This is a genomic window from Brevibacillus sp. HD3.3A (assembly GCF_013284375.2).
Lineage (GTDB): Bacteria > Bacillota > Bacilli > Brevibacillales > Brevibacillaceae > Brevibacillus > Brevibacillus parabrevis.
Genome location: NZ_CP085874.1, coordinates 4297672 through 4354484, shown reverse-complemented (window position 1 = coordinate 4354484; position 56813 = coordinate 4297672). Strand labels below are relative to the sequence as shown.

Below are 56813 nucleotides of genomic sequence, written 5' to 3'. Positions count from 1 at the left end.
AGCAGAAGACGAGGGAATGAGCCATTTTTACTATTTGCGAAAGGAGGAATGGAGAGGCCGATATGAAAAAGATGCTTTCAAGGCTGTTGTCCATGTTGTTGGTTTTTTCGCTGGTGCAGCCGATGGTGTTGCCTGAGCGTGTTGCCGTAGCCAAGGTAGAAGATCCGTTTCAAATCGTTGTCGATGAAGATTTTTTTGTAGATCCTATGGGTGCGTATCCGTACGGGGAAGCAGATGGCCTAGGAGGAAACAATCGTGTATTTGTCGGGTATGACGCTGCTTTTGGACCTGCGAATGCTGCAATGAAGTTTCATTTGGGGCCAGACAAGGTGGACTTTGGCCGAAAGATCGAATCTGCCCAATTGAAGCTTTACCTGACCAAAGTGGACAGGACAGGGGGCGAGCCTTTTCTCGACCTGTATGGAGTGGACAATGACTCCTGGTCGCAGTTGGACATGACCTTGCCTGCTACCGGCACTGCCCTTGGAAAAGCTCCCGCGTCCGGCTCGAGTTTGCAAAAGGACAGCTGGGTGTCTTTTGATGTGACTGATTACATCAAGCTCCAATCGAACGACAAAGTGGCGAGCTTTGTGCTAAAGGGTGCTCAAACCGCTCCGCCTATCCCAAATGCGCAAGTACAAGTCCTTTTTTACGACAAAGCTTCCAACAACTCACCTTTGCTTCCCAGACTCGAAATCAAGTATGTCGATAACTCCCCACCGACAGACATTTCACTCAGCAAACAATCCGTAAAAGAAAATCTGCCACCGAACACGCTGGTCGGAACATTGAGCGCGACAGACCCTGACAGCGAAGACCAAGGGAATTTGACCTTCGAGCTCGCAGGGGGCGATCAAAGCGCCTTCAAGCTGGTTGACAACAATTTGTACACAACGCAATCGTTTGACTACGAAGCGAAAAGCAGCTATTCCGTCTCGATCAAGGTAAGCGATCCGTCGGGAGGCTCATTCACCAAAGCTTTTACCATTCAAATCGAGGATGTGCAGGAGCCGCCTACCTCTGCCGAGCTGAAAATCAATGGCGGAATGCTGGCCACCGGTTCCAGTCAGGTTAATCTGCAGGCAACCGTTGTCGACCCCGATACGGGCAAGCCGTTAGAGGTGCGTTTTTCCAATGCGTCCGATCAGTGGACGGAGGACTGGAAGCCTTACAGTGCGGCTACCTCCTATAACTGGGCGCTGACTGCGGGCGACGGAGCGAAGACCGTCTATATGCAGGCGCGCGACGAGGCTCACAACCAAATTTCCGCGAGCGCCAATATCACGCTGGATACGACACCTCCTGTGGTATCTGGAGTGAGCAATAACGGCTCCTACTCGCAAGCAGTGACAATCACATTCAACGAAGGAACAGCGACATTGGACGGCGCTGTATTTGTCGGCGGCGGAACGGTAACGGCAGATGGCGACCATACATTGGTCGTGACAGATATGGCCGGCAATACGACGACCATTCGCTTTTTTCTGGACACAACTCCTCCGACCGGAACGCTTGTGATCGAAAACGGCAAGACGTTCACGACGACACGGGACGTTGCACTGACGATCACGGGTACAGACGGCGCGGGAAGTGGACAAATCCAGATGAGCTTTTCCAATGACGGAACGACTTGGTCTACTTGGGAGCAGCTTGCCGCCACCAAAGCTTGGCAACTGGCTGCTGGAGACGGAAACAAGACCGTGTACATGAAGCTCAAGGATGGCGAAGGGCATGAGCAGCAATATTCTGACAGCATCATGCTGGATACGGTTCCTCCGGTAGCCACCATGTCCATTAAAGGCACGAATGCGGGCAATACGGCGACTTCCACGGCAGCAGTGAAGCTGTTGTTCGAAGCGACAGACGCTAACGGGCCGGTAGAAGTGAGCCTGTCCAACACTGACGGCGTGTTCGCGGACGGCTGGCAGCCGGTGCAACCGGAAATGTCCTGGACGCTCACGAATGGCGACGGCACCAAAACCGTCTACGCCAAATTCCGCGATCAGGCCGGGCATGAAACGAGCAAATCAGCGAGCATTTTGCTGGACACGGTTCCGCCAGTCGTGACAGGAGTTGCGGCGAACCAGATTTCCAAGCAGGCTGTTACGGTTCAGTTTTCGGAAGGAACAGCTTTGCTGAACGGCCAGCCTTTCAGCGGCGGGGATACGATCTCCCAAGACGGGGCTTACACGCTTGTAGTCACAGACGAGGCGGGCAATGTCACAACGCTGTCTTTTACCGTGGATCAGACGAAGCCGCAAGGAACGATGACGATCGGCAATGGCGACACTCACACGAATCAATCGCAAGTCAGCTTGCAGTTGAACGTGACGGATTTGACTTCCATGACCACTGTCTATTCCAATGACGGGGCCAACTGGAGTTTGCCAGAGCCGTACGCAAGCACGAAGACATGGACGCTTGCTCCCGGAGACGGAGAGAAGCGAGTCACGGCAAACATAACAGATGCAGCAGGGAATACCGCAACATTGGAAGCGACCGTCATCGTCGACCAGACGGCTCCGACCGGAAGCTTCACGATCAATGACGGCGCGAGTGCGACAAACGCGAAGCAGGTGGCACTGAAGCTGCAATACGCCGATGCCGACGATCAGTTGCAAATGCGCTTTTCTCCGACAGGCAGCGGCGATTGGTCTGGATGGGAAGCGGTACAGGAGACAAAATCGTGGACTTTGTCAGACGGGGATGGCGCGAAGACGGTATTTTTGCAAATACGCGATCGTGCTGGCAACGTGCTTGACCTGCAAAAGTCAATTACTCTCGATGCGACTGCTCCTGTCGTAACAGGCGTTGACGATGAGGGCGTGTACAACTCAGACAGGCTGATTACTTTCTCGGAAGGAACAGCTACGCTGAACGGCGCGCCATTCGCGAGCGGCACGACTGTCACGGAGCAAGGAAACTACACGCTTGTCGTGACAGACGAAGCCGGAAACAAGACGACCGTCGTCTTCTCCATCGACAAGACGCCGCTGTTTGGCGCCTTCTCGATCAATGAAGATGCGCCGTTCACCACCTCGCGAGACGTGACCTTGCACGTGACAACAAGCAAAAGTGCAGCTGACACAAGCATGTCTTTCTCGATGGACGGTACTACCTGGAGCGTGCCAGAACCTTTTGCACTAACAAAAGCGTGGCAATTGCCAGTCGGTGACGGTGTCAAAACCGTCTATGTGAAATTGCTGCACAAATCGGGTTACATCGCGAACATGCAAGATGAAATTACGTTGGACACAACCTTGCCGTCAGGGTCGCTCAGCATTAATGGAGGGGCCAGCGTGACGCAGGATCAAACGGTCAATCTGACTGTCACCGCTACTGATGCCAATGGACCTGTCCAGGTTCGCTTCGCCAACGAAAGTAATGCATGGAGCGCTTGGAACGATGCGGTTCCGACACAGACGTGGATGCTTTCAGCTAACGACGGGCAAAAAACCGTCCACATGCAGATTCGTGACAAGGCGGGCAATGTAGCCGACGTCTCCGCCAACATCGAGCTTGATATGGAAGCGCCTGTCGTTTCGGGCGTGGAGAACGGCAAAAGCTACAAAGACGATGTGCAGATTACGTTCAACGAAGGGACGGCAACCCTCGACGGTCAGCCGTTTACCAGCGGAACGACCGTAAGCAGTGAAGGAGAGCATGAGCTTGTCGTCACGGATGCCGCGAGCCATGTCACACGCATTGCCTTTACGATTGACAAGACTGCTCCGCAAGGCACGTTTGCCATCAACAGCGGCGCGCAAACATCCAGCTCCGTCTACGTGACGCTAAATGTAACCGCCACGGACTCGCTAGGGACGGTAGAAATGCGTTTTGCCAATGAAAACGAGGGCTGGAGCGATTGGCAACAGGTCGCTGCAAGCACGTCTTGGCGGCTCGCGTATGGCAATGGCATGAAAAAGGTGCTGCTGCAACTGCGCGACGAAGCGCATAACACGACCGAGCTGGAAGCGCAGATCAGACTGTCTGTCTATCAGCCGCCAAGCGCGGTCAAGGTAACGGGTGTGGAGCTGGACGTTCGCCAGTTGGTGCTAAAAGCTGGCGAGACGCACGAACTGAAGGCCGTGATTCAGCCGGAAAATGCGACTGACAAGCGGGTCAAGTGGGAGAGCAGCGATCGTACCGTAGCGGAAGTGAATGAGCAAGGCAAGATCGTGGCCGTAGCACCTGGTACCGCGCGCATCACCGTCACAACGGCAGACGGCGGCTATACCGCAACGGCGGACGTAACCGTCAAGGCAACTGTTTCTGACGTTTTGCAGGCATCACAAAAAGCATTTCGCCTGAAGCCCAAAGAGCGGCAAAGCTTCCAAATCTTCAAAGTGGATGGCGCTAAAAAGGTCGACATCACCACGGATGAAGCGGTAGAGTATTCCACCGAAAACGATCTTGTCACGGTGACAGCGGGCGAGATTCAGGCAGGCAGCAAAACGGGCAAAGACATAATCACGGTTTCGTATGAAGGGCAAGAGCTGCACATCCCCGTTACGATTGCAAGCGGTACAGACGCCAGAATCAAGCTGCTGACTCGCAGCGAAGGCGTGCTGGAAGTAGACGAGGAGCGGCAGCTGGAGCTTGTCATGCTGGACGGTGACGAGACCGAAGATATTACCGAGCAGGCAAACTGGATATCCTCCGATCCTGAAGTCGTGGAGGTAACAGAAGAAGGCAAGCTGATCGCCAAAGCGACTGGTACCGCGGTAATTTCCGGAAAAGTGGACAAGAGCAAATTCCGGGTTCGCCTCATGGTTGTAGACGAGAAAATCCCGGTTCGCTTGGAGGCTGCTCCTTCGTATGTGCGTCTGAAAGAAGGTCAGGAAAAGCCGATTACCTTGATCGGAACATACAGCAAAAGCTATACAGATCTCATTGCAGAAGAAGTGGAATGGGCGGTCGAGGACCCCGAGATTGCGGAAGTAGTCGACGGAAATGTGGTCGCCAAACAAGCCGGAAGAACTGCGATTACGGTCACCTACAAAGGCAAGACAGCCAAAATCACAGTAGAGGTCAGGCAGTAGCAAGCAACAGGAGAGAGGTGCCAGCTGGATGATTTAGCTGGCCCTTTCGCAATAGGATGTGCGCTTTTTCTGATCCGCCACAAGCAATCAAGGAGGCAGCGACAAAGATGGAATCAATTTTGGGAGAAATCAGAATGTTTGCCGGAGAATTTGCGCCAGTAGGCTGGGCCTTTTGCAACGGTCAATTGCTCAGCATCGCGGAAAATGATGCATTGTTCAACCTGATTGGGACGACCTATGGCGGCGATGGCATGACTACGTTTGGCCTTCCTGATTTGCGTGGGCGGGTTCCCGTCCATCAGGGAAAAAATCCGCGTACGCAAACAACCTTTTCTATCGGGGCAAAAGGGGGAACAGAGACGGTACACCTGCAGACAAACCAATTGCCGATCCACACCCACACGGTCAACGTGTCGTCAGCAGAAGGCACAGAAATCGAGCCGGGCCAGCACGTATGGGCAAAACGAATCGTGCAATTCTCGCAAAATCCCGCCGCAATCCAGATGAGCCCAGGCTCTGTAACATTTGAGGGCGGAAACCAGCCGCATTCCAACATGATGCCGTTTACCGTAATCAGCTTCATTATTGCCACGCAAGGCTATTATCCACCGCAATCATAAGGAAACTATTAACCACTGGAGGTTGACGATCATGTCAGAACCGTATGTCGGCGAAATTCGCGCCTTTGCTTTTCCTTTTCCGATGAGAGGATGGGCGCTGTGCGATGGGCAGATTTTGCCGATCAACCAAAATCAGGCGCTGTACTCCATTATCGGAACAACCTACGGAGGGGACGGAAAAACGACGTTTGCCTTGCCGGATTTGCGGGGCAGAGTGCCTGTGCATGTCGGAAATGGTGTGGGGTATGGACAAGCTGGCGGTGAGGAGGTCCATGCTCTGACGGTTCGCGAAATGCCGCAGCATCAGCACGTGGCCAAGCCTCTTGTCACAACGGGCGTAACGGAAAAAGCAGTTGCGAACGTATGGGCCAAGACGGATTATCAGGCATTTGCTGCCCAGCCTAATGCGACGATGCGCCAGGATGCTCTGCTCACAACGGGCGGGGGCCAGCCGCACTATAACATGCAGCCGTATCAGGTGTTCAATTACTGCATTGCCACCCAAGGAGTATATCCGAGCCGCGATTGATAGAGGAGGAAAACGAATGGAAGCCTATTACGGGGAAATTCGCATTTTTACAGGAAAGTTCGCTCCAAGAGGCTGGGCTTTTTGCGATGGAGCCTTAATGCAAATTCGGCAGAATACCGCTCTGTACGCCATCCTGGGCACGAGATTTGGCGGAGATGGCATAAACACCTTTGCTCTGCCCAATTTGCAAGGGGCGGCACCTATGCACCATGGAGCAGCGCCGGATTTGACGCCGCGCACGATTGGCGAGCAGGGCGGGAGCAGCGAGGTCGGACTGACGATTCAGGAGATGCCTGCGCATACGCACATTCCCAATGCAGCGGAAAAGCCGACGACGAACAATCCGGACGGGATGATCTGGGCGAACACGGAAGGCAGAGGACGTGTCTTTGCCTATGGAGCGCCGAACGCTTCGGAGCAGACTCCTTTCAGCCAAGCCGCGATTTCAGTTGCGGGTGAAGGAATGCCGCACAACAATCGACAGCCGTTTTTGGGTGTTCACTATATCATTTGTCTGGAAGGCGAATTTCCACAAAAGCCGTAACAAAAGCCTGATCTCAAAAAGAAGTGCCAGATGCGAAGCTGCCCTGCATCTGGCACTTGCTTTGTCCGATTGACCTATTGTAAGATGACAGAATATTACTGCGATACCGTTTCCTTGGGGTGATTTGATGCAGATGCCTGTCCATGATTCATCCTCGATCTCTGTCTCTGTTCAATTGAAAGAGCAACTAAAAAGTTTGATGGAACAACGAATTTATCAGCCACGTGAAACATTGCCAACAGTCCGTGCGCTATCCGGCTTTTTGCGGCTGAATCAGGATACCGTGCAAAAGGCGTACGAGGCGCTGAAAGCAGAGGGCTACGTCACGATTGGAAACGATGGCGAAGCAGTGGTTGCGGACCCGCTCCCGAGAAAAAGCGGAATGCCCGCTGCGAGTGGCATTTCTTCGCGAGAGCAGCAGAAGGATGCCGCTGTTTCACCGCCCGTTTCAGGAAAGCCGGGACATCCGGCCAGCTTCAAGCGGGAGGAAAGGACGAAGCCAGCGATCCTGTTTGCCGAGTGCAATGTCGTGCAAGTGCAGGAGTACGCAGTCGAGCTGGAAAAAGCGACAGGCTACACGGTGAAGCCATGCCTGATCAAAGACTTGGACCAGTTTGCCACAAGCATCGTGAACGGCTACTACGATCTCGTCGTCACGACGTTTTTGCATATAGAAGAAGTGCAAAAATGGCTGGATCGTCTGGAAGGAGACAACGTGCCGATCGTCATCGGCTGCCTCCTGGATTCCAATCTCCAGTCGATCCGCGAGCTTCAGCAATTGCCGCCCGGAAGCCTGGTCGGAATCGGAGGCACGACCTGGGAGGGGGCGCACAATTTCCGCCAGTCGATTATGAATGCCGGGATGACTCATCTGGAGCTTTTGGTCGGCACGATGGAGTACCCCTCATCCCTGGATGAAGTGCTGGCGGCCAAGCCCGAGCTGATTGTCTGCACGAGTATCGTCGGTGCCTATTTGAAAAGGCAGGCGCGTTTTTTGCCGCTGCTGATTGAAGATCGCTTCTTGAATGTCCAGTCGGTGCAGTACATTCAGCAATTCGTCGAAGGCTTCCGGCAGTGAGCAAAGCAAATCCCCGGACTTGTCCGTCGATCGTTATGGTATGATGAAGGGGAGAGCTTTTCCACAAAAGGAAAAAGAGGTGCTATCATGTCAGGATTCGGAATATTTCGTGAAGTAATCACATCGGAAACCCAATTGCGGGAAATTTTCGGAGAGCCGAGCCGTCTGGTGCAAAACAAGGTGATTACCCAACTGGACGACCATTGCCGCAATTATATAGCCCAGTCGCCTTTTTTGATTATCTCGACTGCCGACGAAAAAGGAAACTGTGACGCATCCCCGCGCGGCGATGCTCCAGGCTTCGTGCACATCGTCGACGACCACCATCTGGTTATCCCGGAGCGCCCGGGCAACAAGCGGATGGATTCGATCACCAACATCCTCGTGAATCCGCACATCGGCCTGATTTTTTTGATTCCGACCTTGGAAGAAACGCTGCGGATCAACGGTCGGGCGTGCATCATCCAGGATCAGGATATTTTGGAGAAAATGGCGGTCAAAGGCAAGGTGCCGACGCATGGAATCGGCGTGCAAGTGGAAGAATGTTACGCCCATTGCGCCAAGGCGTTCATGCGCTCCGGGCTGTGGAAGCCGGACACGTGGCCTGAGGCTGGAACGACCCCGGATATCGCCAAAATGATCGCGGATCATGTGAAGCTGCCCGGTTTAGGGGCGAAAGAAGTGGCTGAGGGATTGCAGGATAGCTATAAAAATCGGTTGTACTAAAAGGTGGGCTTTTTGCCAGCTTGTATGAGACAAGTTTTCCGATCGACCAACCTGTGATATACTTTCTTAATGTAAGTACATAAACAGCGTTAGTCGGGAGGAGATCGGATGGCAACAAAAATCACGGATCGTTCCGTTTTGAACAACGGAGTGGAAATGCCTTGGTTGGGCCTGGGTGTCTGGAAAGCAAAGGAAGGCAACGAAACAGTGGCAGTCCGCTCGGCTATTGAGGCGGGTTACCGCAGTGTGGACACGGCAGCTGTCTACGGCAACGAAGAAGGCGTAGCAGAAGGTATCCGTCAGGCGGGAATCGATCGCGATCAGCTGTTCATCACGACAAAGGTTTGGAATGCGGATCAAGGCTATGAGTCGACGCTCAAAGCTTTTGACGTGAGCATGAAAAAGCTGAAGCTCGACACGCTTGATTTGTACCTGGTCCACTGGCCGGTAAAAGACAAGTTCGTGGACACGTGGAAAGCCTTGGAAAAGCTGTATCGGGACGGCTACGTGCGCGCAATCGGCGTGAGCAATTTCCACATTCACCATCTGGAGGAGCTGCGCAAGCACAGCGAAATTACGCCAGTTGTCAACCAGGTCGAATACCATCCGCTGCTCACGCAAAAGGAGCTGCATGCGTACTGCAAGGATTGCGCTATCCAGCTGGAGGCGTGGAGTCCGCTGATGCAAGGAAACCTCGATCATCCGCTGCTGGTGGAACTGGGACAAAAATACGGCAAATCGCCTGCGCAAATCGTCATTCGTTGGGATTTGCAAAACGGGGTCGTCACAATCCCGAAATCGATCACGCCTGCTCGGATTGAGCAAAATGCCGACGTCTTTGATTTTGCGTTGAGCGCGGAAGACGTGGACAAAATCAGTGCGTTGAACGAGAACAAGCGCTTTGGGCCAGACCCGGACAACTTCGATTTCTAAAATCACGGTGATAATAGCAGGGGGCTGTCCCGAACGTCTCGCGCAGACGAAGGGGATGTGCCCCTTTTCTTTTGCCTTTTCCTGGTCGAACAAGATCAAGGCAAGGCGTGCTCAAAAAAGGCAAAGCCCCCGCCGGACGATTTCGTCCCGATCAGGAGCTTATGCCCGGTTTATCTGCGCCTGCGATAGGCAACGATCGTTCTGTACATGCTTTTGTCCGCGAGCTTCAAAAATAGAGAGATGTCAGGACGCAAGTTTGCTTCAATGATCCACACCCGTCCTTTTGCATCGACGCCCATGTCCAGGCCGAAAACGCGCTGACTTGTATAGTAGCGGGACAGACGCTGGGCAGCGAGCAGAGCAACCTGCCGCATGCGGGCGATGACGGCAGCGGGAGAAGCGCCGCGAATGTTCGAGCGGTGGAGGGCTGTGGAGAGCGGGAGCACTTTGCCGCCGCTGCGCTTGATGTTGGTAATGATATAGCCGCGTCCGGCCACTTTGGCAAGCATTCCGGTCACGACCCACGGCTGACCGCTTTTTCGCTGCACCATGACTCTGACGTCAAACAAAGATCCGCTGACGCGAGCCAAAGAGATGCCTCGCTGCACGAGATAGCGGCTGTTAATTTTTTTGCGCAAATACTTGTAGGTCGATTTTTTGCTGTGCTTGGTCTTGCGTTTGGCACCGCGCTGGATGCGGTATTTGCTGCGGCCCAGTCCGGTTACGAGAATGACTCCGGCTCCGCCGCTGCCTGCGGCTGGCTTGGCGATCACTTTGCTGTAGCGATCGAGGAAATCGTACAAGGCGCGTTTGGAAAAGGGACGCGTGCGCGGCAATGCGCCGGACAGGGTGGAGCTTGCGCGCAAGACGTAGTATTTGGTAAGCTTGGACTCGCTTTTTTTGCCCAAAGAGGTCATTCCCCCAATCGAAATATGAAACGTCTTTTGCTTCTTCATAATGTATGTGCAGCTTGTTTCAGCGCTTGTGGGAATGTCCTTGCTGTCAAAAAATAGGTAGGATATGGCGGGGAGGGCGAAGATTCGCTCTTTACTATGCCTTTAATTTTTGTATACTGAAAAGTAGCATATTTGTTTCATCAGATGAAACGAACGGAACCAAGTAGGAAGAAGGGGTAAGAAACAATGGATGAACAAAAAGCAAACGTTCGCTCTGTCGAACGTGCTTTGGATATCCTGCTCTGTTTTACGGACGCCACAGACCTTGGGCTTAGTGAGATATCGAGTCGCCTTTCCTTGCATAAAAGCACCGTGCATCGTCTGCTGGCGACGCTGGAGAACAAGGGCTTTCTCATCCGTGATGTTCAGACGGAGAAATACCGGCTGGGCTTTCGAATCTGGGAGCTTTCGGCCAATTTGACGCATAACGATGATCCGGCTACGCTTCTCTTGCCTGAGATGGAGAGATTGCGGGATTTGGTCGAAGAAACAATCAGCCTGTATGTGCGGGATGGAAACGAGCGGATACGTATTCAGGCTGTGCAGAGCAGACAACCGATTCGCCGGGTCGCTCCGATCGGGGCGCGCATGCCACTGGCTGTGGGAGCGTCCAGCAAGGTGTTGGTGGCTTATGCCGATCCGTATGTGCTGGAGCAAGTCTTGAACGATCCGAACTGGCCCGACTTCGTGAATCAGGAAGCGTACATCGAGCAGCTCGACCAGATCAGAAGACAAGGATTTGCCACCAGTGTGGAGGAACGGGAGCTTGGGACAGCGGCGGTCGCGGTTCCGATCTTCAACCGCAACGGGCAGCTTGTCGCATCGATTGCGGCTTCTGGCCCGTCCAATCGTCTGACACCGGAAAAAATGAGCCAGTACGCGCCGTACATTATGGAAGCAGCCTATCGCATGGGAAAAATGATGAAATAACGCCAAAAGCCAACACAGCTTCTGCTCAAGGAGCGTGTTGGCTTTTGGCTATTTGCGGTAGCTAAATTCCGTTTGCAGGACGCGCCAGAAAGACTGGACGGCGTTGTCGGCGAGAAAGCGCTCCCCGCGCGACCGCACGTACGCGCTCATGTCCGCGTAATAGGCCGGGTTGCGCAGCTTTTCGTAATGAAAAGCGATGTCGTGGGCATCTTGCACGAAAAGGGGATACGCTTCTCCGAGCAGAGCGAGATTGCCGATCGTCCGGGTCGTCAGCACGGGTACGCCGAGCGCCATGCATTCGATGATCCGCGACAAGTAGGAGTGGGACGGGTTTTGGTCCGGAGTGTTGTCGTAGAGCAGCGCAATGCCGATCCCGCTCTGGACGATCATTTTTTTCGTCGCCCACATCGATTTTTGCCCGTGGTCGGCTACTCCGGGCGTGCGCAGCAGAAGCCGCGCTTTCTTTTGATAGCTCCCGACGATGGACGGGTAAAGGACGCGCAGCTTCGCCTGCGGAACCGATTTGCGGATCAGGCGGATCGCTTTGGTGGCTACAGCAAGTCCATAGCGTGGTCGGATGACGCCTGCCCAGATCAGGTGCAGCGGATCTCCCGGCTGACGGATGAGCGCCCCGTCTTCCTGATGCTCGACAAACTGGGGCAGCACCTGGATTTTGCGGTTCAGTTCCTTTTCCGCGTATTTGGCTTTGCTTAACTGGTAGCGGCGATAGCGCTCGGCATTCGGCTCGGTCTGGAAAAAAACGACGCGGGAATGCTGAAAGATGTGATCCAGCCTGCCCATGATGTACGGATCGCGCAAGTTGTACTGGACGGCCAAATACAGCAGCTTTTTGCCGAGGGACGGCTTTTTTTCCACCAGATGAAACGCTTCGTTGCGGCCGCGGATAAACAAAAAGTCGTAGTTGTGCTTTTGGTCGCGGGCAATGAGGTCGTCGACGAGCTGGTCGGATTTGTAAAAGCGGACGTGTTCAAACGTAAAGCCGCCCATCCCGTTGCGAAACTGAAAAGGGAGGACGCAGTCGAGCACGTACCGCTTGCGTTCGTTTGCCCCAAGCTTCGCCACTTTGCGGTCGAGGGAGCGCAGCAAAATAAAAAATTGCAGGACGTTCCCCTTTGGCTTGAACTCGATGAGATTGCAGGAAAAACAAATTCTCACGGGGGATTCTCTCCTTCAACAAGGCTCTTTCCCTATCGTATGGGTTTTTGGGCCATTGGCTACTGGGGGAGGAGAAATCAGCAAGCGATTTTGAGTTTTGTTTACTCGAATAAAAAACTTTACTAAAGTTAACTTAAGTGCTATCCTAGTCTTGGGTGTAACTGGAAGGGAAGGAAACAATGGCTGAAACGATTTCGTTGCGTGAGAAAAAGAAAGCGAAGACGAAGCTCGCCTTGCTGGAGGCAGCGCTTGCGCTGATCAACGAAGGCACATTCCGCAGCGTGCTTGTGGATGACATATGCGCGCAGGCAGAAGTCTCCAAGGTGACCTTTTTCAAATTTTTCCCGCAAAAAGAAGAGCTGCTGATTTATTTTATGAGCATTTGGCAGGTGCGGTGTTACAAAGAGCTGGCAGACAACGGGAAGCGCGGCTTTGCCGCCGTGCGCCACGCTTTTTCCATGGTAGCGGAATATGCGGAAAAGCAGCCTGGAATCATGCTCAGCCTGATCAGTTTTCTCGCCGAGCAAAAGATGCATCCGTGCGTTCCGGCACTGTCGGAGGCGGAACTGTCCTTGCTGTTCCCCGATGTCGAAGCGGCGCAGCGAGCAGAAATCGGCGGCAAGAACATGCACCAGATTTTTGAGCAGTGTGTGCAGGAAGCGCGCGAAGACGGACAGTTGGTTGCTCATGTCAGCAACGAAGAGGCAGTCGTTTTGTTATTCTCGATGTTTTACGGAGCGTATTTGTCGGCGCATTTGTTTCATTCTGATGATTTCATGGCTTACTATGAGCTTCATCTCAAAACGTTGACAAGGTAGGGGATTGCAGATGGCAAACGTAATGCCAGGGCGGTATACGGCAAAAGTGGATGGGTCTTACGTGGTGTTCATTATCGGTATGCGAATCAACCAGCTGCTGGCAGTGCACAAATGGGTTCCGGTGGCGAAGGCAATGGGCGGGATGATGCAGGAGCTGTATCAAAATCCCGAACTCGGGTTTTTGGGCAGCCGCTCCAGCGTCAACATGCGGACGATTACGCAGATTCAATATTGGCGGTCGTTTGAGCATTTGGAAAAGTATGCGCGGCATGCGCCCCTTCACCTGACAGCGTGGCGAAAATTCAATCAGGCGGTAGGGACGGATGGCTCGGTAGGGATTTATCACGAGACGTATCTGGTGGAAGCAGGGAACTACGAGTGCGTGTACGTCAATATGCCTGCTTTTGGCCTGGGAGAAGTGGGAGAGCTGGTTCCCGCCACAGGCAAGCGGGAATCAGCCCGACAGCGAATCAACAAAGAATAAGCGCGTCGGCAAGCCTATTCGTTTACGAGGCGAAGCAGCCATTCTTTGAGATCGACGATGCGGTTCGTTTTCGGTCGGCTGTCCGTCCCGGTGACCAAGAGCGGGACGAGTGAATCGACTTCATGCAGCGAGCCGTGTGCAGCACCTCCCAGATGGGCAGGAGAGCTTTCTGTCACCAGCTCGTAGCCAGGCTGGGCGGTGACAACCACGTAGCGCCCAGGATGGGAGTTCAAGGCACCGTTCAGCCTGGCAAGCACATCGGGGTATTTTCCGTACGTGATGCGCTTTTTTGCCCGCTTGATATCGAGCACGCTCGCGTCACCCTGCAAGCTCCACGACTGCCCGTACTCATCTTGAAAAGGCCCGCCTGGCTTGTACGCCACCCGGCGTTTGCCATCGCTTCCGCCAGCGGAGACGACGGTGGACGATCCTTCTTTGCGCGCGATGATATCGAGCCTCGGCTCGCGCTGAAGCTGAGTGACGAGCGCAGAGAGGGAGAGCTTTGGATCAAGGGCGTACACATACGCCATCCGTTCATTGGCGGCGATGACGACCTGGTCATTCGCTTGCGGAGGACGGCTGATCGGGGGGATGAGAAAAGGCGCGAGCAAGCTGCGCAGGTCGATAATAGCGGCTTGCCGATCCGCTTTTACCGCGCTTTGTGCGCTGTCTCCCATGACGATCCAACGCACTTCCTCGACCGCCTGGTCCCACGATCCAAAAGTATCAAGCAGACTTTGCAGCGCCTTGTCCGCATTTTCAATCCCGTCTATCGTCGCTGGCCCCTTTTTGTGGACCTCTGCGTCATTTTCCGGCAAGTAGGCAATGGTCAGCGGAGGCAGTCGGCTATGATCGATCAAAAAGGCGGTTTCCTGCGCAGAGAACTCATCGTTCATGCCGTATTTGCGCCAGATTCGCGTGTGCCGCTTTTGATTCGGATCGAGTTGGGCAAAGGCGGCGTAGGACATGAATGTCGGTCCCGTAACCGAAAGCTCGCCGGGAAGTTGAGCGGCCACCTCGATCAGATGGGGGATTTTCAAGGTATGGGCTGTTTTTCCGCGCCAGACAATCGCATTGATGGAAGCAGAGTCTTTGCCCAGGTCCGCGAGTTCTTCGTGGATCGTTTTTGTGTCTTTGCTCAACTGGGTTTGGTTCAATTGCTGAATGGCATCGAGCAGCACTTGCGGCTGGTCGATTTTCAGCGCTTCTTTCGGGCCGTATCCGTAGTAAATCATCCGGTTTTCCGCTTCGCTGTACCAGGAAAGTCCGGGGATGTGGTGGCGATCGGCGTAGCTTCCTGTGAGCAGCGTGCTGTCGATGGTGACAGACATCGTGGGAAAAGAACTGACGATGCGCGGGAAATAGTGTCCTTTTGCCTGCAAAAAAGCCAGGGCAGGAGCGCGGCCTTGGCGGATGGCTTCTTGCAGGGGCTTGTCCATTAACGAATCGATCAGGATGACCACGACTGGCTTATGCGCCTGAACCGAGCCGTCGTCAGAAAGCGGGGCTGGCCCCTTTTTCTCCTGGAGCTGAAATGGTTCACCAGCCTTGCAGCCGAAAAGGGGCAGGCTGAGCAGCAAAAAGGCAAGAATGGCGCAGGTCCATCGTGACTTCATGGGTTCAATCCAATCCTTTCCATGGCAAGATTCTCTTATGTTTTGTTGCTGGCGGCTAATCTATGCGAAAAAACTCCCCTGCTGACAGCGGGTGCTGTTCGTACAGGGGAGTGGGCAAGCGGTTATCCTTTTGGCAGCAAATGCGTGATTTCCACGACTTCTCCTTTGACCAAAAACAAGCGCGGGATGCGGTTGCTTAAAGTAGCCACGACTTCGTAGTTGATCGTTCCGAGCATTTCCGCGATTTCATCCACGGTAATTTCTCCGCCTTCTTGCTTGCCGTACAGGACGATTTCCTCGCCTTGCTTCGCTTTTCGCTCGCCGAGACTGACCATCAGCTGATCCATCGTCACGCGCCCGGCAATGGGCATGCGCTTGCCTTTGTACAACACAAACCCGCGGTTCGACAAAGCGCGCGAGTAGCCGTCGGCATAACCGATGGGAATCGTTCCGATGACTTCGCCTTTTTTCGCTATGTACGTCGCTCCATAGCTGATCGTGTACGGTTCCGACAGCATCGTTTTCACATACGAAAAACGCGACTTCAAACTGAGCGCGGGCACGAGCCTGATGCGATTCAGGCTGCGAATGTAAGCGGACGGATACAGTCCGTACATGCCGATGCCGAGGCGAATCATATCTGCGCTGTAATCCGGATAGGCGATGGCGGCGGCTGTATTGCACATGTGTACGGTCGGGAGCTTGAACCCGTGTTGCTCCAAATAGCGCAGGCCATTGACGAAAAGCTCGTGCTGTAGCTTGGTCAAGGTGTGGTCGGCTTCATCGGCGGTGGAAAAATGGGTGAAAATGCCATTCCAGTGCAAGTCCGGGCTGGCCTCCAATGCTTTTACGACGGAGAGCAGATTTTTCTTTGTCCGTACGCCAAGACGTCCCATCCCTGTGTCCATATTGACGTGAATGTTCAGGCGGCCGCTGAAATCGGATGCGCGGACGATTTTTTGCGCTTCTTTGATCCAGTCTACCTGGAAGGCGGATAGCTCGATATTCCAGGCGAGTGCTTCCTTGACGCGGGAGAGCGGGGTGAATCCAAGCACAAGGATCGGGGCGGTGATTCCCGCCTGGCGCAGGACAATGCCTTCCTCGATGATCGCGACAGCAAGAGAGGTTGCTCCGTACTGCAGAGCGTGGCGGGCAACGCCTACCGAACCATGTCCGTAAGCGTTCGCCTTGACCACCGCCATGATTTTCGTCTGCTTGGGAATATAGCGACGGAACGCCCGAATATTTTTCTTGATCGCATCGAGATTGACTTCGATCCACGTTTCTCGAAACAACTGTTTCACAGTATGTTCCTCCCCATTTGGTGAAATGAGAAATCCTGCTTTTTCCATAAATATTCGCTGCCCCTGCTGCTTAGGCGTGGCCTGCTTTTCGCGAAGCAAATAAAAGCAGGCCATCGGATCAATGGCCTGTACAGGGTGTGGCGACTTAAAAAGCAGGGAGGTTGTCCAGGTTGTTTTCCTTGATGCCGTCAGGCTCGCTGCGCAAAATATCCCGTCCGTACTTGTGAAACACGTCCACATGCGCCAGGTTCCCCGCCTTGGCCTCCTGCAAAGCGGTGAGGTAATCCAGCTCCCTTCCCGAGTTTGTTTTGAAGGCGATCAAATCGCCATCGTCATTTTTGCGCACGGCAACAATCTGCTCTTTGCCCGCAGCAGACGGGAGGTAGCCCTGGTCGCTTTCGCGCAAAGCCTGTTGCTCGCCTGCCGCTTTGTATTCCGCATAAATTTGTTCAAAGTTTTGCTCGCTCATGATCGTATCTCTCCTTCCCTATAAGGGTGGCTCAAGCGGGAAGAGAACATGCATTCGTTTTACAGCGACGATTTTCACCTATTGACAGTCGCTGCTAACAGGATTATATTTTGACTGACACGAAAGTCAATGAAAAAAGGGGGGAGCAGCTCGTGCCTCGCTCAAAGGAGCAGAACGAAGAAATTCGCGCCCAGCGAAAGGAAGCGATCATGCAGGGCGCTCTTGCTGTTTATGTGGAAAAGGGCTACGCAGCCGCAGATATCAAGGATGTGGCTGAGCATGCCGGAGTAGCCAGAGGACTGGTGTATTACTACTACAAAGACAAGCGTTCTTTGTTTCGCGATTTGTTTGCGCATATGTTTCAGCTCTCCAACAAGCATACCCGCTATCATTTTTCGCAGGAAGGGACAGCGGTAGAACTGTGCAAACAGTTTGCCCTCGTCATGTTCCACAATTTGTTTGAACGCTCTTTGCATGTCATGTTCTTTTTTCGCATGCGCCATGATTTGCGTGAGCTGTTTACGGGGGAAGAACTGCGTGGGCTGATGTGGCGCGACAACAATTTGCAAGTCATGGTAGATGCGCTTCGCCAAGGGATGGAGGCAGGCGATGTGCGTCAAATGTCGCCGGAGCTGCTCGCGGAGCAGTTTTGGGGAGCGATGATGCACGCGATGGGTTATTTGCACCGGAAAAAGAAGAACTTGCGCGCGGACGGACATGATATGGAACAAATCAAGGCGTTGCTCACGGATGAGATTGAAGCGGCAACTGAATCGTGCGTCTCCATGCTCCGGCCTTAACCGCGCATGTAGCTGAAGGACAAAAGGAGGATTTTTTTGCTGAAATTATTGCGTTATTTACGGCCATACCGTCAGATGGTCTTTCTGACGATGTTGTTTATGCTGCTTCAGTCGATTGCGAACTTGTATCTCCCGACGTTGATGTCACATATCGTCAACGAAGGGATCGTGAAGGAAAATACGGCTTATATATGGACAACGGGCGGCTTCATGCTGCTTGTCTCGGCAGGCGCTGCAGTTTTGTCTGTCGCGGCCAGCTACATGGCATCCCGTTCTGCTTCCGGTTTCGGGATGCGGATACGCAGCAGCGTGTTCAGTCATATTGAACGGTTCTCGCTGGAGGAGTTCGACAAGCACGGGACCGCTTCGCTGATCACGAGAACGACCAATGACATTGCCCAAGTCCAGCAGGTGCTGAACATGATGTTGCGGATGATGGTCATGGCTCCGATGATGTGCATCGGCGGGATCATCATGGCTTTGTCCAAAGACGCGGAGCTGTCCATCGTCATCATCGTGGCGATTCCGATTTTGGTCCTGGCGATTTTCGGGATCGGCTCGAAAGGGATTCCGTATTTCCAAGCCATGCAAGGCAAAATCGACAAGCTCAATCTCGTGCTGCGCGAGTCGTTGACAGGCATCCGCGTCGTGCGGGCTTTCAATCGGATTGAGCACGAGCGGGGACGCTTCAATCGCGCGAACGAAGATTTGACTGCGACAGCGATCAAAGCCAACCAGATCATGGCTGGGATGATGCCTGTCATGATGCTGATGATGAATGCCACTTCGATTGCGATCATCTGGTTTGGCGGATTGCGGATTAGCACGGGCCATATGCAAGTAGGCGATTTGATGGCCTTTTTGCAGTATGCGATGCAAATTTTGTTTTCCTTGATGATGGCGTCGATGATGTTCAGCATGGTGCCGAGAGCTTCCGCTTCAGCGGCGCGGATTCACGACGTGCTCTCGACTGAGCCGGTCATCGTCGACCGCGAGCAGGCAAGTGTAGGGAAAGCAAGCGCAGGGGGAGACGTCGTTTTTGACCAAGTGACGTTCCGCTATCCAGGCGCAGAAAAGCCCGCCCTCTCCGACATTTCTTTCGTGGCCCGGCGTGGACAGGTGACGGCCGTGATCGGAGGAACCGGCTCGGGGAAAAGCACGCTCGCCAGCCTGATCCCGCGCTTTTACGATGTCGAGAGCGGGTATGTTCAAGTAGGCGGCACGGATGTGCGCGACTGGCCGCAAAGCGAGCTGCGGACAAACATTGGCTTCGTGCCGCAAAAGGCTCTGCTGTTCACCGGGACGATTGCGGACAATATTCGTTACGGAAAAGAAGAGGCGACAACAGAGGAAATCCGGCACGCACTGGACATTGCCCAAGCCACAGACTTTATCGAGAACATGCCGGACGGATTGGATACGGTGCTCTCGCAGGGCGGAGCCAATTTGTCCGGCGGGCAAAAGCAGCGGCTTTCGATTGCCCGGGCGCTCGTTCGCCAGCCGGGCGTCTACATTTTTGACGACAGCTTTTCGGCGCTTGATTTCAAAACAGATGCCAAGCTGAGAGCTGCCTTGAAAAGCGAAACGCAGGAGGCGACGGTCATCATCGTGGCACAGCGGGTCAACACGGTGATGGACGCTGACCAGATCATCGTGCTGGAGGAAGGCAGAGTGGCGGGGATCGGCACACACCGCGAGCTGCTTGCCACCTGTAGCATCTACCAGGAGATTGTCACATCCCAACTGACAGAGGAGGAACTCGCATGAAGGAAAATCAACAACGACCTCCCCAAGGGCCAGGCGGGCAAAGGCCGATGGGCTTCGGCGGGCCTGGAATGCTGACAATGCCTGGTCAGAAGGCAAAAGATTTCAAAGGGACGCTGCGCCGCTTGCTCGGCTATTTGAAGCCGTATCGCTTCCAGCTGTTCATCGTCTTTTTGACCGCTGCACTCAGTACGATTTTCGGTATTCTCAGTCCGAAGCTGCTGGGGAATGCAACGACTACGATTTTCGAAGGGTTCATGGGCAAGGTGAAGGGAGTACCTGGGGCGACGTTCGATTTTTCTGCGATCTGGCAAATTATCGTGACGCTGATCGGGCTGTATTTGTTTTCGTCTCTGTTTGCCTATATTCAGCAATACGTGATGGCTTCTGTCGCGCAAAAGACCGTGTATGCTTTGCGCAAAGAAGTAAATGAAAAGCTGGCGCGGCTGCCGCTGAAATACTTTGACGAGCGCACGTATGGCGAGATCATGAGCCGGGTCGTCAACGATGTGGATACGATCAGCGGGACGTTGCAGCAAAGCTTGACGCAGACGATCACGTCGATCATCACGCTGGTGGGGGTAGTCGTCATGATGCTGACGATCAGTCCGCTGATGACGGTGATTTTGATGCTGACCTTGCCGCTTAGCGTCGTTGTGATCAAACTGGTGGCTTCCCGCTCGATGCCGCATTTCAAAGGACAGCAGCAAGCGCTCGGCGAACTGAACGGTCACGTGGAAGAAATGTACACGGGGCATAAAATCGTCAAAGCGTTTGGCCGGGAAAAAAGCGTGATCGAGAAGTTCGATGCGATTAACGAAAAGCTGTATCAATCAGGCTGGAAGGCGCAGTTTCTTGCCGGGATCATGATGCCTTTGATGATGTTTGTCGGCAATATCGGATTTGTGCTTGTCTGTGTAGTCGGAGGCGTGCTCGTGACTCGCGGCAGTATTACGATCGGGGATGTGCAGGCGTTCATCCAGTACGCCCAGCAGTTTTCCCAGCCGATTACCCAAACGGCCAACATTGCGAACATCATCCAGTCAACGCTTGTCGCTGCCGAGCGTGTTTTTGAAGTGCTGGACGCAGAAGAGGAGTCGGCAGATGAGCGCTCGGAAGCTGTCGCTGTCCGTTCGCAGGGGCATGTGCAGTTCGAACACGTGTCGTTTGGCTACAAGGAAGCGGAACCGCTGATTACGGATATGAACATCGATGTACAGCCAGGCATGACGGTGGCGATCGTCGGACCGACCGGGGCTGGCAAGACTACTTTGGTCAATTTGCTCATGCGCTTCTACGAGCTTGATGGCGGACGCATTACGATTGACGGACACGACATCCGCGATTTGCCGCGGGGCGAGCTGCGGAGCCAGTTTGGCATGGTGCTGCAGGACACGTGGCTGTTTAACGGAACGATCAAGGAAAATATCGCCTACGGACGGGCGGGGGCAAGCGACGCCGAGATCATCGAGGCGGCGAAAGCAGCACATGCCGACCATTTTGTGCGGACACTGCCGGAAGGATACGAGACGATGCTGAATGAGGAAGCATCGAATATCTCGCAAGGACAGAAGCAGCTTCTGACGATTGCCAGGGCGTTCCTCGCCGATCCGGCGATTTTGATTCTCGATGAGGCGACGAGCAGCGTCGATACCCGGACAGAGCTGTTGATTCAAAAAGCGATGGCTGGTCTGATGGAAGGACGAACGAGCTTTGTGATCGCCCATCGCCTGTCGACGATCCGCGATGCCGATATGATTCTCGTCATGAACAAGGGCACGGTGATCGAGCAGGGGAATCACGCAGAACTGCTGGCGCAGGGCGGTTTCTACGCCGATTTGTACAACAGCCAGTTTTCGCAAGACAGCGAGACGCAAGTAAGCTAATAAAAGTGCGGGATTCCCAGCCTCCGCTGGCAAAGCTCCGTGACACTTGAACTGCTTTCTTTCCAAACCAAACGCCAGTAGAGTAGTAAATCAGTAACCACCACAGACTTTTTGTGGTGGTTTTTGTACGTGCTCCAGAACACGAAAAAGCAGGCCGCCGAAAACTCCGGGGCCTGCTTTTTTGGGTGGGTGCTGTTACGAACTTATTTGTGTCGCGAAAACTTACGCGTTTACTGGTTTGCCTTCGTCCAGCAGCTGGCGAAGAACAGTTTGCAGAATACCACCGTTGCGGTAGTAGTCTACGTCTACCATGGAGTCGAGACGAACGATTACTTCGAACTCGAACTTGCTGCCGTCTTGTTTGGTTGCTTCTACTTTTACGCGTTGGCCTGGCTGAACTTCGTCGGAGAGACCCAGGATGCTGAAGGACTCAGTACCGTCGATGCCCAGGGACTTCCAGCTTTGGCCGTCAGCGAATTGCAGAGGCAGAACGCCCATACCTACGAGGTTCGCACGGTGGATACGCTCGAAGCTCTCAGCGATAACCGCTTTGATGCCCAAGAGGAAAGTACCTTTTGCTGCCCAGTCACGGGAAGAACCAGTACCGTACTCTTTACCAGCCAGTACAACGAGTGGAGTGCCGTCTGCTTGATACTTCATGGAAGCATCGTAGATGGACATAACTTCGCCGGATGGCAAGTATTTCGTTACGCCGCCCTCAGTGCCAGGAGCCACTTGGTTGCGGATACGGATGTTGGCAAACGTACCGCGCATCATGACATCGTGGCTACCACGACGAGCGCCGTAGGAGTTGAAGTCTTTGCGCTCTACGCCATTTGCTTGCAGATAAATACCTGCAGGGCTGGTTGGCGAGATGTTACCAGCTGGGGAGATGTGGTCAGTTGTCACAGAGTCACCGAACAGAGCGATGGTGTTCGCTGCTTTGATGTCTGCGATCGCTGCGATTTCGCCAGCAAGGTCTTTGAAGAATGGCGGTTCTTGGATGTAGGTGGATTTTTCGTCCCACTCGTACAGATCGCCAGTTGGAACGTCGATTTTGTTCCAAGCTTCGTTTTGTGTGAACACTTGGCCGTACTCGGCACGGAACAGGTCTGGGTTCATTGCTTTGCCCATTGCTTCCGAGATTTCTTGTGGAGTTGGCCAGATGTCTTTCAGGTAAACAGGCTCTCCGTCTTTGCCAGTACCGATTGGTTCTGTAGTCAGGTCGATGTCTACAGTACCAGCCAGTGCGTAGGCGATAACCAATGGAGGAGAAGCGAGGTAGTTCGCTTTTACCTGTGCATGGATACGTCCTTCGAAGTTACGGTTACCGGACAGAACAGCTGCTACTGTCAGGTCTTCGTCAGCGATTGCTTTGCTGGTTTCTTCCGGCAATGGACCGGAGTTACCGATGCAAGTGGTGCAACCGTAGCCGACTACGTTGAATCCGATCGCATCCAAAGAATCAATCAGACCAGCGTCAGTCAGGTATTGCGTTACGACGCGGGAACCTGGAGCCAGGGAGCTTTTCACGAAAGGAGGCTTTTTCAAACCTTTTTCCACTGCTTTTTTCGCCAGGATACCTGCACCCAGCATTACGCTAGGATTTGATGTATTGGTACAGGAAGTAATCGCTGCGATCACGACAGCACCTGTTTTCAGCGTAGCGGTTTCACCGTTTGGATAAGCAACTGGTGCGCTTGCTGCGATTTTCTCTTCGGAAAGACCAAATCCGCCTTTGTCGATTGGCGTACGGAGGCTGTTGTTGAAGGATTCCTTCATAGCAGTCAGCTCTACGCGGTCTTGCGGGCGTTTTGGACCAGCCAAGCTTGGTACGACAGTGGACAAATCCAGTTCCAATGTTTCGGAGAAGACTGGGTCTGGAGTGTCGTCGGTACGGAACAGACCTTGTGCTTTGGTGTAAGTTTCTACCAGAGAGATCAGGTCTTCTTCACGACCAGTTTGACGCATGTAGTTGAGTGTCTCCGCATCTACAGGGAAGAAGCCCATTGTAGCGCCGTACTCAGGAGCCATGTTTGCTACGGTAGCGCGGTCAGCCAGCGAGATGTTGGACAGGCCAGGGCCGTAGAACTCCACGAATTTACCTACCACACCTTTTTTACGCAGCATTTGCGTAACAGTCAGGGCGAGGTCAGTTGCCGTTGCACCAGCATTCAGGGTGCCAGTCAGTTTGAAGCCGACAACTTCTGGTGTTACGAAGTACAGAGGTTGACCGAGCATTCCTGCTTCTGCCTCGATACCACCGACACCCCAGCCAAGAACACCAAGACCGTTGATCATGGTGGTGTGGGAGTCAGTACCTACCAGAGAGTCAGGGAAAGCAACGAGTTCGCCATCTACTTCGCGAGTAGCGATAACAGTTGCCAAGTACTCCAGGTTTACTTGGTGAACGATACCAGTAGCTGGAGGAACAGCACGGAAGTTGTCAAACGCTGTTTGCGCCCAACGCAGGAAACGGTAGCGCTCTTGGTTGCGTTCAAATTCGAGCTTCATGTTGTTGTCCAGAGCTGCTGCATTACCGAAATCGTCAACCATTACGGAGTGGTCGATTACGAGATCAACAGGCACGAGCGGGTTGATTCGTTTTGGATCTCCACCAGCGCGCTTCATCGCGATACGCATCGCTGCCAAGTCAACGACAGCAGGTACGCCTGTGAAGTCTTGCAGGACGATACGAGCTGGCATGAGTGGTACTTCTTGGTTTTCGTCGCGGCCTTTTGTCCAGGTCGCCAGTTGTTGTACGTGTTCTTTGGTGATCGCACGGCCATCGAACTGACGTACAGCAGCCTCAAGCAAAACTTTAATGGAGAACGGCAGTTTGGAAACATCGCCGAGTCCTTGTTCTTCCAATCCTTGCAGGCGATAGTACGCGAAAGACTTGTCGCCTACTTGCAGGGAAGATTTCACTTTGTAAGCATCTTGTTTAGCCAATGTATACAACCTCCCTATTGTAACTTGGGGTTTCATCTGGTGAAACGCAGTTTCGTTTCCTTATTACGAACTTATTATACTCGATTTGTTTCCCGGCTTCTACCCCAAATTCATCATTTATATACAAAAATGATGGGAGAAAAAACAAACCGGTATGTTTCCCGTTGTATTTAATGAAGGAAAAATATCCAGACTTCATGTATTATCCCGTTTATATTTCGTTTACATTCATCCGTTATCGTATCACTTGTCACGAAAAACAAGCAGAGGAGTCAGCTATATGAAAGAACAAACGACCAACCAACGACCCGGATTGGGAAATTGGCGACCTTTTTATCAACTCATCAAGGCAACGAAGCCGTCCAAAATGAAGCTCGGCATCGCCTTGTTTATGAGCATCGCGACGACTGTGGTCAGTCTGGTCATTCCGATGTTTACGAAAGACCTCGTCGACAGCTTCACCCTTTCGACGATCAGCCAGGGGCAAATTGCGCTGTTGATGATTGCTTTCGTCGCGCAAGCCATTGCCAGCGGCTTGTCCATCTACTTGTTGAATCACGTCGGCCAGAGCATTGTGGCTGCGCTGCGTGAGCGCTTGTGGAAAAAGCTGCTCGTCCTGCCCGTCGCTTATTATGACAACCATCGCACGGGAGAAACGATCAGCCGGATGACGAACGACACCGGGGTTGTCAAAGGGCTGATCAGCGAGCACCTCGCCAACTTTTATACCGGAATTATCGCCATCATCGGATCGGTGGCAACGCTGTTGTACCTCGATTGGCAAATGACGCTGACGATGCTGATCGCCGTCCCGCTGTCCATCGCGATTCTCGTCCCGTTAGGCCGGCAAATGTACAAAATCTCCAAAGGGCTGCAAGATGAGACAGCGAGCTTTACTACAGTTATGAATCAAGTCTTGTCCGAGGTGCGGCTGGTCAAGGCGCAAAACGCCGAGCCGCATGAGTACGCAGCCGGAAGCCGGGGGATTGGCAACCTGTTCCGTTACGGGCTGAAAGAAGGCCGCGTGCAGGCGATGATCGGGCCGTTGATCTCGTTTGTTTTGATGGTGTTGCTCGTCGTGATCATGGGCTACGGCGGGATGCGCGTTGCGACTGGCGCTCTGAGCGCTGGCGAACTTGTCGCGTTTATTTTGTACCTCGTTCAGATCATCATGCCGCTGGGGCAGTTTACCCAATTTTTTACCCAACTGCAAAAGGCAATGGGCGCAACAGAGCGAATCATAGCTACATTGGAGGAACCGGAGGAAGATCACGAGACAGGTCGCACACTGGAAAATGCAGCGCTGCCGATCCAGCTGGACAAAGTGGGCTTTGCTTACGAAAACGGGGAGCGCATTCTCGATCAGGTCAGCTTCACGATTCCGGCGGGAAAAGTGACGGCGATTGTCGGGCCGAGCGGAAGCGGCAAAACGACGCTGTTCGCCTTGCTGGAACGGTTTTATCAGCCAGCAGAAGGCGAAATTCGCTTGGGACATGATCCGATCGATACGTTTTCGCTGGCATCATGGCGCAGCAAGATCGGCTACGTCTCCCAGGAAAGCCCTTTGATTGCAGGCACGATCCGGGAAAATATTTGCTACGGCATTTCCCGCCCGATTAGCGAAGCAGAACTGAAACAAGCGGCGGCGATGGCGTACGCGGACCAGTTTATTGACGAATTGCCTGATGGGTACGACACTCAAGTAGGAGAGCGAGGCGTCAAGCTGTCGGGAGGACAGCGCCAACGCATCGGGATTGCCCGCGCCCTGCTGCGCGATCCGCAAATTTTGATGCTGGATGAAGCGACCTCAAGCCTCGACAGCAAGTCGGAAATCATCGTTCAGCAAGCGTTGCAAAACTTGATGAAGGGGCGCACGACTCTCGTGATTGCCCACCGACTGTCTACCGTGGTGGACGCGGATCAGATCATCTTCCTGGAAAAAGGCAAAATAACCGGAATGGGAACGCACGAACAACTGTTTGAATCGCACGACATGTACAAGGAGCTGGCTAGCCAGCAATTGCTGATGAAGGAGAAGGTGCAGGCGACATGACGAAAATTATGGTAGTGGACGACGATCCGCACATTCGTGAGCTTGTCCGCGTCTTTTTGCGCAACGAGGGCTTCGAGGTCGTGGAAGCGGAAAATGGCGTCGAGGCGCTGAAAAAAATGGAATCGCCCGGTGCCGATCTGGTCATCCTCGATATTATGATGCCGCAGATGGACGGCTGGGAGCTGTGCCGACAATTGCGTGAGCATTACGATACCCCGCTGCTCATGCTGACGGCCAAAGGAGAGACGGCACAAAAAGTCAAAGGCTTCGAACTCGGAACGGACGATTATCTCGTCAAGCCGTTTGAGCCGGCAGAACTGGCTGTGCGGGTAAAAGCGCTGCTCAAGCGCTACAAAATCGCCGCCTCCCACAAAGTACAGGCAGGGCTTTTGCAGTTGGATCGCAAGACGTTCGAGATTGCGTGTCAGGACAAGGCGTGGACGATTCCGTTGAAAGAGTTTGAACTGTTGTTCAAGCTGGCGAGCTATCCGGGGCAGACGATTCCGCGCGAGCAGTTGATCGAGCAAATCTGGGGCTACGATTTTGAAGGCAACGAACGCACCGTCGACGTGCACATCAATCGGCTGCGCGAGCGTTTTCCGGAAGGGGAGTACGGCTTTCGCATCCGCACCGTCCGCGGCCTCGGTTATCGACTGGAGCTGGACAAATGAAACAGCCAAAACAAATGCCGAACCATTTGTCCCATTCCAGTCGCAAGTTTATCGTTCTGAAACTGCTGTTTCTGGTCGGGCTGGTGGCTTTGCTCATCGTCTGCGGGGCTGGGGCGTATTGGGCGACTGGTTTCGTCGGACTTACGCAGAGCGAATTTATTCGAGCAGTAGTCAGCTCTTTCCTCAGCTTCGTTTTGTTTATTCTCATAGCGTCTGTGATTTCTCGCTTTGTCCGTCCGCGACATCTGGAGCTGTTTCAATTGCTGATCGATGCGTTAAGACGGATTGCCAAAGGAGATTTCAACGTGAATCTGGATTTCAAAGTGGAGCGGGAGTGGGGGCAGCTCGTGGCGGGCATCAATCACATGGCGGAGCAATTGCAGGAAATGGAGAACATGCGCCAAGAGTTCATTTCCAATGTCTCGCATGAAATCCAGTCGCCGCTGACTTCGATTCGCGGCTTCGCCCGCGCCCTGCAAAACGACAGCCTGAGCGCCGAAGATCGTCAACATTATTTGGAGATCATCGAAACGGAAAGCAACCGCTTGTCCAAAATCAGTGACAACTTGTTGAAGCTGACCTCGCTGGAGGGCAAGCATCACCCGTTTGAACGCAAGCGCTATCGTCTCGATCAGCAGTTGCAACAAATCATTTTGGCTTGCGAGCCGCAATGGCTGGACAAAGAGATTGAAATGGAGCTTGATCTGGAAAAGGTGCACATCGTGGCTGACGAGGACATGATGAGCCAGGTGTGGAACAATCTGCTTGCCAACAGCATCAAGTTCACCGAGCCGGGCGGACAGATTCGCGTCGCACTGCACGAGCAGCAGGGCGCTGTACAGGTGCGCATTTCCGATACGGGGATCGGCATCGCCAAAGAAAATCTCGAACGCATTTTTGAGCGGTTTTTTAAGGAAGACAAGTCGCGCAATCGCACAACAGGCGGAAGCGGTCTTGGACTGTCCATCGTCAAAAAAATTGTGGAGATGCACGAGGCGACCATTTCCGTGAAGAGCGAGCCGGGAAAAGGAACGACTTTTACAGTAGCATGGCCGAGCGAGCAGGCGGACGCTCAACCAGATGGGCAGCCTGGCGCCGAGGAACAGCATCGAAAAAGAAAAAGACCTTGAGAGCCATACATTCTCAAGGTCTTTTTGTCGTGGCATTACGCCCCGATGTATTTGGCGTGCAGCGATCTTGCTACGCTGACCTCATCCGTTCCTTGCACGAGTACGCGCCCGTCCGGGAAGGCGACGAGGGTGTATGCATCGACGTGGAAGCGGAGCAGGAATTTGTTTTGCTCAATTCGGCCCAGTGGAGCGAGCCGTGCTGCGAGAGCGTCCAAATCGAGCGAGACAGCAGCGCCCGGCGAGATTTGCACCGTGTCTCGGCCACAGAGAGAGACTGCCTGTCCGTCTTGGGATTCGGGCTGCAAAAAGGTGTATTCGTGCTTGCCGCAGGTTGGGCAATCGCTGCGGCGGGCATTCGCCACTTTGATTTGCTGGTGGCGGTTTTGCCAGATTTCAAAATGCTCCAGATTCAAGTTGAGGTCGTCTGTTGCGCCGACCAACAGCTTGAACGCTTCGGTAGCTTGATACGAAGCTACGATATGAATGATCGGGCCGATGACGCCCGCTGTATCGCAAGTGGGCATTTCGCCCGGGTTGGGAGCTTCCGGGAACAAACAGCGCAAACATGGCGTGATGCCGGGACGGATCGTGGTAAACGTGCCCGTCGCACTGACAGCACCGCCGTACACCCACGGAATGCCGTGCTTGACGCAGACGTCGTTGACCAGATAGCGAACCTGGAAGTTGTCTGTCGCATCCAGCACCAGATCGACGTCAGAAAGCAATTCCTCGGCGTTATAGGCGGACAGATCGGCGACAATCGGTTCGATGACGACGGATGAATTGATGTTCGACAGCTTGGCGTGGGCTGCAATCGCTTTTGGCAAATGCTCGGCGGCATCCGTCTCGTCGTAGAGCATCTGCCGCTGCAAGTTGCTCGGCTCCACGAAGTCGCGGTCGATCAGGCGGACAAAGCCTACTCCGGCGCGAACCAGATGATTCGACAGCACGGTGCCAAGCGCCCCCATGCCGACGATCGCCACACGGCTTTGTCCGAGCTTCTCCTGCCCGCTGCGTCCGATCGGATGAAACAGGATTTGACGGGAATAGCGTGTATCCAAAGCGACTACTCCTCCTTTCCGTACTCGGAGGCAAGCGGATTCCACGGGCCTTGCTGGTGGCCTTTCCATTCGCTGCCGTCTTCCCACATTTCTTTTTTCCAGATCGGAACGATTTGCTTCAGTCGTTCGATGGCGTAGCGCCCTGCTTCAAAAGACTCGTTGCGGTGCGCAGTAGCGACGGCGACGACGACTGCGATTTCCTCTACAGCCAAGTCTCCGATGCGATGATGCATGGCGACGGTCGCGCCAGGCCAGCGTTCCTTGATCTCGTCCGCGACCTGCTTCATTTTTTCCACTGCCATCGGCTCGTACGCTTCATAGGACAGGTAGACCGTGCGCTGTCCGTGCGTAAATTCGCGCACCGTCCCGACAAAGGTGAGAATCGCGCCTGCGTGCGGGTTGCTCACGAGGCTGACCAGCTTGTCCGCCGAGAGCTTTTCCCGGGTAACGGCAAAAAAGGGCACTTCTTCACCGCCGCTGACTGGAGGCAAAAGAGCGATCTCATCCTGAGCGGAAATGACGCGATCAGGCTGGGCGTATTCGTGATTAATGGAAACAAAACTGCTGCCGAGCAGCGGGGCGAGGACAGGGTACTCTTCCCGGATTGCTTGCAGCAGATCGTGTACAGTAGCGTTTTCTGGCAAAGTCAGTTGGATGTCACGGGCATTGGCGCGTTCGGCCAGTCCGGCAAACAACAATACGGTAATCGTCAAGGCAATTCCTCACTTCCGCTTGTAAATGACAGTTCTCTATGGCTTGACGATATCACAATCGGAGAGAGATGCCAATGAGCGAAGGGCTGCAAGGTGCACGCTAAAAGGGCTAGGGGGCGAATCCCTCCTGGCTGATTTTGACTTCGTCAGGGGCGAAGACGCGCAACAGCCGCTCGTAGACGATCCGATACGCGGAAGGTCCCGCCCATTCCTCTAGTCCCGCTTCGCTGAACAGGGCGGGGATGCCGTTTTTGCTCGTCCGTTTGCCGCCGCTGCCGTCTCCCATATAAAAGTCGTCCAAACAGACGCGCGTGACCAGCGGCCGCAGCAAGTCGGGAAACGCTTCCGTGCTCGGCAAGGCCGGAGCGATCGTCGCCTGGGTCGGGACGCCAGCGGCAGCCAGTCGCTCCAACGCTTTCAGCCGAGCCGCAATCGGCGGGGCCTGCGGCGAAAACAGCTTGCGCATATCCTCCCGGTCGGTTTCCACCGTCATGCTGACCCGTACACGCTCTCCGAGTTGAACGAGCAAATCGATATCGCGCGTGACCAGCGGGCTGCGCGTCTGAACGAGCAAAAAGTCGGGTGGATTGTCCGCCATGACTTCCAACAGCGAGCGCGTCACTTTTTCCTGGTACTCCGCAGGCTGATAAGGGTCTGTGCTCGACGACATGAAAATCGTGACCTTGCCTTTTGCCTTTGCTTTGCTCAGCTCTTTGACAAGCAGCGTGGCTGCTTCGGTTTTGACGTCGACCCACGTGCCCCAGTCCAAACCGCGAAACAGCGAGACAGGCATTTGCCGCACGTAACAGTAAGAACAGGCGAACGAACAGCCTGTATACGGGTTGAGCGAATGCGTGTAATCCGCGAGAAAGCCGCTGCCTTTATTCAGGAGCGACTTCGGTTGTTTGTAAAAGAGCGTGCTTTTCAAGCTAATCCCTTCTTTTACGTAGCGTCGTGGAAAATGATGCCCAGGCTGTACCGCGTGCCTGTCGTGATCGTGCTGACTCCGTGACGCATCGTCGTTTTGTAGTAGCCGCGTGTCCCGGCTACAGGGCGGTAGGAGGTGGGGAAAATCAATCCCGCCCCTTGTTCCAAGGTTATCACATGACCTCTGCTTTGCGCGCGTGGCCGTTGCTCTGTCAGGAGAAATTCCCCGCCGGAAAAGTCTTTTTCCTGCTGATTTAAGACAAACACAACCTGAAACGGAAAAAACAGCTCTCCGTACATATCCTGATGCAGACAATTGTAGCCGCCTGCTTCGTATTTTAAAATCAGCGGCGTCGGCCTGGTCTGTCCGTGCTGGTGACAATGATCGAGAAAATCAGTCAGAGCCGCAGGGAAAGCAGCCGTATGTCCGAGCAGTTGCCCCCAATGATTGGCTACTGGAGCCAGCCGGGGATACAAGCTTGCCCTGAGCTGTTGGACGAGCGGCGGCAGCGGAGCCTGATAGTAGCGATATTCGCCGCTGCCAAAGCGGTAGCGCTCCATCTGGATTGTTTTGCGAAAAAGCGAGTCAGCGGAGTAGCCCGCGATCAACTCCTGACATTCTTCTTCCTTTAATAGGCGCGGGAGAGTGGCGTAGCCTTGTGCATCCAACTCATGAACGATCTGCTCCCAGCTTTGCGCGTCGATTCGATTCGCCAACGTGTCAGACATGGACAGCGCTCCGTTTCACGCTCGTTTTCTCCAGCTTGAGCAGCTCTGTTTTCATGGGGAGGCCGCCGCGATAGCCTGTAAGCTTCCCGTCTTTTCCGACCACCCGATGGCACGGAATCGTCAACAACAACGGATTGGCGCCAATCGCTGCGCCCACTGCCCGGACAGCCGCGCTGTTGTTGATGTGGGCAGCAACGTCGGAGTAAGAGGCCGTCTGTCCGTACGGAATTTGCTGCAACGCCTGCCAAACCGCTTGTTGAAAAGGAGTGCCCGACAGATCGTGGGCGACTGAAAACTGCTGGCGTTCTCCCTGCAAATACTCGATGATCTCTTTGGCGTACGGAGCCAGCCGAGCCGCATCCTGGACGAGAGCGTATCTGGGTTTGCGCCGCGCTGCCCATTGTGCCAATTCGTCAATCGGGTGGTGATTGGAGCCGACGAAAGCAAGTCCCTTCTCTGTTGCTGCGATGTACAGACTCCACTCGCCATGCTCTACTTTTGCCCAGTATATGTGCTGATTTTTGTTCATTTTGTTTGCGCCTCCTTAACAGTTGCCAATGTACGCACAGTATACCTTTGTTTTCGCGATTCCGTACGTTTTCGGCAATAAATCAGCAAGATAGTGAAAGCGATGCGACATGATTTGCCAAAGACAAATCTCGCGGTGTTCCCATTGATTTTCGCAAGCGGCGGGAGTAAGGTAGAAGAAGCAAAGTTGCAAGCGGGTTACGGGATCGTACAAATGGAGGACGAACAGGAACATGAGTGATCAACTGACGCATTTTAATGAACAAAACCGTGCGCGCATGGTGGATGTTTCGGAAAAAGACATCACCAAGCGGGAGGCCGTAGCGGAAAGCAAAATCGTCATGAAGCCCGAGACGCTTCAGCGTATTCGCGAAGGGCGGGTAGAGAAGGGGGATGTGCTGGCAGTCGCGCAAGTAGCGGGAGTCATGGCTGCGAAAAAGACGTGGGACATCATTCCGATGTGCCATCCGCTTTCCTTGACCGGGATTGATATTCGCTTCACGTTTGAAAACGAGACGACGCTGGGCCTGGAAGCAAGCGTGCGGACGACCGGAAAAACAGGCGTCGAGATGGAAGCTTTGACAGCGGTAAGCGTTGCTGCTCTTACGGTGTACGACATGTGCAAGGCGATGGACAAAGGCATGGTCATCGGGCCGACCTGTCTGTTGAGCAAATCAGGCGGAAAGAACGGCGATTTTCGTCGGGGAGAGAACTAGATTATGAGACAGAAATGGGAATCCTATCCGAGCAGCATTCGTCTTCTGGCGGTTGCTGCCATCATTTTTTCTACGGGTATGGCATGTATATGGCCGCTCGTCACGATTTACATTCACGATTACTTGGGGAAGCCGCTGCCTGTAGCGGGTTTTTTGCTGTTATTGAACCAGGGCGCGTTTTTGATCGGAAGCATCACGGGTGGCATGCTGTTTGACCGCTGGGGAAGAATGCGGACGATCATAATCGGCTCTGTCGGCATTATTTTGATTACAATCGGTCTTGGACTTACGCACGATTTTACCGTGTATACGATCCTGCTGCTGTTAAACGGGCTGTTCTACGGAACGCTGTCTCCTGTCATGAACGCGCTGGCGGTCGTTTTGTGGCCGGAAGGCGGGCGCAAAGGAATCAACATGATTTACGTCGCGTTGAATGCGGGAGTGGCGGCAGGCTCGGCGCTGGGCGGACTTTTGGCGAGCGTATCGTTTTCCTGGACCTTTTTCGGGAACGCACTCACGCAAATGATCGTTCTCGCCATCTTCGTGATCTTTTTGCCGCGCCATCTGAAAGCGGCGGAGAATCGGCCACTGCCTGCTTCGCCAGCGGGCGAGTCGGACACGAGCAAGACCGATGCTGACGGACAGCTTGGCGCACATGGCGCAGGAGAGCTTCAGCCAACGCGAAAAGTGGTTTGGGGAGCCTTGCTGTTTTTGTGCAGCGGCTTGCTGATCAGCTGGATTGTGTACGTGCAATGGACGACGGTGTTGTCGACTTACATGCAATCTTTGGGCATCTCCTTGCGCCAGTACAGCTTGCTGTGGACGCTGAATGGCGGCTTGATCCTGTTTGGTCAACCGCTGATCGCCTGGGTCATTCGCCGCTTTGCTCGCACGCTGAAAGCGCAAATGCTGCTCGGCTCCTACGTCTTTGCCTTGTCGATGCTGATTTTGTCGCAGTCGACCTCCTATGCGGGCTTCGTCGCCGCGATGTTTATCATGACGTTGGGCGAAATGCTCGTCTGGCCAGCCGTTCCTGCCGTAGCCGCACAAATTACGCCAGCAGGACGGGAAGGCTTTATTCAAGGGCTGATCGCGGGAACAGGCTCGGCAGGGCGGATGCTCGGACCGTTGCTCGGCGCGATCATTTTCCAGCACTTTCAGGCGCAAGGGCTTTTGTACATCATGGCAGGGCTTGCGCTCTTGTCCGTGGCGTTTTTCGCCTTCCACACAACGTTTTTGAATCGCCGTCAAAAGGTGGCTGTGCCAACCGCAGAAAAGATGTAGCGAAAAAAGGCGAGCGCCTGCGGGGAAGCATCTTGACACGCCGAGAGCAGGCAATGTAGTATGAAGAAGATTAAAAACAGTATATTCCGTGTGATTTACTTATGAAGAGAGGCGGAGGGACTGGCCCTATGAAGCCCGGCAGCGGATCTGCGCGTGTAGCGATGCAGATGCTGTGCCAATTCCAGCAGGAGTATTCCTGACAGATAAGGACGTGACCAAGCTGATCTCCCCCTTTTTCTGTACGGAAAAAGGGGGTTTTTGCTGTATGGGCGAAAAGAAAGGAACTGAAGAGAAATGCGTATCCAACCTTCCGACATGATTGACCGGCTGCCAACCCAATTTTTCGCGACGCTGGTAGCGAAAGTAAATAAAGTCATCGCCAACGGGCACGATGTGATCAACCTGGGGCAGGGAAACCCGGACTTGCCGACTCCTCCCCACATCGTAGAAGCGCTGCAAGCACATACAGCCAACCCGCTTCACCACAAGTACCCGCCTTTTTCCGGCCGACTGGAACTGAAGCAGGCTGTTGCGCACTGGTACAAACAACAATTTGACGTAGACCTTGATCCGGAAGAAGAAGTAGCGGTTTTGTTCGGCAGCAAAACAGGACTGGTGGAAATTTGCCAGGTGCTGATGAACGCAGGCGACGTCGCGCTCGTACCGGACCCGGGCTATCCGGATTACTGGTCGGGTGTGGCGGTCGTCAATGGTCGGATGTCGATGATGCCGCTGACAGCAGAAAATCAGTTTTTGCCGGACTACAGCAAAATTCCGCAAGCCGATTTGGATCGGGCCAAGCTGATGTTTTTGAACTATCCGAATAACCCGACAGCGGTGAACGCGCCGTTTGAATTTTACGAGGAAACGATTCAATTTGCCCGCAAGCATGAGATCGTCGTCTGCCACGACTTTGCCTACGGCGCGATCAGCTACGACGGCAAAAAGCCGGTCAGCTTCATGCAGGTGCCAGGGGCAAAAGAGGTCGGTGTCGAGTTTTACACTTTGTCCAAAACGTACAACATGGCTGGCTGGCGCGTAGGGGCGATGGTCGGCAACCGCGAGCTGGTGAGACTGATCAATTTGATTCAGGATCATTATTTCGTCAGCCTGTTCGGTGCTGTGCAAATGGCCGCGGTAACCGCGATGACCGAATCGCAGCAATGCGTTCGGGATTTGGTGGCTGTTTACGAAAGCAGACGAAACGCCTTGTTCTCCAATCTGCACCGCATCGGCTGGCAAGCGCCGCCGTCCCAAGGCTCGTTTTTTGCCTGGCTCCCGGTTCCAGCCGGATTCACTTCCATCGAGTTTTCCGATTTGCTCTTGGAAAAAGCGCATGTCGTCGTTGCTCCCGGTGACGGCTTCGGCCCTACCGGGGAAGGATACGTTCGCGCCGCGCTGTTGTCGAGTGAAGAACGTCTGGCCGAAGCGGTACAGCGCATTGAGAAATTAGGACTGTTTGCCAATACCAAATAGGATGAGAACGGACCGCACTTTCCTGCATGAGAAAGTGCGGTTTTTGTTTGGAAATCAGGGGATAGCAGGAGATTTTCTGGGTAAAATGTAAGGGCCATGCGTTTTGGAAACCAAGACAGGCAAGGCGAATAAAAATCATTCTCACCGTTGACAGATAATGATTTTCATTATAGGATGGTAATGATAATTGATCTCAGCAAGAGCGGGAGGGTACTATGCGCTATCAGATTAACGGTTACACGGACATGTATACGGTGATCGCCAACGAGCGGAAGATCGGTGGAGCCATTGAAGCAGCTCAGGTTCGACTGCGCACGGGAGAGATTTTTGCCAATGCGGTTCTCACTCGTTTGGAAATGTCAGGTGCGCATTTTTGCTCGATCGGATTCGTCACAGAAGAAGGCAAGCGGCTGATTGTGCACGTAGATGATATCAGCATGATCGCAGATGCGCGCCATGTAAATGTATGTGAGCTGACCAATGAATGCATGCGTGCAGAGAAATGCGCGGATCGCTTGAAGCGTTTGAAGCGTCTCTGTGAGCTGAACGAAGGAAGCTGTACGCCGACTTTCCAGGAAGAAGCGCTGCTTTTGGCAGAGGACATCGGACTGGATGAAGCACGCGGACACGTAGACTTGTCTTTCTTGCCGCAAGCAGAAAAGGCTCGTGTTGTTCGCATCGCGTAGAATAGCTATTTGATTTACATAATCGCCCCTTTCCCTTTTACTGGTCTTATCCCCGTCAAGTGGACAGTTCAAAACAAGCCCTTGCTTTACGCAGCCTCAGCTCGGTATTGAACTGGGCTGAGACTGCGTAAACGAGCTTGAATCCGTTCGTGATTGTAAAAATGAATGTAACGTTCGATTGCTTTATTCACCTCTTCTTCGGTTCCGAAGGAATCCAAATATATACATTCTGTTTTGAGGTGGCTGAAAAAGCTTTCGATACAAGCGTTGTCCAGGCAGTTTCCTTTTCTCGACATACTTGGAGTTATGTTATACGCTTGTAATAGATTCTGATATGCTCTGGACGTGTACTGGCTTCCCTGATCGCTATGTAGCAGGACGCCATTCACGTCTCTTTTTTGTGTCGCTGCCTTCACAGTATCTAAGACGAGGGATAAATCATTCTGTTTGCTGACTTTATAGGCAATTACCTCATTATTGAAAAGGTCGTAAATGACAGACAGATACAGCCGTCTCCCGTTAAAAATGATATAGGTAATATCTGTAGCCCATTTTTCAGTAGGTCGTGACGCAGCAAACTCACGGTTCAACTTGTTTTCTGTTATCACGATTGGCTCTTTGCGTCCATAATACTTTCGTTTCCTGCGAATACGTGATTGGATCCCCAACTCTTTCATCAGTCGGTACACACGCTTATGATTAATTCGAATGCCATGGACCCGGTATAGCCACATCTTAATTCGAGGATATCCGTATATTCCATTGACCCCTTGATGACAATGCAAAATCAGCTTTTTTAACTCTTGGTCTTCCGCGTATTTTCTCGTCGGGTTCTTCTGTAAGTGCAGCCACTTATAATAACCACTTTTTGATACTTGAGCAATTTTGCATAGTAACAGAACTGGATAACGATCCGCCATCTCAGCAATAATCCGAAAAATTACTGTTTTTCCCTGATCCTTCTTCTTTCCCCCTTTCTGGCTTCTAAGAGCTTTTTTAAGAATTCTACCTCCGCTTCAAGACGCCTAATTCTTTCATCTGAAGCCATGGGGTTTTTACGAGGCCTTCCCATGCTCATCCCTCCGGCTTTGCCTCTTTGGTCTACCAATCCTTGTACACCGTGATCTCTGTATTTTCTAACCCATCTACGGAACATCCGTAAATCCAAACCGTAGGTTTCTTGAATTTGTTTATACGTAGCTCCTTGTTCAAACCATTCCACTACTTGTGTCTTAAATTCAAGCGAGTATGTCATTTTCCCCATAAAGAATATCCCCTCCAAATAAACAGTAATGGTCTTTCTTTTTACTGTCTACTTAAAGGGGATAATATCATACAGCGGAGAGGGGCTTTTTGCGTGCGGGCGTTGATGCTGCAAAAACCGGATGAAGCTCTGGACCGGATAAGGCATGATGTCGTCCTGGCGATAGACGAGGCAAATGTGCCTGCGATTGACGTAGCCGGGCAGTTCGCGAACGATCAGCTCACCAGTTTCGCTTTCGCGCACGACGCTGCGGTACGGCAGGACACTGACGCCCATGTTGTGTTTGGTCGCTTCTTTGATCGTCTCAATCGCCCCCAGCTCCATGCGCACTTGCCAGCGCAGCTGGTTTTCCTGGGCCCAAAGTTCAGCAAGCTCGCGTGAGGTGGAGCCTGCTTCGTGAATGAGAAATGGCTCGGATTGCAAATCAGTCAGCTCGATCACGCTTTTTTGGGCAAGCGGATTTTGCGGAGCGAGAACGAGGCGCAGTTCGTCGGCAAGCAGCGGAATGACATGCAGACCGTCCTGGGGCTGCATGGACAACGAGACAATCGCCAAATCGATCTCAAAATCGCGCAGCAGCTCCATGAGCGGCCGCGCTTTTTTTACGGTCAAAATCGGCAGGACGTGCGGATGCTCCGCCTGAAATGAAGCCAGATAAGGGGGAAGATAGTAGGTGGCAGGCGTATAGCTCGCCCCGATTTTCAGCGTTCCTCTGCCGCCGTGGCGAAACTCCTCCATGACTTGTCCGGCCTCTGTGAGCAAAGTGGACACTCTGCGGGCATAAGGCAAGAGCGCCGCTCCTGCTTCCGTCAGGCGAAAGTGCCGCGGCTGCTTGTAATACAGCTCCACGCCGAGGTCGCTCTCCAGTTTTTTCAGGTGAAAGCTGACGGTTGGCTGCTTGATATGCAAAGCTTCGGCGGCTTCGGTCAGCGACTTGCACTGAGCGGAAACGGCAAATACGCGCAATTGCTGAATATTCATCGAGTCGATCCCTCCGCCACCAGTATAGATATTCTCTATCGTTCCATCAATAAACATAGACGTTATTTAACACAAGCTTAGCATCTCATTTACTTTCCGCTCACACTAATCGCGTAAAGTTGTCAGTAGGAAAAGAAATGGGAGGGAAACGGAATGAACAAGAAAAATCGCAAGCCAAAATGGTCCGTATTGACGCTGCTCGTCTCCACGTCTTTGCTTTTTGCAGGATGTGGACAAGGCTCCACCACTCCGGCAGCATCAGGTACAGACAAAGCGGGCAATCAGCCGGCAGCATCCACAACAACCGGGAGCGCGCCAACAAAAGAAGACAAGTCGAAGGGAGAGCCGCTCGTCGTCTATCTCAATGACTTCGATGAGATCATCGGCCCGATGTTTGAAAAAGAGACAGGCTACAAAGTCAAACTCGTCTCTGGCAACGGAGCAGAAATCATGTCGCGGATCGAAGCGGAAAAAGGCAATCCGCACTGGGATGTCGTCTGGATGGACGCGATGCCGTCGATTCACAAGCTGGGCAAAGACGGACAACTGCTCGAAGGCTGGACGCCGAATAACGCTGCGGGCTTGACAGACTTTGCGGCGAAGCTCGTTCCAGCGAACAAAACGTACTACCCGACAGGTGCACATGCAGCGGGTGTCATCATTGCCAATACGAAACAACTCCCGGCAGACAAAGCTCCGAAATCGTGGAACGATCTGGTCAAGCCGGAGTTTCAAAATATGGTCGGCATGGCGGACCCGGCGGTAGCTGCTCCAGCCTATCCGTTTGTCGCCTGGTTTTTCCAGCAGGAGGGCATGGACAAAGGCAAAGCTTACTTCGATCAGCTGCTGCAAAACGGCGCTCGCGTCTACCCGAAAAATCCGAATGTGGCAAAAGCTTTGACAGGGGGCGAGATCAAACTGGCAGCCCTGCAAGAAAGCAATGCCTACACGCTGAAAAACAAAAAAGAGCCTGTTGAAATCATCTGGCCAGAAGAAGGAGCGCCTGCATCTGTGCGCGTAGCCGGGATTCAGAAGGATACGAAAAACGTGGAAGCAGCGAAAGCGTTTATCGACTTCATTCTCGATCCGAAGGTCCAGCAGCAATTGATCGATCAGGGAGAAGAAAGCTACTTCGAGCCGTCCGCAAAAGGAGCCGTTGCCAAAAAAGACCGGGCTGCCAATGCCAAGCTGGTCGTCGCCGATCCAGAGTGGGCTTCCGAGCATGAAGCGGAAATCAAGCAATGGTTTGCCGACAAAGCGGTAAAGTAAAGCGATGAGATTGCTAGGGACATATGGAAACCGAATGGGCTGGCTCGTGCTGGCCATTCTCTTTTTCCTGATTTTATTGCCGCTTGCTGCTGTCATCATTCAAGTGTTGTTGCCCGGTGTGTTTTTCGGGCAGTGGAACATCGGGGATTTATCGCTGCTGCTGGACGTGTTCACCCGGCCGCTCTGGCTGGCTTCCTTGAAAAATTCCTTATACCTTGGCGTAGGAACGACGGTATTTGCGACAGCGCTCGGCTGCGTACTGGCTATCGTCCGTTCGCGCTGGTCGTTTCAAACGGCAAGGCTGCTCGATCTGGCGGTCTGGGTGTTGCTGATTACGCCATCGTTCATTTTGGCGCAAGGCTGGGTGATGTTTGCTGCGGCAGATGGTCTGGCGAACGCCTGGCTGGGCTGGACCTGGATCACAAGTCTCGTCTTTTCGCCAGAAGGTCTGGTTGTGGTGATGTCGCTCAGCAAATTCCCGCTCGCTTACTTGGCGATTGCGAGTGCGCTGGAATGGAAGGTGGACCGATTGGGAGAGGCAGCCAGATTGTGCGGCGGCTCGCTCTGGACGGTCTGGCGCACGGTGGAGCTGCCGTTATTGCTGCCTGCGATTTGTTCCGGGGCGCTGCTCGTGTTCATGGATACGATCGGCGACTTCGGCTTGCCGGCATCGATCGCTGCTGTCTTCCGTTTTCCGACGCTGCCGTATTCGATTTATTCGGCTCTGTACACGTCGCCCATCCGCTTTGACATGGCGGGAGTGCTGTCGTTTTACCTCGTGCTGCTGATTGTCGCTGCGATGAGCATTCAGTTTTATGTGATGCGCAAGGCGCGGTTTGATGTACTGTCCTCCCGGGCGACCAGACAGGAGCGCAAGACAACAAAGCGGGGCAGCCTGTGGCTGAATATCGGCTGCATCAGCTTTTTGCTGGTCGTCATCGGCATTCCGTTCGGGGCGAACCTGCTCATGTCCATCTCGGATACATCGAGCATGGATCAGGGCTTGCAAGGATTGACTCTGCGTCATTACGAAGAGCTGTTTGCCAATGGAGAGGCTTTGCTGGACGGCTTGCTGCATTCGCTTGGCATCGCCGCTACCGCAGGCATTATCGGACTGATCGTCGGATTTTTCGTCGCCTACGTGCTGACGTATTCGCCGTTCAAATACCGCAGGGCTGTCGACGTTATCTCGCTGGTCTCGCTGGCTGTACCTGGCGTTGTTCTCGGCATTGGCTATATTTTTGTCTGGAATCAGCGTTGGCTCGAACCGATCGGCTTGTTGCTGTACGGAACGCCGTGGATTCTCGCGCTGGCAAGTGTGGCAGGTGCCATCCCGATCATTACGCGGGTCATTGTCGGCGCGATGGCAAAAGTGCCGGGGCAGCTGCTGGCAGCTGCGCAAATGCAGGGAGCAAGCTTCGTCCAGCGCGTGAGGTGGATTTTGCTGCCGTTGATCCGCGGGGCGCTCGTCGCAGCAGGTTTGTCCGCTTTTGGCAGCAGTGTGTTTGATTTGGCGGCGACTTCGATTTTGTTCCCGCCTGATTTTATGACCTTGCCCGTCTTTATTAACAAGGCGTTTGAAGATCTGAAATTCGCTTACGCGGCGGCTTCGACCTTGATGGGCGGCGGTTTGGTCGTCCTGATCATCGTCATTGTCGAGCTGTTGTTTCAGCCGAAAAAATGGAAAGCTGGGAGAGATCATGCTTGAATCCGATACTGGAAGTTCGCGGAGTACACAAATCGTTTGGCAACTATGCTGCCCTGCGCGGAATTGATTTGTCCGTCCAAAAGGGAGAAATCATCAGCGTCCTGGGGCCATCCGGCTGCGGGAAGTCGACTTTGTTGCAAGTCATTGCCGGGCTGACGCAGCCAGATGCGGGAGAAGTGCAACTGCGAGGTGCGCAGGTCGCTTCGCCTACGCGACTGGTGCCCCCGGAAAAGCGCAATATCAACATGGTGTTTCAAGACTACGCCCTGTGGCCGCACATGACGGTCTACGAGAACATCGCTTATGGATTGCAGCGCAAAAAAGCGAAAGCGGATTACATAAAGGCCAAGATTGCCGAGCTTGTCAGCTTGCTGCGTCTCGAAGGACTGGAGCAACGCCTGCCGCCCCAGCTTTCAGGAGGCCAACAGCAGCGTGTGGCGATTGCTCGCGCGCTTGCCACAGAGCCGGATTTGCTTTTGCTGGATGAGCCGCTATCCAATCTCGACATGCGGCTGCGCATCCGCATGCGCACGGAAATGGCTTACTTGTTCCGCCGTCTGGGAACAACCGTCTTTCATGTGACACACGATCCGGATGAAGCGTTTGCCATGGCAGATCGGCTGGTCATCATGAGAGCGGGAGCGATCGATCAGATGGGAGCGCCGCAAGATTGCTACGAGCAGCCAGCGACACGCTCTGCCGCGTCTTTGCTGGGGGCCGGTAATCAGCTGACGGGCACGTTGCGCAAGGAAGCTGGCCGCGACATCGCGCTCATCGGAGAAGCGCTCGTCGAGGGTACAATACCCGCCGCAAAAGGAAGCGGGGATCGCGCTCATGTCCAGTCAGCGCTTGCAGACGGCGAGCAGATTGACCTTTTGTTTCGTCCCGAAGAAGCAGAGTGGGCGCAGCAGCCGGAGGCAAACAGTTTTCCAGTTCGCGTCGTGCACAGCACATACGAAGGCAATCGCTGGCGCATCCTCGGTGAAATCGGCGGAGGACAGACTTTGGCCTTTTTTCACGCGGAGCGACTGGAAAATACGGAACGTGGATACGTCTGCCTGAAGCCATCAGCCGCTTACTTGTTTCCTCATCTGGACGAAAGGTGAGCGAAGTCATGTCACGTATCCTTGCCATTTCAGACATTCACGGGCACGGTGCAGGGGCAAAGCAGCTTCTGGAGCTGGCCCAGTACGATCCGAAAGTCGATCGGCTGTTTCTGCTCGGCGACTATATCGACAAAAGCCCGGAGACGTGGGAGACGCTCTCTTTTGTGCAAGGGCTGCTGCAAGAAGGGGCGGCAGTCGTGCGGGGCAATCTGGAGCAATGGTTTCTCGACCAGCATGCGGCAGAAGAGCAGCCAGAGTCGATCAAGCAAGCCGTTGCCTTTGTCGCCGGATTGCCATTGTACATCGAGTACGGACCATACTTGTTCGTCCATGCGGGCATTCGCCCGGGAATCGCGCTCGCTGCCCAGCAGCAGGTCGATCTGCTTTCCATTCGCGAGGAGTTTTGGAACAGCTCGTCTCGCTACGAGTGGATCGTCGTCTTTGGTCACACTCCCACCTATCGCATGGGGGTTGCGCCGGGAGACATCTGGGCAGAAGCTGACCGGATCGGCATTGATACCGGGGCGAAGCACGGCGTCAGATTGACGCTGCTCGATCTCACTCACCACAAAAGCTATTCCTGCTCGACCGAGACAAAAGGGGTGTACACAGATTTTCGCACAGCGGACTGGTGCATCGAAAAGTAGGGTCATTGCCTGCGCGAAAAGCGGGCAGTGGCTTTTTTACGTGGGAAAACAGCCTGCAACGGCACGGCACACTAGGCAGCAGCTAGTGGCATCCTGATCACCTTAGCCGAGGAAGCAGTCGATTGAACAATCGCTCGACATAGCCAAAACCTATCCGCTCATAGCCAGCGGGGATTGGACTTTGCCTATCGACAGTGATAAAACAAGAATAAGCAAAATCAAGGGGGAACGGAACATGGAGTACACATTTTCGAAATCAGTAGATGCATTATCCTCCTCGGCTGTCCGGGAAATCTTGAAGCTGACCCAAGGCAATCAAGTGCTCTCGCTCGCAGGTGGCCTGCCAGCCGAGGATTCTTTTCCCATCCAGGAAATGCGCGAAGCGTTTAATCGGGCATTCGATCTGGGCGCGAAATCGTTGCAATACGGTTTGACAGACGGATATATCCCGCTTCGGGAGTGGGTAGCCTCACGAATGAAGCAAAAACATATGAACGTAGGCTTGGACAATATGCTGTTGACCACCGGCTCCCAGCAGGCCGTCGACTTACTGTGTCGAGTCTATTTGGATGAAGGCGACGTCGTGCTGGTAGAAAATCCAACGTATCTGGCTGCAGTCCAATTGTTCCAGTTCAGAGGGATTCGCGCCATTCCGGTGGAAGGTGATTCGGAAGGGATGGACCTGGAGGATCTGGCGAAAAAGATCGCGCAGTATCGTCCGAAAATGGTCTATGTCATTCCGACTTTTGCGAATCCTACGGGAAAAGTGTGGAGCCTCGAACGCCGCCAAGGCTTGCTCGCTCAGTGCAAAGCAAACAACATTCTCATTCTGGAGGACGATCCGTACGGCGAAATCCAGTTTGACGGCGAAGCTTCGTACCGCTCGATTTTCTCGCTCGACGAACATCCGACCAATTCCTGTGTCGTCTATACCAGCACGTTTTCCAAGATCGTTGCTCCTGGTCTGCGCACCGGATGGGCAATCGGCGACCAGCGCGTCATTTCGATGATGGTAAAAGCGAAGCAAGCCGTCGACCTCCAGTCCAGCACCATTGACCAGATCGCGCTGCACGAGTTGCTCTCCCGCTTCGATCTGGAAAGCCACATCGAAAAAATCCGCGCTTCCTACAAAGAGCGCATGGAATGGATGAACGAGCTTTTGCTCGCACAAAGCTGGGATGGCGTGCAGTGGGAAAAGCCGCGCGGAGGCATGTTCCTGTGGGTCAACTTGCCAGCCGATGTGGACGCAGAGAAGCTGTTGGCCCGCTCTGTACAAGAAGGCGTGGCATTCGTGCCAGGCAAGCCGTTTTACGCCGCCGAGCCGCAGCACAACACGATGCGCTTGAACTACACGCTGTTGAACCGCGAAGATACGCAGCTCGCCATCGCAAGACTCGGCAAAGCGTTTACAGAGTACAGCAAAAGTCTCGTGACGCAATAGCGTCCGGGGCGTGTAAGTGAAAAGCAAAAGGATGAAAAAAGACAATCATGCTGCTGAAAAGCTGATTGTCTTTTTTATTGTTAGGACAAGGACAAAGAAAGCTCTCTTTCGACCCGGTTCAGCCACTCATGGACAAGCTCTGTGAACAGCGTGGGCTGTTCGATTTGCAGATTGTGTCCAGCGCAATCGAGCGCGGCAAAAGAACTGCGTGGATAGTGAGGAAGCAAGCTCCATGCGTCCTGGTAGCCGACGACATGATCCTGCTTGCCTACGACGAACAATCCAGGATGGGGAAAAAGCTGCGTATCAAGCGGGAAAGAGAAGCCGTACGATGTTTTCAGTCGTTCTAAAAAGGGGAAGTCCGCGATGCTGTACCCGCTTATAATCTCTGTTTTGTAGCGGTCCCATGTCTCTTCTGTGGCGACCACAGCCATGGCTTCGAACTCGGCGCGCTCCGACTCTGTCAGCTTGTCCCACAGGCTTTGCTCTTCTACCAAAATGACTTTGTCTGGCAGCGTGCGCTGGCTCATTTTGGGGAAAACACTCGGGCAGATGAACAGGGCGCCTTTGACTTGCTCTCTGCGCTTTTCGATGACTCCACGCGCCAAATAACCTCCGTACGACTCAGCAGCGAGGAGGAACGGTTCGCCTGGCAGTTCACGATCAATCCAGTGCAGAACAGCCTCTAGCATGTCGTCCGTATTTTGCACGCTGTCGTAATTTTTCGTCTTTCCCATACCGGGCAGGTCGATATAGAGTCGGCGAAAACCTTCGCGCTCAGCAAAAACAGGCTCCATGCAGCCTTTCATGACGTGATGATCGAGCGAAAAACCGTGAAGCATGACAATCGGAACGCCGGAACCGATTTGTTCTTGAAAAAAGTCAATGTTGTGCAGTGACTGAATCATACTGGCTAGCACCTCTCCCGCCGATTTTGCGTTCCATAACTAAAAAAGGAACGTTTGTTCTTATTTTAATCTAAGATCTGGAAAAAGAAAGAGGGAAATAGAAAAATATGAGAAAAAGCCATAAAAAAACGTATCCAAGCGATCAGATCGAATGGATACGTTTTTCGTGTTGGCCGGGATGGTTTGTTTGCGCCATCCGAGGCTGTTTATTCTTCTGTTTCTTCCAATGTGCAGATGGCGCTAGGGCGCTTGATGCGCAGCACTACGCACTCGTATACACGGAACAGGCTGTTCATTTGCTCGTCTCCGAGGAAAGCGGAGTCGAAGTCTTCGGCAATCGCCAGATCGAGGTTGTGGCGGCCTGTAGCCACCAGCACGCCGGAGCGTCCCTTGATCGTAGGCGATTGGTATACGCCGTCTGTCACCAGGTTGCGCACATGCTCGATCTCCAGCACGTTAGTGCCTTTGTGTACGCGGTGCAGGAGGGAGTACAGCTCGGGGGACACGACCAGCGCATAAGGACCGCTGTGACCCATTTTCAAGAGCTTGTTGCGCGCTTCCACGATGTCAGCGAACGCATTGCCGGATTCCATCCAGTCGCTCTTCAGGTGCGTGAGGCGGCCTTTTACATTCATCAGACCAGGCAGATCAAACTCAGCCGCTCCGTTGAAGATCAGGTCGTCTTCCATCAGCGCACCGCCAGCAGCGGCGTTTGCAGCGGCACTCATGTCAAGCGGCATGCCCAGTGTGCGAGCTTGCGCGACATCGCGCCAGTAAAGCATGAAATCTTTGTAAAGAATCGGGATTGTCATGCTTACGCGGCGGCTAGGCTGTGTCATTTCCAGCGATTCGCCGCGCAAGGACAGACCGCCGAAGCGCGATTCATCGTATACGTCATTGGTGATCGTCTGGATACCTTCACCGAGCGGGCCGTAAATATCGATAAAGCGACGTCCCACGAGTTGACGGCGGGCCATGTCGACTACAGTAGCGTCCAGCTGGCTCCATTCTTCATTGGTTAATGGAGAGTCTGGGTATTTGCGAAGCTTGTCCATAGCGTAACCTCCAGGTCATATAAGATCGGTGTTTCCTTAATGTCCTTTCAAACTTCCAACAGTAAGCCCCTTTTTGCCAGGAGCGGCAGTCTTGGCAGGAGCCGCGTGTTTGATGACGGAAGCAACACCGTGAGCAGCCGTTGCAGAAGCTTTCAGGTGATCCACCTGATGAATATCGTGGCCTTCATCGTGGTCGGTCAGGTCAGGATGGGACCCGTCAGAGAACCGTCCGCTGAGCGAAGCCATGATTTCTTTTACTTGCAAGTAGTCGGCGTGAGTTTTTTCGCGCATGCCGTCCAATGTCGTGCGGGTTTCGTCATCTTGAAACTCGTACAGGGAAAGCTCCAGATGCTCGCGGAAATTGTGCAGGCCAAACCGCTCCAGGTTAACATCCGACAGCAACTGAGAAAGCTCGCGGTCGCTCAGTTGGGCAAGCGATTCTTTTCCGGATACGTTTTCCAGGTAAGGAACCAGTTCCTGGAGACGTCCCATGCGCTGTTCTTCTTCTTCCAAAATGTGATGGTAGTACAAGCGGGTGTGCTCGTCCTGTGCAGCGTCGATAATCGGCTGGATGATGCCCATGAAACGATTGATGTAACCTCTGGTGCGATCAAAAATGGCGTGCAGCTGTGTAATTTCTTGCACCCTCCGCCACCTCCTCATTCACGATCTATTTGTTCATTATACAGTTGGAAAAATGAACCGGGCAATACATATGTAGATTTTCGGCGTTTTCTGTTAATAAATGGCACGTTTTGCCGGGAGCACATCGCCTCAAGCCACGCCACGACTGAGGTGGATACGTTTAGTTTTGGATTTTTACAAAAAAGTTATCATGGAGAGTATTGTCAAAGCTAATTGGGAATGATAATATTTATCAATAAGAGTGATATTCATTATCAATTAGAAAACAGAGAACCAGAACATACATCGACACTCACCCATTTTAAGGAGGAAAACATTATGTCATCCATTTTAGTCATTGGCGGAGATCGCCTTGGTAATATCGTAGATTTGCTGCACGGACAAGGGTTTAAAGATATTCATCACGTAACGGGGCGCAAAAGCTCCCAAACAGGCGTAAAAATTCCTGCGGGCATTCATATGATTCTCGTTTTGACCGACTTCGTCAATCACAACCTCGCGAAAACCGTGAAAAACCAGGCGAAGGATCGTGAGCTGCCAATCGTATTCTGCAAGCGCTCGTGTTCGGCGATTGCCAAAGCTTTCGATTTGACGGCGTAAATACATACCCGTTCAGGTGGACAGACTAACGCATGAGTCTGATACCAACGGAGGAATGGCGCATGGAGCAAAATCGTTTAAGCGAACTGCCTATTGCGCAGCTGACGGCCGTGCAGCTGCAACAGTTGAAACAGGCAGAGGAACAACTCAATTCAGAAGGCGAGAATGTGTACCTGATCGCATTTGAGAAGCAATCCCCGTCATCGTAGACGGGGTTTTTTTATTTTCCCAATATCTGCTTCTCCGCTTATTTGAAAACATACTGCTCAAGCTGCGTTTTCAGTGCGTCAATCCCGATGGCAAAGCCCAGGCATTGGCTGGACTGGATGATAAAGGCGTTCAGCCCCACGACCTCGCCATTCAGATTGATAAGTGGCCCACCACTGTTGCCGGGGTTGATGGCGGCATCGGTTTGGAAAATCTCTTCATACATTCGTTTTGCCACCTGGAGGCGACGGTTTTTTGCGCTGATAATTCCGGCGGTTACAGAATTTTCCAATCCGAGCGGGGAACCGCCTGTGTACATAGCGACAAAAACTACAAAAAGACCAGTTGTTGCAACTGAATCGTCCGGCCGTGTGCGTTCCTGCCGGGAGCTTCGGTTGCTTCCACGCGTTTGACGAGTGCCGTCATGAGCATGCGGCGCTCTTCATCGCTGGCATGTGACCAGAGGAGCGGCCAATTGGTCAGCTGGTTGTAGGGCGGGAAGGCAGCTCTGGCAAAAGACGGAGGTGGATCAGGGAACAGAGCGTCAGCTTCTTTGGCGAGGGCAGCGATTTTCAGCCGAAATGCTTCGAGGGTGAGCAGTCCTTCCTCGTAAGCTGCTTCCCAGCGCCGCAATTTGAGCGCTCGCCTCTGTTCCCGCGCTTCTGCATCTGCAAAAGGGACCACGGAAGAAAGCGAGGCCCGGACTTCTTCCAAAGCAGCACGCGCTTCGTGCGAATAGCTCATCAGCTCGGAGAGGATGGCCTGCTCCAGACGGTCTTCCCGGATGGCAGGGGCGTCGCAGCGGCCAGCCTGCTTGTTTTTGCATACATAATAACGATGGACGTAACGTTTTCCCGCGCTCTTGGTGTTGGCTGTCTTGCCGCGCATGGGGGAGTGGCACAGGGAGCAGTAGAGCAAACCGGAAAAGCAAAAGGTGGAGCCAAGGACACGCGGGTGGAGCGAGCTGCGCGCAGCCATTTTTTGCTGAATGCGCATGAAAAGGTCTTTGTCGATAATCGCCGGATGGGCGGCCTCTTCCACGATCCATTGATCAGGCGAGTTTTGGCGCTGAAGCCCGTCGGTGTAATTCCAGCGCAGCGCCCCGTGATACACCGGATTTTTCAGCAGGCGCAGGACAGAACTTGCCCCCCAGCTTGCGCCGTTTTTCCCGCGAAGTCCTTGGCGATTTGCCCACTCCGCAATCTGCCGCGGCGACTCGCCTTTCTCATAGCGCTCAAACATTTCGCGGACGCCAGCCGCCTCCACATGCTGAATGGTCAACGCCCCGTCCACCAGCTCGTAGCCAAAAGGCGGGGGGCCGCCTGGCCGTTTTCGTTCCTTCGCCATCTGCTCCATGCCGAGCTTGACTCGCTCCGCCAAATTTTCCCGCTCCCACTGGGCGAGCGCCGCCACCAGCGTAATGAACAGTCGGCCGATGGCGGTAGTCGTATCGTACACCTCTGTGCAGCTTTTGAAGCGCACGTCATACTTTTCAAACTCCTGGAGAAGCCGATACAGATCCAGCACAGAGCGGGTGAGGCGATCGAGACGATAGACGAGGACGACATCGGTCTTCCCTTCGCGGATATCTTTCAGCATCCGTTTCAGTTCAGGGCGGTTCGTATCTTTGGCGCTCACGCCTTCTTCCGCGTAGATGGCGGCAACCTCCCACCCTTGTGAGTGGACGTAAGCCAACAGTTTTTCCCGCTGGGCCGGGATTGAAAATCCTTCACGTGCCTGGTCTTCGGTGCTGACGCGCATGTAGACAGCCGTTCGCATCGGATTTCCTCCCATCAACTGAGGTTGCTAGAGTCTACAGCAAAATAGCGCTTTGTATGCCTGGACAGATTGGAAAACTTGGATTTTTTGCGCACAAAAAAACCCCGCTTATCCTGATTGGACAAGTGGGGCTGCGCTACATCCATTTTTGTCCCCATTCGTGAATGGATTCAATGACTGGACGCAGATCTCTTCCTTTTTCTGTCAATTCATACTCGATGCGCACAGGAATTTCCGGGTATACTTTTCGTTCCAAAATTCCCAGCTCCTCCAGTTCCTTCAGTCGCTCCGAAAGCATTTTGTCGCTCATGTGCGGAACCATCTCGCGAATATCTTTGAAGCGAACAGCGCCGCGAAGCAAAACGTGGATGATCAAACCTGTCCAGCGCTTGCCGAGGACATTGATGGCGCATTCGTACTTGGGACACATGTGCTCGCCAGCAAATTCTTGACTCATGTTGGTGTCACCTCTATACAGCATGGTTATGTTAACGCTTATTGTAGCAGATAAACTTGAAAAAAGTAAGTAACGAAGTGTTTGGCATGTGCTTATCTATGTTTGCCATACCGGGGCGGGGTTATGCTGGAAATAGGATTGTCCGCACGAGCCAAGCCCGTTTCCGGCAAAAATCGTTTCACAGGCAGGCACATGCACATAGACTGTGGCGAACGATACGAGAAGAAGAGGGTGTTAGGATGCTTCCAAAACCGGTGATCGGGATTTTGACCTGGCGCCAGGGGCAGCGCTTTGGCGAGCCGGACTACTTGCGCAAGCTGGTGCTGGCAGGGCAGAAGCTGGGGGCGGAAATTTACCTGTTTTCGCATCAGGACGTAAACATGAAGGAAAAAAAGATCAAAGGCTTTCTTCCCAAAGCAGGCGGCGGCTGGAGCAGCAGATGGTTTCCGTGGCCGCAGGTCGTCATCGACCGCTATCGGCGGCGTGTCCCCGAGTACATTCGGCTGCGAAACAGCGACCTGCTTTTCTTTGCCAACAGCCCGTTCAGCAAAAAGTGGCGGGTCACCCAGCTTTTGGCCAAGGACAGGCGGGTGATGCACTGGATTCCGGAAACACACTTGTACGAAAAAAAGCGAGTTGCAACCATGCTGAGCAAATATCCACTCGTGTACGTCAAGCCGGGGAACGGCTCCGGAGGGAAAAGCATTTTGCGGATATCGGCCAAGGGCAAAGAATTTAGCCTCTCCGGGCGCGACAAGCAATATCAGACGCACACTGCCAAGCTGGACAGCGTCAGTGCCGTGGAGAACTGGGTTGGCCGCTGGGTAGTCGAGCAGCAGATTGCAGATGGCAATTTTCTCGTGCAGCAAGGGATCGATCTCGGATTGATTCCGAATCATGTGGCAGATGTGCGCGTGCTCATCCAAAAGGATCAGGCAGGGGAGTGGAGGGTGACTGGCTCCGGAGTACGGATCGGGGAGGCTGGCAGCTCTACCTCCAATTTGCACGGCGGAGGGCGCGCTGTTTCCTTTGAAGGGTTGATCGAGCAGCGATTCGGCAAGAGACAAGCACAGCTGATCACGAAGGAGTGTCACTCGCTTGCCCATGAGGTGGCGAAGACGCTGGAGGATTACTTTGGACGAATGATGGAGTTCGGGCTGGATATCGGTGTCGCTGTAGACGGGAGCGTCTGGCTGATCGAGGTCAATCCGAAACCGGGGCGGGAAGTATTTCGCCAAATGGGGGATATGGTCACGTACGCCAAGGCGATCGAGCGGCCTGTGCAGTTCGCTCTCCATCTCGCCCGCAAGAGACAGACCGGGGATGTTGGGCAGAGGGAACAACGTGTCAGAGTCTGAAAGAAGCTTGGTTTTTGTTCCTTTGGAAGCAAGCGGGGAACCGACACTGATGACCCATTCACCAACCTTGGTGTGTGAAGAGTTTCCGAGTGCCAAAGGATAAAGCTTGCAGTCCGCGTCGATTTTGATAACAGCATAGTCCCTGACTCGATCGGCAATGATGCGTTTGGCTTCAAATACTTTGCCGTTGTACAGCTTGACAAAAATGTTTTTCGATTTGCCGATGACGTGCTCGCTGGTCAAAATATAGCCTCTCGGGTGGAAGATAAAACCGGAGCCGAAACTGCGCTCGGTAGGCGGTGACGAAGTATTATCATCCTGGTCGATGAGACTGCGAATCAGAGAATCGACGTCTTTAGCTAGGGGAGCGTCTTCCGTGACGATGGAAACGACTCCCTCCTGTACGCGCTCTACAATAGGGACAAAAAAATTGAACGGGTGCAGACTGCTGCTGCTCACAGGGTACTTTACTCGCGTATATTGGGACCATTTTTTACTTTTCACCAATCTCTCCCCCTACAGCAGTTAGGTATATATCATCTTATGGAGGGGCGAAAGGGAAGGGACGCCCAATTTGAGCGCGGCGTTTGTTATATCATTATTTTTGATTGATATAATAAAGAAATAGCATTGGTATAATTATTAGAATCGAATTATAATACATGTAGTTAGAGAATATTTTGAACATAAAGGCTTAGCAGATGGATATTCACTTCTGTCTGAAAAAAGGCAATTGTCTGCTTTGTCGCTAGAGAGAGAAAAAGAAAGATAATGGAGGATGCGAAGAGATGGATGTTAAAACGATCATACTCGGCTTTTTGAGCTATGGAGAAATGAGTGGGTACGATATCAAGCAGGCGTTTTCCAACAGCATCGGCTTTTTCTACGATGCCAGCTTTGGCGCGATCTACCCCGCACTGCGCAAGCTGGAAGAGGAAGGACTGGTCACCAAGCAAGAGGTCATCCAGTCTGGAAAGCCGAACAAAATTTTGTATCAGATTACAGAGCAGGGCAAGGATACGTTCCGTCAAGAAATCCAGACGCCGATTTTGCCTCCTGTGCTGCGCTCTGACATGCTGGTGAAAATTTTCTTTGGCAAGAGCCGTTCCCCCGAGGAGCAAAAGGACATGCTGGAGAGCTGTTTGAACCTTCAGCGCCAAATGCTTCAACAAAGCCGAGCCTCATTCAAGAAGCTGGAGCTGCATTTTGACGAATATCAGCGCTTTTGCTGGGAATATACGATCCATCATCTGGAGTCGACGATTTCCTTTTTGGAGCACAAAATGCCCTCGCTAGCCAAACAACCAGCATTGTCTGCTTCCATCTGAGCAGGGATTTGACCAATTGGGTTGAACACGCATGCAAGAAGGCTTCGCCGCAATAAAGTGGCGAAGCCTTCTTTTTGTTTACTTCAGGTTTTCCGGGTTGAGGCACTCCAGCTCTGGCACGACAAAACGTCCGTCTTTGCGGATCAGGCGGTCGTCAAACCAGATTTCCCCTCCGCCCCACTCAGGGCGTTGAATCATGACGAGATCCCAGTGGATGGACGACTTGTTGCCGTTGAACGCATCGTCATAGGCTTGTCCAGGCGTGAAGTGGAAGCTGCCGTCGATTTTCTCATCGAACAAAATGTCTTTCATCGGATTTTGGATGTAAGGATTGACCCCGATCGCAAATTCGCCGACGTAGCGGGCGCCTTCGTCTGTGTCGAACACTTCGTTGATTTTCGTCGTGTCGTTGGCAGTCGCTTCGATAATTTTGCCATCCTTGAAGGTCAGCTTGATGTTGTCATAAGTGAAGCCTTGGTATGGGGATGGCGTGTTGTACGAGATCGTGCCGTTGACGGAATCGCGCACTGGGGCTGTAAATACTTCCCCGTCCGGGATGTTGGCTTCTCCGGCGCATTTGATGGCAGGGATGCCTTTGATCGAGAAGGACAGGTCGGTGCCAGGCCCTGTGATGCGCACCTTGTCGGTTTTTTCCATCAGCTCGACGAGGCTGTCCATCGCCTTGTCCATTTTGCCGTAGTCGAGCGTGCACACTTGGAAGTAGAAATCTTCAAAAGCGGCTGTACTCATGTTGGCCAGTTGAGCCATGGAAGCGTTCGGGTAGCGAAGCACAACCCATCTGGTTTCAGGCACGCGCACGTCCAGTACAGGGCGGGCGAACAGCTTGGAGTACATTTGCATTTTGTCGCCCGGCACGTCAGCCAGCTCGCTGATGTTGTCGCCGCCACGGATACCGATGTAGCAATCCATTTGCTTCATAAAGGAGACGTCAGCTTCACGCATGATGCCGAGCTGGTCTTCGTTGACACCGAGAAGCAGTTCGCGCTGAATGCTTTGGTCAATCAGTTGAACGTAAGGATTGCCTCCCGCTGCGTAAACTTTGGCAATTACGGCTTTCGTCAAGTCAGTCACATCGCCGATGGAGTAGATTAAAACGTTTTCACCTTTTTGTACTTTGGTGGAGTAGTTGACGAGGACGTCAGCTAATTGCTCAATACGTGGATCTTTCATAGGAAGGGGATCCCTCGCTTTCCATATCATATCAGTATGTATTGTACACAAATCGGATAGAAAAAAGCTACCCATACCAGGGTAGCGTGCGGAGGAAACGCGTTTACAGGATTCGGTTCTTCATGTATATGCAGGGTCCTGCGCCAATATGGCTATGTCAATCGCAGCCGCAGCCGATGATGACCAACAGGATAAAAAGAATCAACACTAAGGTGAAATCATCGAGGTCTCCATTGAAAATGCTACTCATAGGATGAACATCCTCCTTGTTGTGTGTTAAGCCTCTTGTGCTTACATCCATAACATATGGGTTTATGCACAGTCCCGATACGGGCATCCGCCCATTTTTGCGAAGATTCTTTCCATGCCATCTGCTTGCCTGCGCATGTTTATTATTCTGAAAATCAGGAAAAGCTAGAGGATACGAAAAGACTTTGCAAAAAACGAAAGGATGTTATGGCGATGCAAAGATCATTGTCGAGTCTTCAGCACGAGCTGGTTCCCATTACGATTAATGTAGGCGAGGATTTCAAGTCCATTGTGTGGAAAGCCCAGTACGATATGGATTTCAATACGGAATGCCTGTTTTGCTTCTCGGAGCAGATTACAGGATACCGGGTGGAAGATGAGGCGGGGCATTCCGGCAAGGTAGCGGTTTGCCCGCACTGTGAAAAAGTAAACGCCATTTACGCGTAAGCGGCGAGACAGTGGCACATACACGAAAAGCGATGCTCAAGCGGGCATCGCTTTTTGCTTTGACACGTCCTCCATGGATGGACGATATTTGCCACTGCATCCACCATGTACCACCTGCGTTTTAGCAGGATTGAAGGGAGGAGCCTCGAATAGTATGAGAGGTATACATATGTAGATAGAGTTAGGGGTGAACTTTGTGCAAAAGAAATGCAGCCGCTGCGGGAATGACATGGAGATCGTGCTGCGCAATGTCGTGTATAAAAAGCGGGTCAAAATCATGAACGTCCCGGTACACGTTTGCGTCGACGATTGCTGCGCGCATTCCCAGGTGGTAGATGTCATCAAAGAAGATTTGAAATCACTCATGGAGGAACTGGGCCAACATCCGCAGCGCCAGGCGATCGAATTTGAAGAAATGTCAGAGTTATCCAACTTATTGGTATTGATTGCTAACGAAAAGGCAGATTCTTCTGTTCGTGAAGTGCTGGGCGAGAGGGTCAACGAGCTTCTGGATCTGTTTTTGTTGGCGCAGTCCCTAGGCGATGAGAGATGGATGCTGGAACTGCGGGAGCGATTGACCAAAATCATGGTATAAACACGAAAGAGGAGGCGCTGTAACAGGCGGCTCCTTTTTGTTGGCGCAGTCGAGACGTCAGCTTCTGCCCCTTTTTGCCCCCGTGCACCGCAAGCGTAGACTTTGCCATCCAGATTTCGGTATACTGAAAGGCGCATAGGAAGCGACAAAAGGAGAGATGAATGGTGGCCCAAAAACAACTCCACTCGATCGAGGAACTGGATCAGTTCGTTGCGCAAAAAGGGAAGCAGCTTTTGTTCAAGCATAGCACGATTTGCCCGATCAGCACATCCGCTTATGAAGAGTTCCAGGCGTATCTGCTGGATCATTCCGTAGAAGCGGCCGTGATTCTCGTGCGCGAAGATCGTCCGGTATCGAACGCAGTAGCGGAGCGTTTTGCGATCAAGCACGAGTCTCCGCAAATTTTCCTGCTGGAAAACGGGGAAGTGAAATGGCATACTTCTCACTGGAAAATTACCAAGGATGCCATCAAGCAGGCAGTCGGCGCCTAGTCTCCGCATCGAAAAAGCTTGTTACGAAAAAAGAGCTGTCGCTTTTAGCGCAGCTCTTTTTTGTGTTTACTCCCAAAACAGCTCCAGTTTATCTCCGCTTTTCAGCTCGGTCTGGAAGCTGGCTTGCTGTCCGTTTACCAGCATGACGAAGCCGGAGATGCTCTCATTGTCCGGCTTCTCCAGAGAGAAGTTGACGAACCGGAACACATCGCTGAATACCGGAGGGGCGGATGGGGCAGATTTGACCGTAATGACGGCCCCATCAGGCACAAGCTCGTCTGCGGATGCCACTTTGCCGTCCAACGTGATCGTCACCTGTGCGACGGGCAGCATCACTCGCTCGCCGTTGAAGGAGACGGTCATCGTTTCTTGCACCCATTCTTCCAGCGGGATGACGTCGCGGATGGCTGGCGGTGCGATTTCCTCCAGGCGATAGGAAAGCTCGTCTCCCTGGCGGACGACATCGCTGAAAGTGGCGGTTTTGCC

General features: G+C 53.2%; 55 protein-coding genes, 1 pseudogene and 1 riboswitch (1 of these 57 running past the window's edge). Of the genes and pseudogenes, 32 read left to right on the top strand and 24 right to left on the bottom strand.

Annotated features, from left to right (window positions below):
- Nucleotides 1-62 precede the first annotated feature (62 nt).
- From HP435_RS20350 to HP435_RS20320, 7 genes are all read left to right on the top strand, one after another.
- Nucleotides 63-5042, top strand: coding sequence for an Ig-like domain-containing protein (locus HP435_RS20350; RefSeq protein WP_173599124.1), 4980 nt, complete (start codon nt 63-65; stop codon nt 5040-5042).
- Between the two features lie 107 nt (nt 5043-5149).
- A complete protein-coding gene (locus HP435_RS20345; protein ID WP_122963973.1) occupies nt 5150-5662 on the top strand; it encodes a phage tail protein in 513 nt (170 codons plus the stop codon).
- Nucleotides 5663-5693: 31 nt separating this feature from the next.
- Entirely contained in the window at nt 5694-6191 is a 498-nt protein-coding gene (locus HP435_RS20340; RefSeq protein WP_173596883.1) for a phage tail protein, read from the top strand.
- Nucleotides 6192-6207: 16 nt separating this feature from the next.
- On the top strand, nt 6208-6735 hold the full coding sequence (locus tag HP435_RS20335) for a phage tail protein (protein WP_122963975.1): 528 nt from the start codon (nt 6208-6210) through the stop codon (nt 6733-6735).
- Between the two features lie 133 nt (nt 6736-6868).
- Nucleotides 6869-7813 (top strand): GntR family transcriptional regulator, encoded by a 945-nt coding sequence (locus HP435_RS20330; RefSeq protein WP_229049720.1) that lies wholly within the window; start codon nt 6869-6871, stop codon nt 7811-7813.
- A gap of 87 nt (nt 7814-7900) precedes the next feature.
- Nucleotides 7901-8539 carry a pyridoxamine 5'-phosphate oxidase family protein gene (locus HP435_RS20325; protein WP_173596885.1) on the top strand — a complete coding sequence of 213 codons (639 nt, stop codon included), beginning with the start codon at nt 7901-7903 and terminating at the stop codon, nt 8537-8539.
- A gap of 108 nt (nt 8540-8647) precedes the next feature.
- Nucleotides 8648-9472 (top strand): aldo/keto reductase, encoded by an 825-nt coding sequence (locus HP435_RS20320; RefSeq protein ID WP_122963978.1) that lies wholly within the window; start codon nt 8648-8650, stop codon nt 9470-9472.
- Between the two features lie 170 nt (nt 9473-9642).
- On the opposite strand, the gene HP435_RS20315 is transcribed toward HP435_RS20320, so the two are convergent.
- The gene (locus HP435_RS20315) at nt 9643-10428 is read right to left on the bottom strand and encodes a YheC/YheD family protein (protein ID WP_229049719.1); all 786 of its coding nucleotides are present in this window, start codon (nt 10426-10428) and stop codon (nt 9643-9645) included.
- A gap of 186 nt (nt 10429-10614) precedes the next feature.
- On the opposite strand from HP435_RS20315, the gene HP435_RS20310 reads away from it, so the two are divergent.
- On the top strand, nt 10615-11358 hold the full coding sequence (locus HP435_RS20310) for an IclR family transcriptional regulator (protein ID WP_122963980.1): 744 nt from the start codon (nt 10615-10617) through the stop codon (nt 11356-11358).
- Nucleotides 11359-11406: 48 nt separating this feature from the next.
- Here the strand turns inward: HP435_RS20310 and HP435_RS20305 are convergent, their stop codons facing one another.
- Complete coding sequence (locus HP435_RS20305) at nt 11407-12534, bottom strand: glycosyltransferase family protein (RefSeq protein WP_122963981.1); 1128 nt, start codon at nt 12532-12534, stop codon at nt 11407-11409.
- 179 nt (nt 12535-12713) lie between these two features.
- Between HP435_RS20305 and HP435_RS20300 the strand changes: the two genes are divergently transcribed.
- Both HP435_RS20300 and HP435_RS20295 read left to right on the top strand, forming a co-directional pair.
- Nucleotides 12714-13352, top strand: a complete 639-nt coding sequence (locus tag HP435_RS20300) for a TetR/AcrR family transcriptional regulator (RefSeq protein ID WP_122963982.1) — start codon at nt 12714-12716, stop codon at nt 13350-13352.
- Between the two features lie 10 nt (nt 13353-13362).
- Nucleotides 13363-13836, top strand: coding sequence for a DUF4188 domain-containing protein (locus tag HP435_RS20295; RefSeq protein WP_122963983.1), 474 nt, complete (start codon nt 13363-13365; stop codon nt 13834-13836).
- Between the two features lie 14 nt (nt 13837-13850).
- On the opposite strand, the gene HP435_RS20290 is transcribed toward HP435_RS20295, so the two are convergent.
- From HP435_RS20290 to HP435_RS20280, 3 genes are all read right to left on the bottom strand, one after another.
- Complete coding sequence (locus tag HP435_RS20290; RefSeq protein ID WP_173596887.1) at nt 13851-15452, bottom strand: alkaline phosphatase family protein; 1602 nt, start codon at nt 15450-15452, stop codon at nt 13851-13853.
- Nucleotides 15453-15574: 122 nt separating this feature from the next.
- Nucleotides 15575-16756, bottom strand: coding sequence for an alanine racemase (alr, locus tag HP435_RS20285; RefSeq protein WP_122964071.1), 1182 nt, complete (start codon nt 16754-16756; stop codon nt 15575-15577).
- Nucleotides 16757-16901: 145 nt separating this feature from the next.
- Nucleotides 16902-17225 (bottom strand): DUF3892 domain-containing protein, encoded by a 324-nt coding sequence (locus tag HP435_RS20280; protein WP_122963985.1) that lies wholly within the window; start codon nt 17223-17225, stop codon nt 16902-16904.
- Nucleotides 17226-17377: 152 nt separating this feature from the next.
- Between HP435_RS20280 and HP435_RS20275 the strand changes: the two genes are divergently transcribed.
- From HP435_RS20275 to HP435_RS20265, 3 genes are read left to right on the top strand one after another with little or no spacing between them, the layout of a single operon-like run.
- On the top strand, nt 17378-18025 hold the full coding sequence (locus tag HP435_RS20275; protein ID WP_122964072.1) for a TetR/AcrR family transcriptional regulator: 648 nt from the start codon (nt 17378-17380) through the stop codon (nt 18023-18025).
- A 36-nt stretch (nt 18026-18061) separates the two neighbouring features.
- On the top strand, nt 18062-19792 hold the full coding sequence (locus HP435_RS20270) for an ABC transporter ATP-binding protein (protein WP_173599126.1): 1731 nt from the start codon (nt 18062-18064) through the stop codon (nt 19790-19792).
- A complete protein-coding gene (locus tag HP435_RS20265) occupies nt 19789-21675 on the top strand; it encodes an ABC transporter ATP-binding protein (RefSeq protein WP_173599127.1) in 1887 nt (628 codons plus the stop codon). The genes HP435_RS20270 and HP435_RS20265 overlap by 4 nt, the downstream gene beginning before the upstream one ends.
- Before the next feature lie 222 nt (nt 21676-21897).
- Here the strand turns inward: HP435_RS20265 and acnA are convergent, their stop codons facing one another.
- Complete coding sequence (gene acnA, locus HP435_RS20260; RefSeq protein ID WP_122963987.1) at nt 21898-24627, bottom strand: aconitate hydratase AcnA; 2730 nt, start codon at nt 24625-24627, stop codon at nt 21898-21900.
- 280 nt (nt 24628-24907) lie between these two features.
- Here acnA and HP435_RS20255 point away from each other — a divergent pair, with 280 nt between their 5' ends.
- Genes HP435_RS20255 through HP435_RS20245 form a run of 3 tightly spaced genes read left to right on the top strand, consistent with a single transcriptional unit; the run spans nt 24908 to nt 28481 of the window.
- Complete coding sequence (locus HP435_RS20255) at nt 24908-26680, top strand: ABC transporter ATP-binding protein (RefSeq protein ID WP_173599128.1); 1773 nt, start codon at nt 24908-24910, stop codon at nt 26678-26680.
- Nucleotides 26677-27351, top strand: coding sequence for a response regulator transcription factor (locus HP435_RS20250; RefSeq protein ID WP_122963989.1), 675 nt, complete (start codon nt 26677-26679; stop codon nt 27349-27351). Before HP435_RS20255 ends, HP435_RS20250 begins: the two co-directional genes overlap by 4 nt.
- A complete protein-coding gene (locus HP435_RS20245; RefSeq protein ID WP_173599129.1) occupies nt 27348-28481 on the top strand; it encodes a sensor histidine kinase in 1134 nt (377 codons plus the stop codon). Before HP435_RS20250 ends, HP435_RS20245 begins: the two co-directional genes overlap by 4 nt.
- Before the next feature lie 35 nt (nt 28482-28516).
- Here the strand turns inward: HP435_RS20245 and HP435_RS20240 are convergent, their stop codons facing one another.
- The 5 genes from HP435_RS20240 to HP435_RS20220 all read right to left on the bottom strand — a co-directional run bounded on the left by HP435_RS20240 (nt 28517) and on the right by HP435_RS20220 (nt 32440).
- Nucleotides 28517-29542 (bottom strand): ThiF family adenylyltransferase, encoded by a 1026-nt coding sequence (locus HP435_RS20240; RefSeq protein WP_122963991.1) that lies wholly within the window; start codon nt 29540-29542, stop codon nt 28517-28519.
- 5 nt (nt 29543-29547) lie between these two features.
- On the bottom strand, nt 29548-30255 hold the full coding sequence (locus HP435_RS20235) for a molybdenum cofactor biosynthesis protein (protein ID WP_173596893.1): 708 nt from the start codon (nt 30253-30255) through the stop codon (nt 29548-29550).
- A 109-nt stretch (nt 30256-30364) separates the two neighbouring features.
- Entirely contained in the window at nt 30365-31183 is an 819-nt protein-coding gene (locus HP435_RS20230; protein ID WP_173599130.1) for an SPL family radical SAM protein, read from the bottom strand.
- A gap of 14 nt (nt 31184-31197) precedes the next feature.
- Nucleotides 31198-31911, bottom strand: a complete 714-nt coding sequence (locus HP435_RS20225) for a 2OG-Fe(II) oxygenase (RefSeq protein WP_173599131.1) — start codon at nt 31909-31911, stop codon at nt 31198-31200.
- Nucleotides 31904-32440: a methylated-DNA--[protein]-cysteine S-methyltransferase gene (locus HP435_RS20220; RefSeq protein ID WP_173599132.1), complete on the bottom strand. Its 537-nt coding sequence runs from the start codon at nt 32438-32440 to the stop codon at nt 31904-31906. Before HP435_RS20220 ends, HP435_RS20225 begins: the two co-directional genes overlap by 8 nt.
- Nucleotides 32441-32672: 232 nt before the next feature.
- Here HP435_RS20220 and moaC point away from each other — a divergent pair, with 232 nt between their 5' ends.
- From moaC to HP435_RS20200, 4 genes are all read left to right on the top strand, one after another.
- Nucleotides 32673-33155: a cyclic pyranopterin monophosphate synthase MoaC gene (gene moaC / locus HP435_RS20215; RefSeq protein ID WP_063228098.1), complete on the top strand. Its 483-nt coding sequence runs from the start codon at nt 32673-32675 to the stop codon at nt 33153-33155.
- Nucleotides 33156-33158: 3 nt separating this feature from the next.
- Complete coding sequence (locus HP435_RS20210) at nt 33159-34439, top strand: MFS transporter (RefSeq protein WP_173599133.1); 1281 nt, start codon at nt 33159-33161, stop codon at nt 34437-34439.
- A gap of 96 nt (nt 34440-34535) precedes the next feature.
- Nucleotides 34536-34649, top strand: a riboswitch (SAM riboswitch).
- 84 nt (nt 34650-34733) lie between these two features.
- On the top strand, nt 34734-35915 hold the full coding sequence (locus HP435_RS20205; RefSeq protein WP_122963997.1) for a pyridoxal phosphate-dependent aminotransferase: 1182 nt from the start codon (nt 34734-34736) through the stop codon (nt 35913-35915).
- A gap of 215 nt (nt 35916-36130) precedes the next feature.
- The gene (locus HP435_RS20200; protein ID WP_122963998.1) at nt 36131-36601 is read left to right on the top strand and encodes a hypothetical protein; all 471 of its coding nucleotides are present in this window, start codon (nt 36131-36133) and stop codon (nt 36599-36601) included.
- A gap of 86 nt (nt 36602-36687) precedes the next feature.
- Here the strand turns inward: HP435_RS20200 and HP435_RS20195 are convergent, their stop codons facing one another.
- Genes HP435_RS20195 through HP435_RS20185 form a run of 3 tightly spaced genes read right to left on the bottom strand, consistent with a single transcriptional unit; the run spans nt 36688 to nt 38846 of the window.
- Nucleotides 36688-37605: an IS3 family transposase gene (locus HP435_RS20195; RefSeq protein WP_173600267.1), complete on the bottom strand. Its 918-nt coding sequence runs from the start codon at nt 37603-37605 to the stop codon at nt 36688-36690.
- Nucleotides 37542-37865 carry a helix-turn-helix domain-containing protein gene (locus tag HP435_RS20190; RefSeq protein ID WP_173600266.1) on the bottom strand — a complete coding sequence of 108 codons (324 nt, stop codon included), beginning with the start codon at nt 37863-37865 and terminating at the stop codon, nt 37542-37544. The genes HP435_RS20195 and HP435_RS20190 overlap by 64 nt, the downstream gene beginning before the upstream one ends.
- 48 nt (nt 37866-37913) lie before the next feature.
- A complete protein-coding gene (locus tag HP435_RS20185; protein WP_229049717.1) occupies nt 37914-38846 on the bottom strand; it encodes a LysR family transcriptional regulator in 933 nt (310 codons plus the stop codon).
- A 153-nt stretch (nt 38847-38999) separates the two neighbouring features.
- Between HP435_RS20185 and HP435_RS20180 the strand changes: the two genes are divergently transcribed.
- The 5 genes from HP435_RS20180 to HP435_RS20160 all read left to right on the top strand — a co-directional run bounded on the left by HP435_RS20180 (nt 39000) and on the right by HP435_RS20160 (nt 45017).
- Nucleotides 39000-40115 (top strand): extracellular solute-binding protein, encoded by a 1116-nt coding sequence (locus tag HP435_RS20180; protein WP_122964000.1) that lies wholly within the window; start codon nt 39000-39002, stop codon nt 40113-40115.
- A gap of 4 nt (nt 40116-40119) precedes the next feature.
- Nucleotides 40120-41823, top strand: a complete 1704-nt coding sequence (locus tag HP435_RS20175; protein WP_173600193.1) for an ABC transporter permease — start codon at nt 40120-40122, stop codon at nt 41821-41823.
- Nucleotides 41820-42929, top strand: a complete 1110-nt coding sequence (locus HP435_RS20170) for an ABC transporter ATP-binding protein (protein ID WP_173600192.1) — start codon at nt 41820-41822, stop codon at nt 42927-42929. The genes HP435_RS20175 and HP435_RS20170 overlap by 4 nt, the downstream gene beginning before the upstream one ends.
- A gap of 8 nt (nt 42930-42937) precedes the next feature.
- Nucleotides 42938-43576: a metallophosphoesterase gene (locus tag HP435_RS20165; protein WP_173600191.1), complete on the top strand. Its 639-nt coding sequence runs from the start codon at nt 42938-42940 to the stop codon at nt 43574-43576.
- Between the two features lie 235 nt (nt 43577-43811).
- A complete protein-coding gene (locus HP435_RS20160; protein WP_122964004.1) occupies nt 43812-45017 on the top strand; it encodes an aminotransferase-like domain-containing protein in 1206 nt (401 codons plus the stop codon).
- Nucleotides 45018-45097: 80 nt separating this feature from the next.
- On the opposite strand, the gene HP435_RS20155 is transcribed toward HP435_RS20160, so the two are convergent.
- From HP435_RS20155 to HP435_RS20145, 3 genes are all read right to left on the bottom strand, one after another.
- Nucleotides 45098-45925: an alpha/beta fold hydrolase gene (locus HP435_RS20155; RefSeq protein WP_173596900.1), complete on the bottom strand. Its 828-nt coding sequence runs from the start codon at nt 45923-45925 to the stop codon at nt 45098-45100.
- Between the two features lie 206 nt (nt 45926-46131).
- Complete coding sequence (locus HP435_RS20150; protein ID WP_063228109.1) at nt 46132-46980, bottom strand: family 1 encapsulin nanocompartment shell protein; 849 nt, start codon at nt 46978-46980, stop codon at nt 46132-46134.
- Between the two features lie 36 nt (nt 46981-47016).
- Nucleotides 47017-47625, bottom strand: a complete 609-nt coding sequence (locus HP435_RS20145; protein ID WP_122964006.1) for an IMEF encapsulin system ferritin-like cargo protein — start codon at nt 47623-47625, stop codon at nt 47017-47019.
- A 318-nt stretch (nt 47626-47943) separates the two neighbouring features.
- On the opposite strand from HP435_RS20145, the gene HP435_RS20140 reads away from it, so the two are divergent.
- Together HP435_RS20140 and HP435_RS20135 are read left to right on the top strand one after the other, a co-directional pair.
- Nucleotides 47944-48225 (top strand): DUF2325 domain-containing protein, encoded by a 282-nt coding sequence (locus HP435_RS20140; protein ID WP_005828113.1) that lies wholly within the window; start codon nt 47944-47946, stop codon nt 48223-48225.
- Nucleotides 48226-48257: 32 nt separating this feature from the next.
- The gene (locus HP435_RS20135) at nt 48258-48434 is read left to right on the top strand and encodes a hypothetical protein (RefSeq protein ID WP_157128119.1); all 177 of its coding nucleotides are present in this window, start codon (nt 48258-48260) and stop codon (nt 48432-48434) included.
- A gap of 38 nt (nt 48435-48472) precedes the next feature.
- Here the strand turns inward: HP435_RS20135 and HP435_RS20130 are convergent, their stop codons facing one another.
- The 3 genes from HP435_RS20130 to HP435_RS20120 form a co-directional block, all read right to left on the bottom strand.
- The gene (locus HP435_RS20130; protein WP_122964007.1) at nt 48473-48751 is read right to left on the bottom strand and encodes a S1C family serine protease; all 279 of its coding nucleotides are present in this window, start codon (nt 48749-48751) and stop codon (nt 48473-48475) included.
- Nucleotides 48752-48762: 11 nt separating this feature from the next.
- The gene (locus tag HP435_RS20125) at nt 48763-50211 is read right to left on the bottom strand and encodes a recombinase family protein (protein WP_173600233.1); all 1449 of its coding nucleotides are present in this window, start codon (nt 50209-50211) and stop codon (nt 48763-48765) included.
- 136 nt (nt 50212-50347) lie between these two features.
- A complete protein-coding gene (locus HP435_RS20120; protein WP_005828119.1) occupies nt 50348-50668 on the bottom strand; it encodes a winged helix-turn-helix transcriptional regulator in 321 nt (106 codons plus the stop codon).
- Between the two features lie 239 nt (nt 50669-50907).
- On the opposite strand from HP435_RS20120, the gene HP435_RS20115 reads away from it, so the two are divergent.
- Nucleotides 50908-52026 carry a YheC/YheD family endospore coat-associated protein gene (locus HP435_RS20115; protein WP_122964009.1) on the top strand — a complete coding sequence of 373 codons (1119 nt, stop codon included), beginning with the start codon at nt 50908-50910 and terminating at the stop codon, nt 52024-52026.
- 78 nt (nt 52027-52104) lie between these two features.
- On the opposite strand, the pseudogene HP435_RS20110 reads toward HP435_RS20115, so the two are convergent.
- Nucleotides 52105-52485, bottom strand: a pseudogene (locus tag HP435_RS20110) (trypsin-like peptidase domain-containing protein); the annotation flags it as partial.
- A gap of 329 nt (nt 52486-52814) precedes the next feature.
- On the opposite strand from HP435_RS20110, the gene HP435_RS20105 reads away from it, so the two are divergent.
- A complete protein-coding gene (locus HP435_RS20105; RefSeq protein ID WP_122964010.1) occupies nt 52815-53354 on the top strand; it encodes a PadR family transcriptional regulator in 540 nt (179 codons plus the stop codon).
- Nucleotides 53355-53432: 78 nt separating this feature from the next.
- Here HP435_RS20105 and HP435_RS20100 read toward each other — a convergent pair whose 3' ends face one another.
- Complete coding sequence (locus HP435_RS20100) at nt 53433-54545, bottom strand: aminopeptidase (protein WP_173599886.1); 1113 nt, start codon at nt 54543-54545, stop codon at nt 53433-53435.
- Nucleotides 54546-54702: 157 nt separating this feature from the next.
- Complete coding sequence (locus HP435_RS29295; RefSeq protein ID WP_007783189.1) at nt 54703-54795, bottom strand: YjcZ family sporulation protein; 93 nt, start codon at nt 54793-54795, stop codon at nt 54703-54705.
- 212 nt (nt 54796-55007) lie between these two features.
- On the opposite strand from HP435_RS29295, the gene HP435_RS20095 reads away from it, so the two are divergent.
- The 3 genes from HP435_RS20095 to ytxJ all read left to right on the top strand — a co-directional run bounded on the left by HP435_RS20095 (nt 55008) and on the right by ytxJ (nt 56327).
- Nucleotides 55008-55241, top strand: a complete 234-nt coding sequence (locus tag HP435_RS20095; protein WP_063228116.1) for a hypothetical protein — start codon at nt 55008-55010, stop codon at nt 55239-55241.
- A 196-nt stretch (nt 55242-55437) separates the two neighbouring features.
- A complete protein-coding gene (locus HP435_RS20090; protein WP_229049716.1) occupies nt 55438-55836 on the top strand; it encodes a hypothetical protein in 399 nt (132 codons plus the stop codon).
- 164 nt (nt 55837-56000) lie between these two features.
- Nucleotides 56001-56327 (top strand): bacillithiol system redox-active protein YtxJ, encoded by a 327-nt coding sequence (gene ytxJ, locus HP435_RS20085; protein WP_167470276.1) that lies wholly within the window; start codon nt 56001-56003, stop codon nt 56325-56327.
- A 66-nt stretch (nt 56328-56393) separates the two neighbouring features.
- Here the strand turns inward: ytxJ and HP435_RS20080 are convergent, their stop codons facing one another.
- Nucleotides 56394-56813, bottom strand: the final stretch of a protein-coding gene (locus tag HP435_RS20080) for a cell division protein FtsA (RefSeq protein WP_122964014.1). It continues 1758 nt past the right edge of the window; only the last 420 of its 2178 coding nucleotides appear in the window; its start codon lies off the right edge, out of view; the stop codon is at nt 56394-56396.

Coding starts and splice junctions, on each gene's coding strand:
- HP435_RS20350 (WP_173599124.1), top strand. CDS start 63: ATGAAAAAGATGCTTTCAAGGCTGTTGTCCATGTTGTTGGTTTTTTCG.
- HP435_RS20345 (WP_122963973.1), top strand. CDS start 5,150: ATGGAATCAATTTTGGGAGAAATCAGAATGTTTGCCGGAGAATTTGCG.
- HP435_RS20340 (WP_173596883.1), top strand. CDS start 5,694: ATGTCAGAACCGTATGTCGGCGAAATTCGCGCCTTTGCTTTTCCTTTT.
- HP435_RS20335 (WP_122963975.1), top strand. CDS start 6,208: ATGGAAGCCTATTACGGGGAAATTCGCATTTTTACAGGAAAGTTCGCT.
- HP435_RS20330 (WP_229049720.1), top strand. CDS start 6,869: ATGCCTGTCCATGATTCATCCTCGATCTCTGTCTCTGTTCAATTGAAA.
- HP435_RS20325 (WP_173596885.1), top strand. CDS start 7,901: ATGTCAGGATTCGGAATATTTCGTGAAGTAATCACATCGGAAACCCAA.
- HP435_RS20320 (WP_122963978.1), top strand. CDS start 8,648: ATGGCAACAAAAATCACGGATCGTTCCGTTTTGAACAACGGAGTGGAA.
- HP435_RS20315 (WP_229049719.1), bottom strand. CDS start 10,428: ATGAAGAAGCAAAAGACGTTTCATATTTCGATTGGGGGAATGACCTCT.
- HP435_RS20310 (WP_122963980.1), top strand. CDS start 10,615: ATGGATGAACAAAAAGCAAACGTTCGCTCTGTCGAACGTGCTTTGGAT.
- HP435_RS20300 (WP_122963982.1), top strand. CDS start 12,714: ATGGCTGAAACGATTTCGTTGCGTGAGAAAAAGAAAGCGAAGACGAAG.
- HP435_RS20295 (WP_122963983.1), top strand. CDS start 13,363: ATGGCAAACGTAATGCCAGGGCGGTATACGGCAAAAGTGGATGGGTCT.
- HP435_RS20290 (WP_173596887.1), bottom strand. CDS start 15,452: ATGAAGTCACGATGGACCTGCGCCATTCTTGCCTTTTTGCTGCTCAGC.
- HP435_RS20280 (WP_122963985.1), bottom strand. CDS start 17,225: ATGAGCGAGCAAAACTTTGAACAAATTTATGCGGAATACAAAGCGGCA.
- HP435_RS20265 (WP_173599127.1), top strand. CDS start 19,789: ATGAAGGAAAATCAACAACGACCTCCCCAAGGGCCAGGCGGGCAAAGG.
- HP435_RS20255 (WP_173599128.1), top strand. CDS start 24,908: ATGAAAGAACAAACGACCAACCAACGACCCGGATTGGGAAATTGGCGA.
- HP435_RS20250 (WP_122963989.1), top strand. CDS start 26,677: ATGACGAAAATTATGGTAGTGGACGACGATCCGCACATTCGTGAGCTT.
- HP435_RS20245 (WP_173599129.1), top strand. CDS start 27,348: ATGAAACAGCCAAAACAAATGCCGAACCATTTGTCCCATTCCAGTCGC.
- HP435_RS20225 (WP_173599131.1), bottom strand. CDS start 31,911: ATGTCTGACACGTTGGCGAATCGAATCGACGCGCAAAGCTGGGAGCAG.
- HP435_RS20220 (WP_173599132.1), bottom strand. CDS start 32,440: ATGAACAAAAATCAGCACATATACTGGGCAAAAGTAGAGCATGGCGAG.
- moaC (WP_063228098.1), top strand. CDS start 32,673: ATGAGTGATCAACTGACGCATTTTAATGAACAAAACCGTGCGCGCATG.
- HP435_RS20210 (WP_173599133.1), top strand. CDS start 33,159: ATGAGACAGAAATGGGAATCCTATCCGAGCAGCATTCGTCTTCTGGCG.
- HP435_RS20205 (WP_122963997.1), top strand. CDS start 34,734: ATGCGTATCCAACCTTCCGACATGATTGACCGGCTGCCAACCCAATTT.
- HP435_RS20200 (WP_122963998.1), top strand. CDS start 36,131: ATGCGCTATCAGATTAACGGTTACACGGACATGTATACGGTGATCGCC.
- HP435_RS20190 (WP_173600266.1), bottom strand. CDS start 37,865: ATGGGGAAAATGACATACTCGCTTGAATTTAAGACACAAGTAGTGGAA.
- HP435_RS20185 (WP_229049717.1), bottom strand. CDS start 38,846: ATGAATATTCAGCAATTGCGCGTATTTGCCGTTTCCGCTCAGTGCAAG.
- HP435_RS20180 (WP_122964000.1), top strand. CDS start 39,000: ATGAACAAGAAAAATCGCAAGCCAAAATGGTCCGTATTGACGCTGCTC.
- HP435_RS20175 (WP_173600193.1), top strand. CDS start 40,120: ATGAGATTGCTAGGGACATATGGAAACCGAATGGGCTGGCTCGTGCTG.
- HP435_RS20165 (WP_173600191.1), top strand. CDS start 42,938: ATGTCACGTATCCTTGCCATTTCAGACATTCACGGGCACGGTGCAGGG.
- HP435_RS20160 (WP_122964004.1), top strand. CDS start 43,812: ATGGAGTACACATTTTCGAAATCAGTAGATGCATTATCCTCCTCGGCT.
- HP435_RS20155 (WP_173596900.1), bottom strand. CDS start 45,925: ATGATTCAGTCACTGCACAACATTGACTTTTTTCAAGAACAAATCGGT.
- HP435_RS20150 (WP_063228109.1), bottom strand. CDS start 46,980: ATGGACAAGCTTCGCAAATACCCAGACTCTCCATTAACCAATGAAGAA.
- HP435_RS20140 (WP_005828113.1), top strand. CDS start 47,944: ATGTCATCCATTTTAGTCATTGGCGGAGATCGCCTTGGTAATATCGTA.
- HP435_RS20135 (WP_157128119.1), top strand. CDS start 48,258: ATGAGTCTGATACCAACGGAGGAATGGCGCATGGAGCAAAATCGTTTA.
- HP435_RS20130 (WP_122964007.1), bottom strand. CDS start 48,751: ATGTACACAGGCGGTTCCCCGCTCGGATTGGAAAATTCTGTAACCGCC.
- HP435_RS20125 (WP_173600233.1), bottom strand. CDS start 50,211: ATGCGAACGGCTGTCTACATGCGCGTCAGCACCGAAGACCAGGCACGT.
- HP435_RS20120 (WP_005828119.1), bottom strand. CDS start 50,668: ATGAGTCAAGAATTTGCTGGCGAGCACATGTGTCCCAAGTACGAATGC.
- HP435_RS20115 (WP_122964009.1), top strand. CDS start 50,908: ATGCTTCCAAAACCGGTGATCGGGATTTTGACCTGGCGCCAGGGGCAG.
- HP435_RS20105 (WP_122964010.1), top strand. CDS start 52,815: ATGGATGTTAAAACGATCATACTCGGCTTTTTGAGCTATGGAGAAATG.
- HP435_RS20100 (WP_173599886.1), bottom strand. CDS start 54,545: ATGAAAGATCCACGTATTGAGCAATTAGCTGACGTCCTCGTCAACTAC.
- HP435_RS29295 (WP_007783189.1), bottom strand. CDS start 54,795: ATGAGTAGCATTTTCAATGGAGACCTCGATGATTTCACCTTAGTGTTG.
- HP435_RS20095 (WP_063228116.1), top strand. CDS start 55,008: ATGCAAAGATCATTGTCGAGTCTTCAGCACGAGCTGGTTCCCATTACG.